The sequence below is a fragment of the Rhodococcus sp. IEGM 1306 genome (assembly GCF_036541985.1).
Taxonomy (GTDB): domain Bacteria; phylum Actinomycetota; class Actinomycetes; order Mycobacteriales; family Mycobacteriaceae; genus Rhodococcus_F; species Rhodococcus_F qingshengii.
Window position 1 is genome coordinate 461,374 of the sequence record NZ_JAZHFF010000003.1, and the last position, 56,724, is coordinate 518,097.

Consider the following 56,724-nt stretch of genomic DNA (forward strand, 5'->3'; position numbering starts at 1 on the left):
CCGATCTCCACGAAACACAAACTCCTCGAATCGCTCACCGTCTTCAACGATGTCCGAGTACCGAAGAATCGAGTCTTCCTCAACCGTCAACCCGAACTTGCCGGGCCACTCGCGCTGGCGTTTGTCGATTACCACCGCTTCACCGCCATCAACTACAAGTTGCCCCTACTCGACATCATGGTCGGAGCAGCTTCACTGATCGCCGAGGCCAACGGCATCAGCAAGGCAGGCCATGTAAAGGGCAAGATCACCGAGCTGATCACCTGGAGCGAGACCGTCCGTGGACTGGCTCAACTCGCCGCCGTTCGATCGAAGCCAGGAGCACACGGTGTCCGGCAACCAGATCCGCTTGCCGTCAACATGGCCAAATACCACTTCGCACATGGATTCCACAACGCGGTCGCCATCCTCACCGATCTCTCAGGTGGCCTCCTCGCCACCGGCCCCGGCGGTGAAGACTGGGACAATCCCGAAATTCGTGCAGTTCTCGAAAAATACTACGCTGCAGCAGTTCCTGCCGAAAAGCGTCTCCGTCTGTTGAACTTCATTGCGGATCTGACCGCCCGCGACTACGGCGGATACCAGTCAGTCCTGGCTACGCACGCAGAAGGATCGCTCGAGGCCGAGAAACTGCAGATCTCACGCTCCTTCGATCCGACGAGGGCACGCGAATACGTCAGCGACCTCGCCGGAATCGCCCACCTCTGACCATTCGTCCCGAGAGAACAACAAGGATTTTCATGATCTCGACAGCATTCACGGAAACATTCGGCGTTCGCCACCCCATCGTCCAAGGTGGAATGCAGTGGGTCGGCAGAGCAGAACTCGTCGCAGCCGTTGCCAATGCCGGCGCCTTGGGATTCATCACCGCACTCACGCAGCCGACGCCGGCCGACCTGGCGAACGAAATCGCCCGATGCCGCGACCTGACCGACCAACCGTTCGGCGTCAACCTCACAATTCTGCCGTCGATCACGCCACCGCCGTACGACGAGTACCGCCAGGTGATCGTCGACTCAGGCGTGAAGATCGTCGAGACCGCAGGTTCCAATCCCGCACCTCACCTGCCGATCTTCCATGACGCCGGCATCAAAGTGCTCCACAAGTGCACAACAGTCAGGCATGCGGTGAAGGCACAGGATCTCGGTGTCGACGGAATCAGTATCGACGGATTCGAGTGCGCCGGCCATCCAGGGGAAGACGATGTCGCAGGCTTGGTCTTGATTCCAGCTGCCGCAGAGAAGATTTCGATACCCATGATCGCTTCCGGCGGCTTCGCCGATGCACGCGGTCTGGTCGCCGCGCTGGCACTCGGAGCAGACGGCATCAACATGGGTACACGATTCATGTGCACCACCGAGTCTCCGATCCACCAGAACATCAAAGAAGCGATAGTCGCCGCAGACGAAACACAGACCGAACTGATCTTCCGACCACTCCGCAACACTGCACGCGTGGCAAGCAACACCGTCAGCCGAGAGGTTGTCGAGATACTCTCCCGCGGCGGGCAATTCGAGGATGTGCGCGACCTGGTAGCAGGAGCGCGAGGGCGAACCGTCTACGAAACCGGTGATCCCGACGCCGGCATCTGGACGGTCGGCACATCACAGGGACTGATCCACGACATCCCCACCGTAGACGAGTTGGTCCAGCGCATGGTGTCCGAAGCAGAGGACATCATCGGGGCACGCTTGCGTTCGATGACCGAACGCGTTTCCGTCTAGGACAGGAGAGCAACCCATGCGTCGAACACTGTTCACAGCCGACCACGATGCCTACCGAGAGACCGTGCGCGAGTTCATTGCCCGCGAGATCATGCCTCACTACGACAGCTGGGAAGAAGCCAGGCTCGTCGACCGATCGGCGTGGCTCGCCGCCGGCAAGATGGGTATCGTCGGTCTGGCCGTCCCCGAACAATACGGAGGCTCGGGTGAACTCGACTACCGGTACCGGTATGTGGTCGCCGAAGAGATCGCCCGTACCGGTACCACCTCGTTCGGCGCCGGACTCGGACTTCAGGACGACATCGTCATTCCGTACATCGCCGACCTCGGCACAGACGAGCAGAAGGCACGTTGGCTACCGGGTATGGCTGCCGGCGAACTCATCTGCGCCATCGCGATGACCGAGCCGGGTACCGGCAGCGATCTGCAAGGCATCAAGACCTCGGCTGTTCGAGATGGCGACGACTGGATCTTGAACGGACAGAAGACCTTCATCACCAGCGGTATTCACGCCGACATCGTCATCGTTGCAGCGCGCACCGATCCCGAAGCCGGGTCGCGGGGATTCAGCCTCCTCGTGGTCGAACGTGGGATGGACGGATTCACCCGCGGTCGCAAACTCCACAAGGTGGGGCTCGCGGGTCAGGACACAGCCGAGTTGTCGTTCGACAATGTGAGAGTCCCGGCAGGCAACCTCTTGGGCGAGGAGGGTGGAGGCCTCATTCATCTCATGGAGCGCCTTCCCCGTGAGCGCCTGTCGATCGCAGTGAGCGCAATCAGTTGCGCGCGTGCGGCCTACGAATGGACCAAAGGCTACGCGTTCGACCGCACCGCCTTCGGAAAGCCGATCGGCGACTTCCAGAACACTCGATTCGCCCTCGCCGAGATGCTGACCGAGATCGACGTGACACAGGCATACGTCGACAACGCAGTCCTGGCCATCAACGACGACCAGCTGTCAGCAGTCGAAGCGGCACAGGCGAAGTGGTGGGCCAGCGAACTTCAGAAGCGCGTCGTGGATCGTTGCGTACAACTACACGGCGGATACGGCTACATGATGGAGTATCCGATCGCCCGGGCCTACGTAGACAGCCGAATCCAGACCATCTACGGCGGAACCACCGAAATCATGAAGGAGATAATCGGCCGCGACATCGCGAAGAGTTGATCAGCACCGAGAACGACCGTGGTCCCGAACATCCTGTGTTCGGGACCACGGTCATTGTAAGCACCGTTCTCGCTTCGTCTATCCGAAGACTGCTGCGCGCTTTTCCTGAAACGCCGCAACACCTTCGGCGAAATCACCACTGCCCAACAGGTCGATCTGGCCTGAGCGCTCGCGTGTGAACGCATCACCGAGTTCGGTGAGCGTAGCGTCGTTGATCGCCTTCTTGGTAAACCGAAATGCAGGGGACGACCCGGCGACCAATCGGTGCGTCAGGTCTGCCAACTCCACCGCGAAAGCGTTGTCCTCGCACACGTGTGAGACCAGGCCGCAGTCGAAAGCATCTCGAGCGGATAATCTTTCGGCCAGCAGTGCCATGCGCATGGCGCGCGCGCGACCGATCGACGCTGCCACCAGTGCGGTGGCTCCACCGTCCGGCATCAATCCCACCTTTGTGAACGCGAGCAGAAAGTAACTCGACTCCGCTGCGAGCACGAGGTCGCACGCCAAAGCCAGCGAAACACCCACACCTGCCGCAGGGCCTCGTACCGCAGCGACCACCGGAAACGGAAACTCTCGAATGGTCTGCACCAAGGCATTGGCGGCATCGATCGTGTCCGCCGACGGCGGACCGGACAACGTCACGTCCGCGAGGTCCGCGCCCGTGCAAAAGGCCTTGCCCTCTCCTTCGACAACCGCCACCCGCACATCCGAGGATTGTGCGTGCTCGACGAAGATCGTGGCAAGACTCTCCAGGGTTTCGGTAGTCAACGCGTTCATTCGCGCTGGCCTGTTGACGACTATGCGGAGCACTCCGCCGTGTCGGCTCGCGTAGACATCCGGTCGCGTTTCGGTCATTGAAATTCCTTGTCAGTCAGACTCGATCGAGTTGTGCTACAAAAGGTGATCTGCCACTCAGTCGCCCAGCCACTCCTTCGTCACGGCGGTGGTATCGACCCCGGGTGGCCGGGCACCTGACGGCTGCACAGTCCTGGAACGGGAGAACCGCGGCGCGGGTGCCGCCTGCACTATTCCGTCGGCTTCGACAAGAGTTCCCCGCTGGGCAAGATGCGGGTGCAACGCGGCTTCGGCGGGGCTCAGGACAGGAGCAACACAAGCGTCCGTCGATTCGAACAGCGCTGCCCAGGCGTCTCGCGTGCGCGACGAGAACGCCTCTGTGAACCGTTCTCGGATTGTGGGCCAGCCACTTCGATCCATCTGATCGGGCAACGATTCCGGCGCGATATCCAGGCCTTGGAGGAGCGCCGCGTAGAACTGCGGTTCGAGGGCACCGACTGCTACGAACTTGCCGTCCGAACATTCGTATGTGTCGTAGAACGGCGTAGAACCGTCCAGGAGGTTGGTTGCACGTGAGTCACTCCACTGTCCGCTCCCTCGCAACGACCACATCATCTGCGCCAACACCGAAGTTCCGTCGACAATTGCGGCATCGACCACTTGTCCTGTGCCCGAACGCTCTCGCTCGTACAACGCAGAGACGATTCCGAGGATCAAGAACATGGAGCCACCGCCGAAGTCTCCGACGAGGTTCAGCGGAACCGTGGGTTTCTCGGCCGGACCGATAGCGTGCAGGACTCCGGTCAGCGCCAGGTAAGTGATGTCGTGTCCCGCCCGCTGCGCGAGTGGGCCGTCTTGACCCCATCCCGTCATACGTGCGTAGATCAGCCGGCTGTTGAGTTCGGTGCACACGTCGGGGCCGAAACCCAGCCGCTCGGTCACGCCGGGCCGAAAACCTTCCAGGAACACATCGGCTTTCGAGACGAGGGCCCTCACCAACTCTCGGCCTGACTCGGTCTTGAGGTCGGCTTCCACCGACCGTCTCCCACGCAAAAGTTGGTCCTGCTCTCGTGGCGAGATCTCGAGTCCACCGGACGGACGCTCGACTCGAACAACGTCCGCTCCGAGATCTGCAAGCATCATCGCAGCGTGCGGCCCCGGACCCAACCCCGCGAGTTCCAGCACTCGAACACCGTGCAACGGGCCGCTCATCCGATGGAAACCTTGCCTGAATAGCGATCGCGCAGTTTTCCTTTGACCAATTTCCCGGTCGGAGTTCGAGGTAGATCCGTACTGAACACGAGTCGCCTCGGCAGCTTGTACTTGGCGATCTGCGCGCGCAAATGAGAAAGCAGTTCGTCGCGAAGCGCATCGCCGGCTTCGGCTTCGGGGACTGGCTGGACGACAGCCATATCTCCCCCATCTCGTCGTCGGGCAACCCGATCACCGCCGCGTCCAATACCGAGGAATGCTCGATCAGCACGTTCTCGATCTCCTGCGGATAAATGTTCACACCGCCCGAGATGATCATGAAGGACTTACGGTCGGTCAGAAATAGGTAACCCTCCTCGTCCACGAAGCCGACATCACCCGTAGTCGTCCAGGCCGGGTGGGCGGGATGCTGTGCCTCCTGGGTCTTTTCGGGCGCATTGTGATAGTTGAATGGCAACTCGTCACGTTCGAAGTACAGCGTACCCACCTCGCCGGGGGGTAGATCTTCGCCGTTCTCCCCGCATATGTGGAGCACTCCCAGGGAGGCCCGCCCCACCGTGCCCGGCTTCCGCAGCCACTCGTCCGAGTGAACGATGGTCATGCCGTTGAGTTCCGTCGAGGAGTAGTACTCGTCCAGAATCGGCCCCCACCAATCGATCATCTTTCGCTTCACATCGACGGGACACGGTGCGGCCGCGTGGACGGCGAGTCGCAGAGACGACATGTCGTAACGGTCGCGCGTTTCTTGTGGCAGTTTGAGCAGGCGCACGAACATTGTCGGCACCCACTGGCTGTACGTGATGCGATAACGCTCGATGTATTCCAGAGCCTTCTCCGGATCGAACCGATTCATCACCACAACGGTTCCGCCCAGCGCCTGGACCGAGGCGCACGTCCGGAGCGGAGCGGCATGATAGAGGGGCGCCGGGGACAGATAGATGTCGTCTTCGGTTACACCCCAAACACTTTGGTTCATCGCCGTCATCTGATCGCCGGGATCCTGTATCTGACGATTCGGTAGAGCCGGCTTGATGCCCTTGGGACGGCCGGTGGTTCCCGACGAGTACAACATGTCGGCGCCGCGCGGCTGATCCGGGAGCGGGACGTCCGACTCCATGTCAGCCGCCCGGTCGAGGGAGTCGTATCCGTCGAGTTGGCCGCCGAAGGAAAGCCTGGTCACCTGCCGGGGAACGAGTTCGGACAATGTCGCGGCCAGTTCGCTCAGAGCAGCATCGACGATGACTACCTTTGCCTCACAGTCCTCGACGATATATGCACCTTCCGGAGCGGTCAGGTGCCAGTTCACCATCGTCAGGTAGACACCGGAGCGCATAGCCGCCCAGTAGATGTCGAAGACCTGAACGTTATTGGTGGCGAGTACGGCCAGGTTGTCGCCCCGCCGCAACCCGAGTCCGTGGAGAACTCGCGCAATCCGAATCGAATTCGATTCCAGTTGCGCGAACGTCACCGCTTCACCGGTCTCGGCAACGATCACCGCGGCCTTGTCCGGGTTTGTCGCAACATACGCTCCGGGATACATGGTTCACTCCAAGGTTCGTTCGCTGAGGTCTTGTTCACAAAGTTGTTCGTGTGGAGATCATTCGAGAGAAAGCGCGACTTTTCCTACCGCCGTGCGCTCGCTCAACGACGTCAGTGCATCGGCAGCACGCGCCAAGGGGTAGAGGGTGGGCTCGGGCACCCTCAGAGCTCCCGACCCGAGCAGGGGATAGAGCTCCTGCCATTGACGCTGTAGATACCGGGGATCGGTTTTCAGATATTCACCCCATCCTGCACCCGTCACCGAAATATTCTTCAGGAGAAGTCGATTCACCTTGACCGTGGGAATATCACCGCCGGTGAATCCCAAAACGACCAGGCGACCGTTCGGCGCAAGGCTGCGCAGGCTGTCCGTGAAGCGGTCACCACCGACCGGATCGAGAATGATGTCGACACCGCGCCCATTCGTAATCCGTTGGACGCGTTCCTTCCACCCGTCGACCGACACGACGTGCGTTGCCCCGGACTCCGCGGCGATTCTCTCCTTCTCGCCCGTACTCACGACAGCGACCGTCTCCAGACCGAGCGCAGACGCGACATGCAACGCGGCAGTACCCAACCCACCGGCCGCGCCGTGAATCAGGACGGTCTCGCCGGCAAGGTATCGCGCACGTTCGTCGAGGGCGAAGTGCGCGGTCAGATAATTCAGGAGAAATCCCGAACCGGCCGAGAGCGAGACCACATCAGGCAGAGCGAAGACATTGGACGGCTCGACCGCAACGGTCTGCTGCCACGAGCCTTCCCCGGTCGTCAGCACGGCCACGCGCCGCCCGGGCACGAAGCCTGACCCTGGCGGCGCGCTCCGAACGGTACCGGCACCTTCAATCCCTGGTACGCACGGTAGTTCGCGCACCATTTGGTAGCCGCCCGTGGTCTGGAGAAGATCAGGGAAACTCACGCCGGCGGTGTGCAAATCAACTACCACCCGTGCGGGATCGACAGGTTCGTCGACATCGACCAACGACAAACCTTCGGGCCCCGTCGCCTCCACCAAGTGGACTGCTTTCATTCAAACTCCTCGGACTGATTCCGGCGACTTCCTCGGCAAACGGAGTCCTCCACGGCAACAGCTTAACGATCGTTAAGTAAGACTCTACGACGGCAGGCAATGCCATGGCAATGGCGCTCGACCACGGAACGTCCCGGACTGCAGTCTTCTGCGAGGTTTGCGCAGCCACACCGGCAGAGCGCGGCTTTCGATCAGGTAGTCAGTACAGGTAATCCTCGCCGCTGGCGCGGACGGTTATGTCACTGATGCTGATACCCCACGGTTGATCGATGATGTGAACGACAGCGTCGGCCAGGTCGTCGGGCTTGATCAGCCAGTATTCGATGGAGTCGACATCCTTCTGCCCGGGGCTGAGGGTGCCGTCGGCCAGGTGCCCGACGTTCGCCATGTAGGTACCCGCACGTTGACCGGTGAGACCGAGGATCGCGTTCTCGTTGACGATCCAGCTCGCCAAGTTCGTTCCTGTCACACCCGTGGGCTTGACAGTCGTCACCTTGATCTTGCCCTTGGCTTCGATTCGCAGTGAATCCGAGATCGTGGTGACTGCAGCCTTGGTTGCGCTGTAGACGCCGGAACCGTCGACGCCGGCGTTTCCGAAGATCGACGAGATGTTGACGACTTGACCGCGACCCTGCTCGATCATCTGGTCGTATACCGCAGAGATTCCGTTGACGACGCCCTTGATATTGATGTCGATTGCCTTGTGCCACTTCTGCCACGCTCGTTCGTGATCGGCGAAATATGCGAGAGGCATGACGCCCGCATTGTTGACGAGTACGTCGAGCGCTCCGTACTCCGAAATGCCGTGCTGCGCCGCGGCGATGACCTGATCCATGTCGGTGACGTCGGCAACCTTGTAGGTGCCGGTGAATCCCGCGGCCGCGATACCGCCGAACACAGTCTTCAGGCCCGCCTCGTTGATGTCCACGCCGACGACTTTCGCGCCCTGCGCAGCCACCTTCTCGGCGATGAGTTGACCGAACCCACCCCCTGCACCGGTGATGAGAATGACCTTGTCCTGCAAGTACTGAGACATAACTGTTTCCTCTTGTTCTGGATTTCGGGTTCGGTGTGGGTCAGACGATGTCGATGGCATCGAGGACTGCGGCGACGGTCTTGCGGTCGCCGGAAACCTCGACGGCAGACCGCCATGCAGATCGGGTGGTCCCCCACCGCAGAAATTCGGCGGCTTGGGTGGTCGCGACGTTCTCCGGCACGTCGTCAGATTCGGTGACGGTCACTCCCCCATCGCAATGAGAGATGACGAAAGTGCGCTCGGTGGCGCCGTTGAGGCGCAGTGCCACAGGCGATGTCAACGCGGTGGCGACAGCTTCGCCGCACATCTGCGGGAGCCCAGCAACCATCCAGTCGATCGCCGGATCGACTGCGGCCGCCACGTCGATCTCACCGTGAGGAATCGGTCCGAACGGCGCCAGAAGATCCGACGTCAAATGGACGAGATGGTCGAACGACACCGCGTCACTGAGCTGATGCAGGCGATAAGTCCCGAGGTCGAGCATCTCGAGTGTGTTGTTGCGAAGCTCCTCTGTCTGCAGCGCGGCCAACGTCGCGAGCCCCGCTTCGGATTGCTCCCGGTAGTAGTCCAGGATCTGCTCGTGCGGTAGATCGGCACGCTCGCGGACGGCAGCGTCGTTGAGCCGCTCGGACTTTCCACTGGGGTTCGGCGGGAACACCAGATCCGGGTCGGCGATGAAGTTGAAGAAGAACGCCATGTGACCGATGAGGTCGTGGACGCGCCAACCGTGGCACGCACTGTCCGCTTCCCACTCGGTAGTCCCGAATTGCTCGGCTATCTTCACGGTGTTTTCTGCCAGCGCACGAGCGCCGGCGAGTCCTGCGTCGGACATGGTGGCTCGATTCTTACGAGGATGCGAGGAAAATGGATTTGAGTTGCTGATACGCCGCAAGCCCTTCGGGACCGAGTTCACGACCCAAGCCGCTGGCTTTGACGCCACCGAACGGTGAACCCCAGTCGAGGTTGAAGGTGTTGACACCGAACGAGCCTGTCTCGACGCGTCGAGCAATTGCGATACCGCGTTCCTCGTCGGAGGTCCATACAGTCCCACCGAGGCCGTACTCGGAGTTGTTGGCAAGCGCGACAGCCTCATCGACGTCGTCGTATGAAATGACTGACAGCACCGGCCCGAATACTTCCTGCCGCGCGATGGTGCTGCCGTTGTCGACATCGGCGAACACCGTGGGCTGCACGAAGAATCCGGTGTCGAGGTCGGTGGGGCGTCCGCCACCCGTGGTGACAGTTCCGCCTTCCGAGCGTCCCTGGTCGATCAAGGACAGCACACGGTCCTGTTGCCTCGCGCTCACCAACGGGCCGACGAACGTCGACGGTTCCATCGGATCGCCGACCTGCAGACCCTCCGCCATCGCGGTGATGGCGTCGACGTACGTCCGACTACGGCTGCGGGGAACCAAGATTCGAGTCGACATATAGCACGTCTGCCCACTGTTGAGCAGGGATGCAGTTGCCAGACCGGTTACCGTCTCCTCGACATCCGCGTCGTCGAGGACCAGGGCCGCCGACTTGCCACCCAATTCCAAGGTAACGGGGCGAAGCATTCCGCCGCACACCGTGCCGATGTGTCGACCGGCCGCAGTGGATCCCGTGAACGCGACCTTGTCGATCCCGGGATGCGACACGAGATACTGACCGATCTCCGGTCCGCCAGTCACGATGTTGATGACACCCTCGGGGAGTTCTGCCGCAATGGCGGCCTCGGCCAATATGTAGGAGTCCAAGGTGGTTTCGGGAGAGGGTTTCAGAACGACGGTGCATCCCGCAGCAAGAGCCGGGGCGATCTTGAACATCGAAAGCACAGCCGGGAAGTTCCAGGGCGCAATGGCGGCAACGACACCGATCGGCTCGCGTCGCACGATTGTCGTGCCTGGCATCGGTTGGCTGGCCCGTCGTTCTTCGGTAGGCATCGACTCGGCGAGGCCTGCGTAATAGCGCAAAAGCTGGACGGGCGCTGCCCCCTCGGCGAAACGGGCGAGCTCGATGGGCATGCCGTTCTGGTGAGTGACCGTCGCCGCGCGGTCCTCGGATCGTTTCTCGAGTTCGTCGGCGAACCTGCGGATGACACGCGCACGTTCGACAGGGGAAAGATCGGACCAGTCGTTCCGTCGCAATGCTTTTCGAGCCGCTGATACAGCTGCGTCGACGTCCGTCGATACGGATGCGGGGAACGAGCCTATCTGTTGCTCCGTGAAAGGTGATACGACTCGGATGATTTCGGAAGTGTCCGGCGCTCTCCACAGTCCGTCGATGAACAGTGCAGTGCGGTCGGTGAGTGTTGTCATTGTGGCTCCTCCAGGGATGGCGCTCGACGTTGAACCAGCCAACCTGTGTTGATCATCACTGCCCAACCGACGAGAAAATTGACATGATGCGCCAATTTATTTACATTTCGACACATGGCCGATCTGATCAGTGCCTCGTCGCTGACACGACTGCCCGAGTTGATCTCCGAACTCGGCGGAGATCCGTACGAATTCCTCGACCGTGTGGGCGTCGATCCGGCCGTCATCGGCGCGTACGACCACTTCTTGCCGTTCAGTGCCTTGTCCACACTGCTCGGACTCTGTGCGGATGAGTTGGAGGCGCCGGACTTCGCACTCAGACTCGCGGGCAAACAGGACCCGGACATTCTCGGTCCGGTCGCCATCGCGGCCCGCAGTGCCGAGACAATCGGAGATGCATTGCACGACGTCGCCCGATACGCGCACGTGTACAGCCCGGCGTTGGCGGTAGATCTGACAGTCGGCGACACCGAGGTGTCCTACGGGATCGATACCGTGCTGCATCGACTTCCGTATCGGTCCCACGTCGTGGAACTGGCGATGGGCGTGACACTTCAGACGTTCCGGATGATGGCGGGCGCGGACTTCCATCCGACGCACATCTCGTTTCAACATCCACGCATCTCCGAACTGCGCAGGTACGTAGAGTTTTTCGGTTGTTCTGTCGAGTTCAGCTCGGATCGGAACCTGTTGACCTTTCCGCGCGGAGTCATGCATCGCCACCTGCCCCGGGTGGATCCGATGGCCTACGACTTAGCCGTGCGTTTCATGGCAGGTCGAGATCCGGATGTGGCGTTCCACGACGCGGTGTCGGCTGTGATCGTGCGTTCCCTGCCTGCGGGTGCAGCCACACTGAAGCAAGTCGCGACTTTGATGATGCTGCACCCACGAACACTGCAGAGACGATTGGCGTTGGAAGGCAAGGCGTTCGAATCGCTCGTCGACGATTCACGACGCGAACTCGCTCGCAGCCTTCTCTCGAACAGAGACGTGTCCCTCTCCGAAGTGTCACGCCAACTCGGCTATTCCGAACCGAGCACCCTCACTCGAAGCTGTAGGCGTTGGTTCTCCACAACGCCCCTGAAGAAGCGGAGGGAACTTACCCGCCGCGGCGGTTGACCGCATGAGCCACGACGCCAACGGTTCGAAGGTCGTAGCGGCTCACCACCGGGGGCGTGGGAGATGGGACGAGAACAGATCCGGCATTGCGTCACTGCAACGGTCGGGGAATACCGCCTCTCGCTTTTCCAGAAACGCCGCGATACCTTCACGAACGTCAGCCTGAGCACCGCGAGCATTGATTCCGATGCTCTCGACGCGATGCGCGACCATGGGGTGTTCGACTCCCAGCATGCGCCAGACCATCTGACGCGACAGGGCAACCGATACCGGCGCGGTGTCATGGGTCAGGCTGTGAGCGAGCGCCGTCGCCTCCCCGAGAAGATCTTCGCGCGAATGCAGTCGGTAGACCAACCCGGCCGAAAATGCTTCCGCGGCAGTGAAGATCCGTCCGGAGTAGATCCAGTCGAGGGCTCGCTGGAGCGGAACCAGTTTCGGCAGCAACCATGACGAACACGACTCGGGCACGAGTCCTCGCCGATTGAAGACGAAACCCATCCTGGCGTCGTCGGCGGCCAAGCGAAAGTCGGCCGCAAGAGTCATGGTGATGCCCACGCCGACGGCCGGTCCGTTGATGGCCGCAATGATCGGCTTCAGTGAATCGAACATCCGCAGGACGACGCGTCCGCCGCCGTCCCGACGTAGATCGACACCGTTCGCGTCATTTCCGTTCGACTCGGCGCTCCATTCGGAGAACGTCTCTGCTCCCGAGGACAGATCTGCCCCCGCGCAGAACGCACGGCCCGCTCCCGTCAGGATCACCGCACGCACAGCGTCGTTCGCGTCGGTGGCGTCGAACGCTTCGATGAGCTCGTTTTCCATCGTCGTGGTGAATGCGTTCAGCTTGTCCGGTCGATCAAGGGTGATCACGGCGATACCGTCTTCGATACTCATCGATATGTGTTCCACAGGTCCCTCTTTTCTCTTGGTGGCGATTAGCGAACGATAATCGCCAGTTCTGCCCATATACGCAGTTCAAGGCGGTGTCTTTCCATCAGGTGTGTCCCGCGACTGTTCGGCTCTAAGCTGGGCAGGACGCAGGCACCGAGGAAATGAGAAGGAACCGAACAATGAGTGGGGCGAAGACTGTCGTTGTCCGGCAACTCATACTCGATTCCGCTGTCCGAAACATGAACGAGCGCGGCTATCACGGGACGTCCATGCGAGACATCTCCGCCGGCGCCGATCTCACTGTCGCGTCCATCTACCACCATTTCAAATCGAAGCAGGAAATACTTCAGGAAATCATGATTCGGGCGCTGCACGACGCCAACAGCATGACCCGTAGTGCACTGCTGCGCTCCGGCGGCGATCCGAAAGACCAACTACAAGCACTCGTCCGCGCTTGGGTCATGTTCCATACGACCAGGCGCGAAGACGCCCTCGTAGGAGCGACCGAATTGCGCAGCTTGGACGAATCGGGGCACCGTCTGGTCGTAACCCTGCGTGACGAGCAGGAAAGCATGTTTCGCGACGTCATCGAGCGCGGAATTGAAGAAGGTACTTTCCACACTCCATTTCCCCGGGATGCCGTGCGCGCCATTATCAACATGGGGCAGCAGGTCTGTGTGTGGTGGCGCGCCGACGGACCGATGAATGCGGAAGATATCGCGTCTCGCTACTGCGCATTGGCGACCGCGATGGTCGAATCAAGCTGAGCTGGGCGACACCTCCGCCGAGAAGGGCTGAAAGCACGTAGGGCTGCAACGCCGCAGGGCCGAAGCCACGAAATGCCGTCGATGTGCGAGACCAGCGCGCCTCGACGTGCGTCCGCACACCCACTGCTCGAATTGATATCCCCATTCCTGAGATCTACATCACTGACGAATCATCATCTCAGGCGAACGATCGTTTGGCAACAGATTCCGGAACGCACGGCACACGCGGAGAAATCCGCTGCAAAAGTGCACTTTTCTCGACTATTGACATTTAACGATCGTTAGGTCAATGATGGCTCGCAGCCGAACGATCGTTTGGCAAATTGGAACGAAGGAGTGCGGGCAACATGAGCACCTCCGCATTGCCACGCGAGACACTGCGCACCTCGCCGACTGCCTCGAGGTGGACGCCTTCGCCACCCGAATGTCCGAGCGCCTCCCGTAGGGCAACGATGGCGAGATATGACTTCTCGTATCGAAGTTCGCACTTGCACTTGGATATTGCGTCGCCTGCACACCGAACTTGCCGCAACTCACGTCCTGACCGAACTCACCTGAACGACCCCACAGAGAGCGAATCGCGATGACCAACAACACCGAATCTGCGGTGGAGCGCCCGGGCAGATCTCGGCGCGCGTCCTTTGCAGCCGCGATCTCCACTTCCCTGGAGTGGTACGACTTCTTCATCTACGCGACTGCCGCTGCGCTCGTGTTCAACTCGACGTTCTTCGCCACCGACAGCGAGGTGGTCGCTGCAATGAGTTCGTTTGCCACCGTCGCAGTCGGATTCATCGCCCGTCCCATCGGTGGAGTGCTCGCCGGTCATTTCGGTGACCGGTACGGACGAAAGCCCGTGCTCGTTGCCGCCGTGGTTCTGATGGCTGTGGCAACCTCCTTGGTCGGTTTCGTACCCAATACCAATGTCGTGTGGCTTGCCCCGGCCATCCTCGTGACGCTGCGAATCTGTCAGGGCTTGGCCGTGGGAGCACAGTGGGGCGGAGCCGTATTGCTTGCCACCGAGAACGCACCGGCAAACCGCCGCGGGCTCTTCGGTAGCTTCGCCCAACTCGGTGTTCCGATCGGTGTGGTGCTGGGCAATATCGTGTTCCTGGTTCTGACAGCAACTCTCGCGGCTGATTCGTTCCTTTCGTGGGGATGGAGGATCCCGTTCTGGATCAGCTTGATCATGCTTCCTGTGGCATTCCTCATCCACCGCTATCTCGAAGAGACGCCCGAGTTCAAAGCGCTCGCTGAAAAACTGGCCGAATCGCCGGTAGTTCGGAAATCCCCCATCCTCGAAGTTCTCAAGAAAAACCCGGGCACCGTCCTCGCTGCAGCGGGCGCCAATGCCATCGGCGTGATTTTCTTCTACACGATGATCACCGGGTCGGTTCAGTTCGCGACCACCTACCTGGAGATACCGCGGTCGACGGTCCTCACCTACATCCTGATCGCATGCGCAATACAGATTCCCCTGGTTCCGCTGGCGGGATACCTGTCCGACCTCTACGGTCGCAAACTCGTCTTCGGCCTCGGCACCGCAGCCATGATGCTCTGGGGTATCCCGATGTGGCTGATGATCGGTGGGTCCAGCCCGGACACGATCTGGCCGTTTGCCGTCGCGGTTATCGTCGGCGTGGTGGCAATGTCCCTCCAAACCGGTACGCAGGGAACGCTCTTCGCTGAACTGTTCCCACCGGAGATTCGATTCTCGGGCGCTTCACTCGGCTATCAGATCTCCGCAATCATCGGAGGTTTCGCTCCGATGATCATGGTGATGCTGATCAACGGCAATCCGGACAACGCATGGAAAGTCGGTTCCTTCCTCGCCGCTGCCGGTGCCATCGGATTGATCTGCCTCTACGTGATCGTTCGCCGATACTCCGGACGCTCGCCAGTCGTAGGCACACGAGTGGAGACTGCGAACGCTCAGTACGCATCGTGATTCAACCGGGGGTGAGTGGTCTCGATGCCACTCCCTCCCGGTTTTCGGGCACGAGAAATGACTGTCGGTCACTGCCGATAAAGTGACCTCCAGACGTCGACGTGTCCTTCGTCGACCGGGAGCGCAGGTTCGAGGGGTGTGTCGGTAGCGGTGGCAGTGGAATCTTCGGTGCTGCTCGAGTGGTACTCCGATACGGCCCGTGATCTGCCGTGGCGACGCGAGGGCGTCAGTGCCTGGCAGATCCTGATGAGCGAGATCATGCTCCAGCAGACGCCGGTGGTGCGTGTCGCGCCCATCTGGGAAGAGTGGGTGCAGCGCTGGCCGGTTCCGTCGGCGATGGCGGCGTCGAGTCAGGCAGAAGTGCTTCGCGCTTGGGGCAAACTCGGTTACCCACGACGCGCGCTGCGGCTTCACGAATGCGCGGGCGTCCTGGCTGCCGAGCACGGTGACGTGGTGCCCGAAGATGTCGACATCCTGCTCTCGCTGCCGGGGATCGGTTCCTACACCGCCCGCGCCGTGGCGTGCTTCGCCTACGGACAGCGAGTGCCGGTGGTGGACACCAACGTACGACGCGTTGTCGCACGAGCCGTCCATGGCAACGCCGAACCAGGCAATCCGTCCAACACACGCGACCTGGCCGATGTCGCGGCGCTGCTGCCGCGGACGCGAGCGCGCGCAGCCACCTACAGCGCAGCTCTCATGGAACTCGGCGCACTGATCTGCACTGCGCGGACGCCGAACTGCGAAAACTGCCCGTTGCCGAACTGCGCCTGGGTCGCTTCGGGCAAACCGGCACACACCGGACCGCCGAAGAAGGTGCAGAAGTTCGCGGGAACCGATCGCCAGGTACGTGGAAAATTGATGGCCGTTCTTCGTGAGAGTCACCGTCCGGTCGAACGCGCGCAACTCGACATCGTCTGGCCGAACGATCCGGGTCAGCGTGACCGCGCACTGCATTCCCTGCTCGTCGACGGACTGGTCGAGCAGACGGATGACGGCCTGTTTGCGCTGGCCGGAGAGGGTACGGCTTAACCGACTCGCATCGGGTTGCATTCTTCGGCTGCGGGTTCGTCGGCCTGAGGCGGTGCGACGTCCGGATCAGAACGCCGCAGTGCAGCAGGAACGGCAGGTACCGCCGGGTCGCAAGGGGTCCGAGCCGGAATCGGTAGGGCGGCGCCGGGCGGAGGTCCACTGGTCGAGGTCGCCGGCTCCGCGCCGACGTTCGGACGATCGGTGGACACCGCGCGCGACCCGTCTGGAGACAGCGCGATCAGCAACCCCGTCAGCATGAGCAGAAGTGGCAGGACTATTGCCGCCGCCCACCGGATCCTGTTGACGGGCCGGACAGCCATGCCGCCACCGGACCGAACGTCAGCTCCCCGATCGGCCGCCACCAGCGCAGCGCCAATCGCGAGTTGGGTCCGCTCGCCGAGAAACAGGAAGCCGAGACCTGCCAGTTCAGCGGCTTCGGCGGACGGCTGCCGAGACTCTTCCTTCACGAGCATCGCGACGAGCATCTTGGGCACCGGGTCTCGTTCGGCGACGAGGAGGTCCAATGTCGCAGCAAATGTCGAGCTGTCTGTAAGCAACTCGGCGGTGTCGTAACGGTGCGCCGAGTCCACGACACCGGCACTCGGGTCGACGGCCGCGATCACGGTCTCACCGCCGTCCGGCCAGAACACGAGAATCGGCGAAACACCATTCAGAGCGTCGACCGCCCGCAGGTAGGCGAGCCGAGCGTCGAGACCGTTGACCAACTCCACGTTCTCGAAAGAACTGGAGGACAACGAATCCGGAACGAGGTCACGCACGTCCGCACGCTCGCACACAACCCCGACGACTGTGGGACACAGATTCGAGCGCAGGGCCCGGCCGGTGGCGACCTCGGCAGCGGACGCGAGCGCGCGTGCCGACGCTTGCGGAGAGGGAACGGTCCCGTCTGCACCCCAGGGGTGACGGAACTCGTCGATCGAGCCCAGAAGGGGTGTGTCCGCATCTACGAGAGCTGTTGAAATTGACTCGTTTTCGAATACAACGCCCAGGCTTTCACGCACTGGATCCTCCATAGACTGTTGCCGTTACGGGTGCTGCCATCACTGCGAAGCTCTATCAGAACGTCAGGCCATCGGCCGCCATTGCACCTGGTTCCAGCACCACGTCCACCGGCGCTCGGCCGTCGACCGTGACGCGATACGTCCCCGGTAACAGTCCGAGAAACGAGAAGTGACCCTCGAACGGTGTCACTGTCCGCGCTGTCGCGTGCCCGCATTGATCGATACCGATGATCGCCACTGTCTGCGTGGTGCCGGACGTCACCAGACCCGAGATCTGCCCGTTCGCAGCTACCGGATCCTCCTGAACCGTCTGTCCGTCGACGGAATTTCCTTGTGGATCACACACTCCCGGTCCAGTCGACACGCGCACAGTGACGTCGTTCGACCGCACGCGAACCGCACCACTATCGGCAGTGACCACTACTGCTGTCGGTAGACCGTCGGTATCTTCCCGCTTGCCCGCAATCATCGTCGCAGTTCGTGTGAAGAATCGATCCGCTTCCAGATCCCCTACCAAGCACAGTAACCCGGCCTCGTCGATGTCCGAGCCGACTCCGCAGTAGTCCGGCAGGGACGGCAGAGTGAAACCTCGGGGCACCTGAAGTTGTACGACCACGTCCGAGAGCGATGCGCCCCGGACACCGATGTCGACGACGTACGTCACCGGATCACCCTCTCGGACAATCCCGTTGGACGGTCCGGAATCGAGGCCGGGGCCGTCGGCTGGATCGAAAGGCGGTGCACCGTCGATGGCCGTCAACCCGACGGTGAAGGCAGGCGTGAACTCTCCCTCGGCTGCCAATCGAACATCCGACTGCGTCGGAAGCACACCGAGCGCAGCAGCGCCGACCACCAGAGCTCCGGTCACGACAACGACGCCGATACCTCGCACTCCTCTCCGCCACGCCCTCGGTCGGAGTCCGACGACAACGGCCTTCGACCACACCTCTGACAGACGAGTTCTCACGACGCTCCTTTGAAGTCTGACTCTCGGGGCTCCCGACAGGCACTCGCGGCCACATTTGGCGAATCCCGAGCTACGTTCAATAGAAGTCGCTCGATGGCCGCGAAAGCCAATGGTGACGGCGTGATTGTGCGGGTGAACTTCTCTCACCCAGGGTGAAGTCCCGGGTGAATTGCCCGGGATCGCACGCTCTGGATTCGCACCAGCTACGCTCCTCCCTGTAGATAGATGGATCGAGACAATCCGCCCAAACTCTTCAATTACTGCGGGGCGCGAAAGCAGAAAGGGTCCGCGCTGATGTTCGGGATGGACGGCCATGACTGGGCAGCTATTCCCGAAAGGCGCACTCTCGCGACGTCGATTCCCCGGCAGGCACTGTTCTCGAAACTTGACCGGCGCGCCGCGCTGACCATCGTCCGTGCACCGAACGGTCACGGGAAATCGTCGTTGATCGCATCGTGGCTGCGCGCTCATCTGGCATCCGAACGAATACTCGTCTGGGTCTCGGCCCCACAGCCCTCGTCGACTCTCGAAGATTTCTGGGCCATTGTCCTCGATCGAATCCATGCCGCCGGAATCGCACTGCCCGACATCGACGATCTCGCCGATCCTTTCACCGCTGTCGCCAAATCCCTGAACGCCCTCAGTCGCCCCGTGCTGCTCGTGCTGATCAGGCCGGATCTGACAGCGGAACCAGAGTTGGACGATCAGCTGATCGAACTCCTCACCCTCTGCCACAATCTGGACCTCGTGGTCACGCTCTCGGGCTTCGGCATGTTCTCCGAGCCGTACCTGCTCGACACCGACCACGAGGTGATAAGTGCGAGTGAGCTGTTGTTCACGACAGCCGATACCGCCCATTTGCTGGAACAGGCCGGCGTACAACCGACTGACGGTGATTCCGAACAAATCACATCCTTGACGGGAGGACTGCCCGCGCTTGTTCGCGTCGCCGTTCCCGCCGTCCGCGTCTCCGGCACCGGCACCGGCAACCGCGGGCAGATGATCGAAAAGAACATCGCGCGGGCGATAGACGATTACGTGAACAATTCCGTTCTCACCACGGCCGAGCACGTGAAGCAACTCGAGTTCCTGCTCGCGACGGCCTTTGCGCGATCGATCACCGTCGACATCGCCGCAATACTGTTCGAGTCCCAACGCCCGGACGCTGCCGAGACCGTTCATCAGATTCGCGCGCGCCTGGCGATACTCGAGACATCCGGATTGGTGTCGCGGGTCGAGACCGAAGCAGAAGAAACCTGGGAGTTGCCGCCCGCAATTCGTCGATCGATACTTGCGCGCCACACCCACGCTGGAATCGATCCAGCGCAACGTCTTTCGTTCCTCGCGCACAATCGACTCGACAACGGTCATCACGCGTCAGCACTGGACTACGCTGTCGAGGCAAAGAACTGGACACTGGCAGTAGACATCGTCGAGCAACACTGGGTGACGATGATCGTCCACAACCTGGACTCGGTTCGCTCTGCCCTCCAACGGATTCCGATGGAAGCTGCCGACAAACACTCTGCTGTGGAGGCGGGGCGCGCTCTGTTCACGATGCATCCGAGCGAGCGCTCGGCGGTCGTCGACTTGCTACCCGAATCGCCGACCGAACTGTGGGAGCTCGGCAGCGAGGCCGGCGCGAAGGACGCCTTGAGCATTGCCTGCGTTCAATCGATCATGCTCAGGATGGCCGGCGAGTACGGGCTCGCAGCAGAAACCACCAGGCGCCTGTCTCACCTCAGTCGCAGTGCGCTGGAGAACAACCCGGAAGCCGTCAGCGCGCAACTCCCTCTCATGCGACTTCAATGGGCGATCAATTTTCAATTGAGCGGCAGGCTCACCGAATCCACGATCAAGGCCCGGATGGCCTACCACGGCGCACTGTCTCACGGAGTCGACTTCATCGCTCGCAACTCTGCGGGCAGTGCCGCACTGAATTGGGCGCTGGCGGGTGAACCTCGCCAGGCCGCATACTGGTTCGAGCTCGAGCAAAAGCACCCGGACCCTGGCGGTTGGCTGGAACCTGTGGTCAAGATCGCCGGCCTCACGGCACGGGTGCTCGAGGCCCTCGACACACTCGACTTCGACGACGCACGCGGGACACTGACCGAACTCGGTCTACCTTCCGACACCGAGGAACTGTGGGCATTCGTCATCTATGCGCACTGCCAATTCGCCTTGACCTCCGGCGACCGAACATCGGCACTACTGTTGCTCCACAATGCGATCGAAGCGCATTCCATGCAGTACACGGCTTCCTCTTTCGCGCTCCCGCTGCTGCAATCCGCCGAGATCGATCTCCTGCTCGCTCGCGGAGAGGGAAACAAGGCCGCAGCACTGGCCAAGGAGATCATCGATCCCGCGACCAACCCGTGGACCCTCACGTCGGTGGCACGCCTACGACAGCGGATCGGCCAGAACGAAGCCGCGGTCGCCCTGTGTCACCAGTTCGACTGGTCCGGCGAGTCGTATCCGCGAGCACAGATGGAATCGCTTCTGGTGCAAGCGGTTGCACACTCCGAGTTGGGTGAACCGCGCCTCGCGGCGCAGGAATGGTCCAGAGCGTGCAGTATCGCGGATCAGACCGGACTTCTGCGTTCGTTCGCGACCATCGCATCGGCTGATGTCGAGAAGCTCGAATCGATGGCGAAAACGAATTCGCCCGCACTCGCCGAGTTCGCGAAAAAGCGTCCTGCTGAATCCTTTCCGGAGATCGTTCGCATCGTCGAGCTCACCGAACGCGAACAGAAGGTCCTCTCACTCCTGGCACTGGGAATGGGGTCGGCCGCGATGGCGGACAAACTGTACGTGTCCGTCAACACCGTCAAGACTCAACTACGTACCCTCTACAAGAAGCTCGACGCGCACAATCGAAACGAAGCGATCACGAAGGCACGTCAGCTGCGCTTGCTGTAGTCCCGGTTCGGATCTGATTCGGACTACATTCTGTAGGCATGAGCACCGATACCTGCGTCTTCTGCAAGATCGTCGCACTGACCGAGCCGGCAATTCTCGTTCACGAGAGCGAGACGACTCTCGCATTCCTCGATGCCCGACCGGTGAGTCGGGGACACACTCTGGTGGTTCCCAAACGCCATGCAGAAAACCTCGATGCTCTCGAAAGCAGCGAGGGCGCTGAGATGTTCCGCGTCGGGACGCTCATCGCCGGAGCCCTTCGCCGCTGCGACATCGCCGCTGACGGAGTCAACTTTCTGGTCAACGACGGTCGCGCCGCGGGCCAAACCGTGTTCCACTCGCACCTGCACGTCGTCCCACGCCATCGCGGCGACAAGGCTAAGTTCGCTGCCGGACTTCTGGCCAGAAGAGCCGTCGAACTGGAGCAGGTGGGCGCGTCGATCCGCAGTCAACTCACTGTCTGAAGGAACTCCGTCACCACGTCACGGTAACGCTGCGGTTGATCGTCGTGGACCAGGTGACCTGCATCGGCAATACGTACGTACCGGGTTTCCGGCCTCTCGGCCATCTCACGCATCTGTCCTTCCGGGGTGATGGTGAACTCCCCCTCGATGAGCAAGGTCGGCACCTCGATCGCCTTCCACTGATCCCAGAAATGCCGCGTACCCCACTCCTCCGAGATGTCACGAAAGGTCGACACCTCGCCGTGCAGGTACCACCCGTCGTCGCGGCGGTCGAAAGAGTCGAGAAAGTACTGGCCGGCGACGGGGCCGAAGAATTCCTTCATCGCGTCCTCGGAAGCGAACGGCTGCGGCCACGCCGAGATCATCTGAGCCCAATCCGCCGCGGTGCGTCCGCGAAAATCGGGAGCCATGTCTTCGAGGACGAGGGCACCGACCTTGTCGGGGTGCGCGGCGGCGAAGCACCAGGCGTGCAGCGCCCCCATCGAATGCCCGATCACGATCATCGGACCCTCGACGGAAGCAACAGCAGACGCCAGGTCCTCGACGAATGCCTCGGTGGTCAGTTCAGCAGGCGCAGGCCTGCCGTGACCGGCGGCGTCGAAGGTGTAGACGTGGCCGAACTCGCGGATCCACGGCACGTGGCGACGCCACGTTCGTGAGCTGCCCATGAGGCCGTGCAACAACAGAATCGGTTGTCCCGTTCCACCTTCGTCATGCAACACGAGTGTCACGGTACGCGGTGAAGGTACGCGGGTAATGTCGCTTGCATGGCAGTCGTGAAGATCAATGCAATCGAGGTCCCCGAGGGCGCCGGCCCCGAACTGGAGAAGCGCTTCGCAGCACGCGCTCATGCAGTCGAGAACTCACCGGGCTTCCTCGGATTCCAACTCCTCCGCCCCACCGCAGGTGAGAGCCGCTACTTCGTGGTGACGCAGTGGGAGTCCGAGCAGGCATTCGCCGATTGGCGTGACGGCCCTGCCCGCGAAGCACACTCAGGTGAGCGCGCGAAGCCTGTCGCTTCGGGTGCGTCGTTGCTGGAATTCGAAGTTGTCCTGGACGTAGCCGCCAAGAGCTGATTTCGTGGATTGCGCTCGCCGCGGCGAGCGCAATCCCTGCTCAACTCGGCTTCACGCGTTGACACGGTGCGGGCAGTAGTGCAAAAGTTCGCATGTAAACGCGATGGTCCGACAGGAATCCGGTGAAAGCCCGGAGCGGTCGCGCCACTGTAATTCGAGGTGAAGTGTCTTTTCGGCACGACCATTTCGACAGCCAGACACTTCGGCCATCGCATGGACCTAGGGGACGCGAAAATCCCAGGAGGCTTCGATGGCTCTCGCCTATTCTCCCGATACGTCGATCGACTCGACTCGTCTGGCTTTCCTTGCCGCTGCAGTAGTGCTGTTCGCGATGCTCGCTCTCTACCTGGTCGGATTCGACCAGGGCGCTATCTCTCGCACCGGTATGTACATGCATGAACTGATGCACGACGGTCGCCACTTGATGGGCCTGCCGTGCCACTAGTCGACAATTTCACGAAGCTTCTCATTCGTGGTTTGTTGGCTGGTTTGATCGCGGGCATCCTTGCCGGCGGAGTTGCGTTCGTGCTGGGTGAACCGCACGTCAATGCTGCCATTGCGATCGAAGAAGCCAACAGCGCCACCGGTGAGGCTGCCGGCGAAGCCGCTGGGCATTCACACGGGGACGAAGAAGAACCACTGGTGAGCCGCGACGGGCAGCGCGCCGGGTTGTTCCTGGCCACAGCGCTGGCCGGACTGGCACTCGGCGCGATCTTCTCGGTCGTCGCGAATTACGCGCGACGACTCACCGGGATGTCCGGACCGTTGTTGGCGATCACCATCGCCGTCGGCGGTTGGCTGGCCATCGAGGCCGTGCCGTTCTTCAAGTACCCGGCCAATCCGCCTGCCGTCGGAGATCCGGACACCATCAATCAGCGCACACTGCTGTGGCTGGCCGCCGTGATTCTCGGACTGCTGTCCGTCACCGCAGCGGCAGCGGCAGCAAAGGCAGTTTCCGGACACGAGTTCCTCAGTGTGCGCATCGCTGCTCCGGTGGCTGCGTTCCTGGTGATCGTCGCGATCGGTTACGTCTCGCTTCCCGGCATCAACGAGGTGGGTGAAGATTTCCCGGCAACTCTGCTGTGGGAGTTCCGGCTTTCCTCGCTCGCTACACAGGCGACGCTGTGGCTCGTACTCGGATTGGCATTTGCCTTCCTCACCGAGCGCGCGACCAAGAACGCCGACGTGGCGAAGAAGTACGCCCTTCGCTGAACCTGCTGTGCGCCTTTATTAACCGCCCGCGGTTAATAAAGGCGCACAGCAGTTCTCGTCTCAGCTCAGGTGATGCACTTCCTGAAGCCCGTACACCGGCGTCGGAATACCCTCGTAGCGCGCCTTCAACTGCAACGCGAGGTACAGCGAGTAGTGCCGGGACTGATGCAGATTGCCGCCGTGGAACCAGAGCGCCTCCTGCTGCGTGGGCTTCCACATGTTGCGCTGCTCGCCCTCCCACGGTCCCGGATCCTTGGTCGTGTTCGAGCCCAGGCCCCACACCTTGCCGACCTTGTCCGCGGTGTCCTGTCCGATCAGATCGGCCACCCAACCGTTCATCGAGCCGTAGCCGGTCGCGTAGACCACCACGTCGGCCGGCAATTCCGTACCGTCTTCGAGGATCACGCTGTTCTCGGTCAGTTCACGAATGTTGCCGTGCGCGAGCTTGATGTCTCCGTTGGCGACCAGTTCGGCGGCACCGACGTCGATGTAGTAACCCGATCCGCGGCGTAGGTACTTCATGAACAGACCCGAACCGTCGTCGCCCCAGTCGTGCTCGAAACCGGCCTTCTCGAGGCGATCGTAGAAGTCCTTGTCGCGCTCACGGATTGCGTCGTACACCGGGATCTGGAACTCGTGCATGATCCGGTACGGCAGCGAACCGAACGTGAGGTCCGCCTTGTGCGTCGTCATGCCGGCGGCAAGCGCACGCTCCGAATACAGATCGCCCAGGCCCAGATCCATCAGCGAATCCGATTTCACGATGTGCGTCGAGCTGCGCTGCACCATCGTGACGTCGATGCCGTTTTCCCACAGAGCGCCGCAGATGTCGTGCGAGGAATTGTTGGCCCCGATGACCACAACCTTCTTGCCGACGTACTGATCCGGGCCGGGGTGCTTACTCGAGTGGTGCTGATCGCCGAGGAACTTGTCCTGCCCGGGGAACGTCGGGACGTTGGCCTTGCCGGACATACCCGTCGCCATCACCAACTGCTTGGGACGCAAGGTCAGCTTCTCGCCGTTGCGGTCGACCTCGACGGTCCATTCCTGGGTCTTCTCGTCGAACGACGCTGACGTGCAGGTCGTGGAACTCCAGTACGGCACCTCCATGACCTTGGTGTACATCTCGAGCCAGTCGCCGATCTTGTCCTTGGGCGCGAACACCGGCCAGTTGTCGGGGAACGGCATGTAAGGCAGGTGGTCGTACCACACCGGATCGTGCAGGCACAGGGACTTGTAGCGTCCGCGCCACTGGTCGCCGGGTCGCTCATGGCTGTCGATCACGATGGCCGGCACTCCGAGCTGACGCATCCGGGCACCGAGCGCGATTCCGCCCTGCCCACCGCCAACTATCACGACGTAAGGCTGTGTGGTGTAACCGAGTTCGCGGTCCTCGATCTCCTTCTGCTCGGCCCACGTGACGCGATTCGGATCTGCACCGTGCTTGGCGCCGCGCGGGCGGCGAGTGCCCTTGCCCTCCTCGTGGCCCTTGAGTTCCTGCAACGACGTCAGCAGGGTCCAACCTTCATCGCCCTTCAGACGAAGGTGCCCGTGCGCACGCCCGGTTGCAGTCTCGAATTCGATCCAGGCCGACGTGACGCCGTCGGCCTCGTCGGGCGTCTCGGTGGTCCGGAACCCCGAAGGATCGGTGTCGTCGAGTCGTGCGGAGAGCATGTCGGCGATCTGCTCGCGACCTTCGACGGTCTTGATGTTCCAAGTGAACGACACCAAGTCTCGCCAGAAACTGTCGAGTGCGAATTTGCCTGCAACACGCTCGATGTCACGAGCGGCAAGTGCCGACTCGAAATCCGCCAGCCAGGCATCGACGCGCTCCTGCGGTGTCACCGCCGTCAGCTTCACCTCGGGGGCGACTGCGGAATCGATGGTTTGCGTCATCACTTCTCCTTGTTTGTGAATGTGACACACAGCACATCGCATCAGTGGCCCGGGTCACAAGCGTTGCAGCCTGTTGCAATCCGCCCCACTGTGACCAATCCCTCGATCACAAAACTAGTTGAATAATGCAACGATATGTACGATTCAAACCGCCTTCGACGATGCGCAGCCCTTCGCATCCGGAACCACCCGCGATATGCAAAGGAGACGCGCATGGCACGAGCAGGCGCTATTGCCGAGCGGACGGCCCCCGCCGTACGACCTGGCGGACTTGTCGGCGTACTGGCGTTCATCGGCATCCTCGCCGCACTCATGCAAACGCTTGTCGTCCCACTGATCGCGGAACTACCCACACTGCTGAACACGACCGCCTCGAACGCGTCGTGGGTCGTCACTGCGACGCTCCTGGCGGGTGCCGTCGCTACACCGATAGCCGGGCGTCTCGGGGATCTGTACGGCAAGCGGCGGCTGATTCTGATCTGCACGATCCCGCTCATAGTCGGATCGGTCATCTGCGCAACTGCCAGTTCTCTGATTCCGATGGTGATCGGACGCGGATTGCAGGGCATCTGCGTCAGCCTGATCCCACTCGGCGTCAGCGCACTACGCGATCTGCTTCCGCCGGAGAGACTCAATTCTGCAATCGCTCTGATGAGTTCATCCATGGGAATCGGCAGCGCACTCGGCCTGCCGATCGCCGCGGCAGTAGCTCAGAACGCCAGCTGGCGGGCACTCTTCTGGGGATCAGCGGCGCTCAGTGTGCTGATACTGATCCTGACCTGGTTCTTCGTCCCGGCGACACCGGTACACAAGGTCGGCGGACGGTTCGACCTGATCGGCGCGATCGGGCTCGGAGCCGGCCTGATCTCACTCCTGCTGGCCGTATCGAAAGGCGGCAGCTGGGGATGGACAAGCGGCACCACCGTGAGCTTGTTCGCGACCACGATCATCGTTCTTCTCGGCTGGGTCTGGTTCGAACGACGCACCGACGACCCGCTCGTGGACCTACGTGTGACGGCGAAGCCGCAGGTGTTGCTGACCAATATCGCTTCCATCGCAACTGGATTCGCGATGTACACCCAGTTCTTGATCATCCCGCAACTGCTGCAACTACCGGAGTCCACCGGTTACGGCATGGGACAGTCGATGTTGGCGATGGGCCTGTGGATGGCGCCACCCGGATTCGTGATGATGGCGGTCTCTCCACTCGGCGCACGCCTCACCGCACTGCGCGGGCCGAAGTTCACACTCATCACAGGCGCGCTCGTCCTCGCTCTCGGTTACGGATCTTCGATGCTGCTGATGGGCTCGACGTGGGGGCTGCTGATCGTCGCCTGCATCGCCAATGCCGGCATCAGTCTCGCGTACGGTTCCATGCCCGCCCTCATCATGGGCGCGGTGCCGCCGTCCGCTACTGCTGCTGCCAACAGCTTCAACTCCTTGATGCGCTCGATCGGCACGTCTGTGTGCGCCGCCGTCATCGGCGTCGTTCTCGCACAGATGACCATCCAGGCCGATGGCCATATCCTGCCGTCGGAAGCCGGCTTCCGCACCAGTCTGTTGATCGGATGCGGGTTCGCCCTGCTCGCCGCAGCGATCGCGCTGTCGATTCCCGTCCGAAAGATGTCTTCCCGCAGCAAAACACCCGTCGAGTCGATCTCCGCTGCAAACGTCTGACCGATACCGGTTGCCCGCACCGTCGTGCGGGCAACCGTGTCACACCTCGGCAGGTTTCAACTTGCCGAGTCCCAGCGACTGAAATCCCACGACGTAGAACAGGGTCCACAGCACAGCCCAGTCCACGAAACCCAGTGCGTTCCCGTGTAATCCGTCGACGACTGCCGGCTCGTGAAGAATGTTCTCTGCCGCAAAGCGGTAATAGAACAGGAAGGTCACCACCGCGAGCACAAACGTGAGCAGCGCGCGGATCGCGAGGTTGACCCCGTCCGCAAAACCCGTCGGCTTGTTGCCGAAGGCGTTGGCCCAGAAGATCATCCAGAACGCCCAGCACACACCGAGCTGCGCCGGGAACTGATGGACCACGCCACCCAACTCGGCAACAGCATCGCTTCCCACCAGTGCCTTCACGACCGGAAGTGCCACGAAGTACAAGCCGGTTCCCGCGGCGAAGTTACCGATCGTGGCTGCGAGCGCCGTCTTTCCACCACCGCCGAACAGTCGCCACGGCCAGTTGTCGAGCGTCTGACCGGTCAGGATCACGACCACCACGACGCAGTAGAACCAACCGAGCACGGTGTCGACGGTCATCAACGGATCCGTGGCGGAAAGCGACACGGACGGCAGGCCGAACACGAAGTACAGCGCCAGCGTCGGGACGGCGACAAACGCGATCTCACACAACCCCACCAGCGGTTGCTTCATCCCGAGGGAAGTCCACGGCCAGTGCTGCCAGTTCAGGACCACCATCACCCAGGTCCCGAATCCGAAGAGCACGAACAGCGCACCCGCGAAATAACCGAGACCGCCCTCACGATCGGCCGCGAAATCCGGGTACAAGCTCCCCAAACCGTGTGCCAGGAGCCACGTCACCACGACGGCGAAGACCGCGGTCGCAGCCATGATCGCCAGCCCCTTCGCCGGCTGCGGGAGTCGATCGAAGCCGGCGAACTCGCAGTTGAAGCCGATGAACACCACAAACAGGATCGCCCAGAAAAGCGCCGCGTTGAACGGCAAAGGATAGAAATTCCACGGGCTGGTGGTCGGATCTGCCAGAAGGTACCAACTCGCCACGGCCAGCACGAGAACGATCACAAGATTGGTGATCCCGAACCCGATCCAGCGGCGTGACGGTGGCCGGTTCGGCGTCGCCGGTTCTGTGGGTGTGTCGACTGTAGCGGTCATGTTCCCTCTCCCAGATTGTCTCGCAAGATGATTCGCGAAGTGGTCGCGCAACTATGAAGCTGTCGCGCGGGGCACCGGGAGGGTTGCCGAGGGTTGCAATCGCAGTCCGATTCTTCGGAATTGCAACACCGTGCAACCCTTCCGCATTGTGGTCGTCGTCACATACAAATCACTCACCGGTTCACGGCTAACCGTTTCACTACCAACGAGGAGAAACTGCATGAGCATCACGGGCAAGGTAGTTCTGGTCACCGGCGCCGGCCAAGGAATCGGACGCGGAATCGCTCTCCGCCTCGCCCACGACGGCGCCGACATCGCACTGGTCGACCTCGATCAGACCAAGCTGGATGCGGTTGCCGACGAGATTCGACAGATCGGGCGTCAGGCGACCACGTTTGTCGCCGACGTCAGCGATCGAGCACAGGTGAACGCCGCTGTCGAACACGCGCACAAGGAATTGGGCGGATTCGACGTCATCGTCAACAACGCTGGAATCGCTCTCGTCGGCCCGATCTCCGACGCGACGCCGGAAGAGGTCTCGAAGATCTGGAGCGTCAACGTCGACGGTGTGCTGTGGGGAATTCAAGCTGCAGCAGCAAAGTTCCAAGCGCTGGGACAACGCGGAAAGATCATCAACGCGTCGTCCATCGCCGGCCACGACGGATTCGCCATGCTCGGCGTCTACAGCGCCACGAAATTCGCGGTCAGGGCCCTCACTCAGGCCGCAGCCAAGGAATACGCGTCCGACGGAATCACCGTCAACGCGTACTGCCCCGGCGTCGTGGGAACCGACATGTGGGTGACGATCGACAAGAGGTTCGCCGAACTGACCGGTGCGCCGGAGGGCGCCACCTACGAGAAGTTCGTCGGCGGAATTGCGCTGGGTCGAGCTGAAACCCCCGACGATGTAGCCGGTTTCGTCTCCTACCTCGCCGGGCCCGATTCCGACTACATGACCGGGCAGGCCGGTCTCATCGACGGCGGTCTCGTCTACCGCTGACCGAAGTGTCGTCACCGAGAACGGTGCCCTCGCAGAAAAGGCGGTTGCCCGAACCCGCGATGCCACCCGGCGAGGATCCTCGCGACTACGCGAGGACCCTCGCCGCGGTGTACGACGCGACGATGGCCGGAGACCGCGCACCGGCCCGACCCAGGGACGTGGTGCGCCAATCGTGGCAGCGCCTGCGCGAACTCGGTATCGACCCCGAGCACAACCGGGTCGAACCGTCGATGGACGTTGCCGAACTCGATCTCCGTCGTCGTGAGTCCGGACTGTACGACGTGCTCGACGACGTGACACGCGGACTCGAATCGGTCACCGCGAGCGGTGAGAACATCATGGTCGTAGCGGACCTTCGCGGAACTGTGCTGTGGCGCAGCGGTTCCCATCGCGTACTCGATCAGGCTGCGCGTCTGGGTTTTGTCGAAGGGGCGAACTGGGCCGAGGACAGCGTCGGTACCAACGCCATCGGAACGGCATTGGTGTCACGACAGGCGGTGCAGATCTTCTCGGCGGAACACTATGCGCGTAGCCACCATCCGTGGACATGTGCGGGGGCACCCATCCGCGATCCGCGGGACGACCGTGTCATCGGCGTGGTGGACATCAGTGGTCCGGCGAAGACCGTCCATCCCACGACGCTCGCTCTGGTCGACGCCGTCGCACGCCTCGCCCAATCACACCTGCGCGACAAGCATCGGGACAATCTCGATCAATTACGTTCTGTTGCAGGGCCGATGCTCGCCCGCAGCGGATCACCCGCATTGGTGATCGATACTCATGGATGGGTCGCAGCGGTCGACGCACTCCCCCATCGCTCGCGCGTGCTGCTTCCCGCAGCTTTGGCTCCCGGCAGAACGTGGTTTCCGGCTCTGGGCCTGTGCGAACTGGATCCGCTCCCCGGCGGGTGGCTGGTTCGTCCGATCACCACCGGCGAGAAAATCACCGCTCCCACGGTGCATATCGATCTGCGCGATTCCGAGAACATGTCGGTGACCGTCACATCCGGGTTCGGCGAATGGGCGTACTCCCCGACCCAGCGCCACGCCGAGATTCTGTTCCTCCTCGGATCGGAAAGACGAGGACTGACTGCATCTCGGTTGGCGCAAGACCTGTTCGGTGACCCGGCCCGCACGGTGACTGCGCGGGCCGAGATGTCACGTCTGCGAAAGAACCTTGCCGGAGTTGTTGCAGCGCAGCCGTACCGGTTCGTCGATGCAGCGCACGTGACGTTGTCCTGCCCCGTGGACGGCGCGCATCTGTTGCCGTTCTCGAACGCGCCGGCAGTACGTGCCGCTCGCCTTACTCAGGCCGGTTCGGAGGCCTGAGTAAGCAACTGCAGAAACACCTCTTCGGGCTGAGCGCCCGACACTGCGACCGCACGGTTGGCAACGAAGAACGGAACACCACTGACCTGGAGTTGGCGCGCCATGGACAGATCCTCGCGCACGGCCTCGGCGGCGGCATCGGAGCCCAGTTGCTCGCGCACCACATCGGCATCGAGACCGACGCTCACGGCCAGCTCGACCAACACCTCACGGTCGTCGATCACCTTGCCGTCGCTGAAGTGAGCCTTGAACAGCGCTTCGAGGAGTTCGTTCTGCCGCTCACCCGCGAGATGCAGCAACCTGTGCGCATCAAAGGTATTGGCGGCGATCACGGTGTCGAAGTCCAAGGTCAACCCGACCTCGGCTGCCGTCGCACTGACATGGGCGAACATCTGACGTACCTGATCAGGCGCCATCCCCTTCATCTCGACCAACGCGTCGAGTTCGGTACGGCCCGCGCCCACCGGGGTCTCCGGAGCGAGCTGGTACGAGCGCCAGATGACGTTGACGCGGTCCTTGTTCTCGAAACGATCCAGAGCCGAGAGGAACCTGGTCTTTCCGATGTAGCACCACGGGCAAGCGACGTCCGACCACACTTCGATGGTCACGTCTTGGTCAATCACGATTTGATCAGTCACCGAAGGTGCAACAACGAACAGGGGCGGGATTAGTCCCGAGTCACGTGACCAGGCCACACCGGAACGCGATCAACGACGCACCCACCCGGTTGGGCACGCCGAGCTTGGCGAACAGTGAAGAGATGTGCGTCTTGACGGTGGTCTCACCGAGGTACAGCCGCTCGGCGATGACGCTGTTGGCCGCGCCCGTCGCCAGGATTGCCAGCACTTCACGCTCGCGTTCGGTGAGCGAAGCGAGGGGAGTCTGATCGGGGGCTTGCCGACGCGGCGTCGAGGCCACGATGGCGCGCAGAGAATCGCAGCTGAACAACGAGTGGTCGGACGCCACCACTCGTACTGCCTGCTGGAACGCCTGTGGAGCCGCGTCCTTGCTCAGGAAACTGTGCGCACCCGCCTCGACGGCCTGCACGACCATGTCGTCGACGTCGAAGGCTGTCATCGCAATGACCTTCGGCGGATTGCTCATGGTCATCAATTCTCGGGTGGCCTCCAGGCCGCCGACCCGCGCCATCTTCAGATCCATCAACACAACGTGCGGACGAAAACGCGTGACCTTGGCTGCGACCTGATCGCCGTCTTCTGCCTCGGCAACCACCACGATGTCCGGCGCTGCTTCCAGGATGTCCTTCATTCCGCGCCGAACCCAGGCGTCGTTGTCGACGATCAAAACTGTGATGCGCGAGTCAGCGTCCATAGTGCGCTCAGATTACCCAGAGCCCCCGACAGTGAGAGGGTGGGCGGGCTACGACGACCAGGGCACCCAGCAACTGACGAGGAAATCGTCCCCCAACGCACCGGCCTCGACCTTGCCGCCGATCTCTCGCGCCTGTTCGGCCAGTCCGCGTAGACCTGATCGCGAACCGATCGACGTCATGGGTGCAAGCTCGCTGAGCTTGTTGCGTGCGAGGATACGGATTCCGTCGTGCGGCGACCCGGTCACCGAAATGACGAGCATCTGGTCGCTCGCGTATTTCTGGACATTGGTCAGTGACTCCTGCACGACGCGATAGCAGACGTGACCCGCCAACATTCCGACGTCACCCGGGAGCAACTCGGATTCGAGGCGGCAGTGAATGCCGGCGGCGCGGGCACTGTTGACCAGATCGCCGATCGCGTCGATCCCTTGATGCCCACCGTGTTCGCGACGATCACCATTTCCTCTGAGCACTCCGACGATTCCCTTCAATTCGTCCAAAGCCTCGTGCGCGGTCGTTCTGATCATCGCAGCCGTGTTGACGACCTTCTCGGGATTGTCTGCCGCGCTCACCTGCAGCCCGCCGGCGAACAACGAAATCCGGCTCAAGCTGGCGGCGATCGTGTCGTGCATGTCGCGAGCGATCCGCGTTCGTTCCTCGGTGCGAATCATCTCGTCGCGCATCACGTCGGTTTTCTCGGTGGCCAGATCCCGTACGTGCTCGGCCTCGACGAGTTCGGTCCTGGTCCGGATCAGGAGAGAGAGCGCCACGACGATGCCGACCATGACGGCCGCGACGAGCCACGGGATCCAGATGGCGACGTCGTATTGAACGACTGCCGAACCGTCCTTGGGTTTCATGGTGCCCATCGTGAGAACGGAGTACTCACGATTTCGAAAAGCGTCGTAGGTCAACGAAATTCCGCACACGACGAAGACAGCTGCCGCAGCGGCAGCAAGCCGAGGCCCACGTGCGATCCGGGCAACGGCGAACAACGCGATGAGCGCCGCCGTTGCATCAGTGGGAAAGAACAGCGGCCCGACCAGCGTGATCGCCAGAACCACCCAAGGATGCTGATGGCGCCAGACGAGCGATACCCCGCCGGCAACGCCCAGGACGAACCCGATCCCGACCAGCACCGGTGGCATGTTTCCCGACGAACCGGCGATGCCCACCGTCATGAAGGAACAGAAAAGGCTGAACGCGACGGCGGTGGTGGTCCATACGCGCCGTCGCACAACAGTTCCTTGGGTGGTGATCACCGAGCAAGCGTATCGACCACCACCGACGCCTCGAATCAGCCGAACGGGTGGACGAACCGCCAGGTCCCGACCGAAAGGATGAGGCGGACCGATCTTTCGGCTGAAGCGGTGAGCAGTCCTCACATCGTTGACTTGTGCCATACCAACTCTCGAAAGGCGCACATCATGCGATCACTCCGCACTCCCCTCGCCCTCCTCGCCGTCGGCGCAGCCTTGTTCGCAACCATCGCCTCGGGCGAAACAGACGAAGCGAAGAAGGTCGACGACAACGGTTCGTCCACCGCTCCTGCGGCTGCATTCGGCATCGGTGACGTCGTCGAGCTGGGCAACTGGCGCGTACAGGTACACGGCGTCGTCGATCCATACGTCTCGACCAATCAGTTCATCACCGCTGATCCCGGAAACCGTTACGTGGTGGTCGACACCGAGGTCACCAACAACAGTGACAAGCCGTCGACTGTCTCGTCGATGATGTGCTTCGAATTGCAGGACTCGGCGAACAAGTCGTACAACATCACGTTCACCGACAGCAGCACGTCGAGTGTCGACGGAGAACTTGCACCGGGCGCTGCCAAGCGAGGCGAACTGGCCTACGAGGTCCCCGAGGCCGCAACCGGTCTGCGCCTTCAGTTCAAGTGCGATCTGTTCTCGTCCGGCTCGGCAACGATCAACCTGTCGTGAACCGTCCGGGCGATCTGCTGCTGAGTCCGTGGGCGCTGGTTTCGGTGGCGATCATTCTGATCAACGACCACGCACTCAAAGGCGCCTTCGGGAACATGGTGACGGGCAAGCTGTCCGACGTCGCCGGCGTGTTCCTGTTTCCCCTGCTTCTGCTCTCGGTTTTCGAGGTGCTCAGGCGAAACCTGGTGGGGCGAGCAGCGATCGCCTGGTCCATCGCGGTCACGGGTATCGGCTTCGCCGCGGTGAAGGTGGTCCCGCCGATCGGTGACGCGTACGAGTGGGTGATCGGGTTTCTCCGCCTGACCGCACGAGGATTCCGCGGAGATCTCTTGCCGATCCTGGTCTATCGCGATCCATCGGACCTGTGGGTGCTCCCGATACTGTTCGCGAGCTACCTGGTCATCACACACAACCGCACTCGGGCGCCGGAGGGGGCGCCCGAGCACGAGTTGATCAGTCCAGGGCCGCATCCAACGTGATGTCGACGCCGGTCAGTGCCTTGCTGACCGGGCAGGTTTCCTTGGCCGCCTGGGCGACCTCGGCGAAGCCGTCGGCGTCGAGGCCGTCGACCTCGGCGCGAACGGTGAGCTTGATTCCGGTGAGCTTGAAGCCGACCGTGTCGGGTCCGAGCGACACGTCCGCGGTGATGTCCAGGCTCTGCGGGGTTCCGCCGGCCTCGGCGATCAGGGCCGACAACTGCATCGCGTAGCAGGAGGAATGTGCTGCGGCGATGAGCTCCTCGGGGCTGGTGGTTCCGCCGGCCTCCTCAGCTGCGCGCTTGGGGAACGACACGTCGAAGGTCGCGACGCCCGAGCTGGTGAGTTCCACCTGCCCCGATCCGGCCTCGAGGGTGCCGTTCCAGGCGGTGCGTGCGGTACGAGTTGGCATTGCTGTCCCTACTTCCGTCTTCACATGATTCGGTGAACGCCTTGCGATCACGAACCTACCCGCGATACGTGACGTCACACCTACTGTTTCGGACGGGACTACCCGAGGAGCGTCGCGGACAGCAGTTTCTCGACGCGCGCCTGTGCGGAGTTCTCCGAGGAAAAGTGCACGATTCTGCCGATGTCGAAGACAAGCCCGAGCGCCGCGTGGACGAGGAAACGCGCTTGGACGATCGTCAACTCCGGCCGTGCCTCGACGCACAGGTGCGCCCATTCCTCGACGTTCAAACGCTGAATGTTGCGCAACTCGGTCCGTGATCGATCCGGCAAGCTGCCGATCTCGGCAAAGTACACGGCCAACAGTTCACTGGTTCCGAACGAAACCTCGACGTACATCTTCGCCAACGTCTCGACGGCTGCGAGAGGAGTCTCGGATTCCGCCAACGCCGAACCCAACGTCATCGTCAGACGATCGGACGCTCGGTGGAAGGCCGCAGCCAGTAGGTCGGCCTTGCTCGCGAAGTGCCGATACACACTCGACGCGTTGATACCCGCCGCGGCGCCGATCTCCTCGATGCTCACGTCGTGATACCCGCGCTGATAGAACAGCAGGACTGCTTCCTGAAGCAGCACTTCACGTTTCGACGTCCGCACGAGGCCGGTTTTGCGTTCGGACGCCGCCGCCCCCGCGCCGCCTTCCACAACGACCGGCAGTTCGACGCCGACGACGGACCAGCATGCTGCAAGGATCAGCGCTTCGATCTGCTTGGCGGACAACGCTGATCGATGCCCGGTGATACTGGCGATCACGCTGAGCACAGCGGGTGCGATGAGCTCCACGTCCGCCGGGTCGAGTTCCGGGCGAACTGCGGCCAGCGGCTCGGCAATCCGAAGATTGAGCGTGCGCATTCCCACCCGCAACTGCTCACGATCCTCGTCGACCAGGTAGCGCCCCTCCCATCGGTAGAGACCTCCCCTACGCCGATTCTCGATCGTCGCGCGAATGACACCCACCATCGTGGAGTTCAACTGCTCGCGTGGATCGTCGTTTCCGTGTACCGCGGGATCGCTGGCATCCAACAACGCCTGAGTCAGGTTGTTCACGGTGTAGACGAACAGCGCGTATTTCGTAGGGAAATGACGATAGAGGGCAGGCCCGGAGATTCCGACCTTCGCTGCGATCTCGTCGATACCCACCGCGTGGTAGCCACGTTCGCTGAATGCTTCCGCAGCAGCGGCCGCAATTTGCGCCTTCCGATTCTTCGGACGCGTCCGTGGTGCGGGGTCGCTGCCACGCACGGAGACGCGTGTCTGTCCGGGCACCTGACCCTCCACTTCCGTTGCTTTCTCTTGCACTGCCTTCGTCCGCTGCACCGCACTTCTACAGGCGTGAGTCCGAACGGATCATGTTAACCGTCACGAAGGTCGCGATTCGCGCCCGGTACAGCTTCACCCGAAACCCTACAACGCAGCTGTCGCGCCGGACGGATTCCGGAAAAAGAGTCTTGACACCCGCTCTCGCACCGGTGTTATGTTAGTGACGATTCGCACAGTCTTGCACGTAGTCCGCTGGCGGGCTCGTTCCTTGTGGCACGGAGTTTTTCCTTGCCCACAACAGGGTTCGATGCCGATTGACCGACCGTAAGAAAGTAGTTGTGAGCACATGATTCGCACTCGCTTCACCGAAATGTTCGGCGTAGACCACCCCATCGTGCAGGGCGGCATGATGTGGGTAGGGCGCGCAGAACTTGTTGCGGCCACGGCAAATTCCGGTGCCCTCGGGTTCCTGACGGGTCTCACCCAGCCCACACCGGAAGACCTCGTCAAGGAAATTGCTCGCACTCGCGATCTCACGGACAAGCCCTTCGGTGTCAATCTCACTATTCTGCCGTCGATCACGCCACCGCCGTACGCCGAATATCGCCGAGCGATCATCGAATCCGGAATCAAGATCGTCGAGACGGCCGGTTCGAATCCGATCGATCACCTTCCGCATTTCAAGGACGCGGGTGTGAAGGTAATCCACAAGTGCACTGCAGTTCGTCACGCGGTCAAGGCCGAGAGACTGGGCGTCGACGCCGTCAGCATCGACGGATTCGAATGCGCCGGGCACCCCGGCGAGGACGACATACCGGGGCTGATTCTGATTCCGGCTGCCACGCAGCAACTCACGATTCCCGTGATCGCCTCGGGCGGAATCGCAGATTCTCGTGGACTCGTCGCGGCCCTCGCGCTGGGCGCGGACGGCGTCAACATGGGAACTCGATTCATGTGCACCGTGGAATCCCCTGTAGCGCAATCGGTTAAAGAACAGATTGTCGCCAACACCGAACGCGACACCAAGCTGATCCTCCGGACCCTCCACAACACCGCACGCGTGGCCGCGAATGCGATCAGTGCCGAAGTCGTCGACATCGAGGCACGCGGCGGCGCACAGTTCAGTGACATCCAGCATCTGGTCGCCGGAGCGCGCGGACGCAAGGTCTTCGAAGACGGCGATCTCGACGCGGGCATCTGGTCGGCCGGCCAGAGTCAAGGCCTGATCAACGACATCCCGACGGTTTCCGACATGATCGACCGCATGGTCTCGGAGGCCGAACACATCATCACCTCACGGCTTTCCGGATTCGTCACCGCGGTGAGTGCGGCATGACCACCACCGCCGAGACGGGCTTCCGCTCCGAGATCACCGACGGTGTACTGCGATTGACTTTCGACCGCCCCAAGCGGATGAACGCGATCGACCTGCCCACGATGAGCGCTTTCGCCGCCGCAGTCCGAGACGGCGGCGCAGACCCGGCAGTTCGTACCATCGTCATCACCGGCTCCGGTCGAGCGTTCTGCACCGGCGCCGACCTCGCCGCAGCTGCGGTCAACCCCGCAGACCCGAAGGTCGTCATGGATGCGGCGACTTCGCTGATTCGCGCCGTCACCAGCGCCCCGGTCCCGGTGATCGCCGCGGTCAACGGCCCCGCCGCCGGCGTCGGAGTGTCCATCGCGCTGGCTGCGGATCTGACGTACGCAGCATCGAGCGCGTACTTCCTCCTCTCGTTCGTCAACATCGGCCTGATGCCCGACGGCGGCGCCAGTGCGCTGGTACCGGCAGCGATCGGACGAGCCCGCGCGGCGGAGATGGCGTTGCTGGGTGAGCGGGTCTCCGCCGACGACGCAGAGCGTTTCGGGCTCGTGTCCCGCACCGTCTCCGACGAAGATTTCGCCACACACATCCAGTCGATCGCCGATCGAACGTCCAAGGCTCCCCGCCGTGCCCTCGAACTCACCAAAAGAGCGCTCAATGCGGCTACGTTGGATCGCCTCGACGCCGCGTTGGAGCTCGAAAATATCGGGCAGGCAGAACTTCTCACCGGTGACGACTTCAAAGAAGGCGCGACGGCGATGCTTCAGAAGCGCGCACCGCAGTACAAGTAACCCTGCGAATTTTCGTTAACAAAACCCCTGTGCACATCGACGGCTCACTGTAGCCTGAGTCACACAATCACCCACGCATGAGAGGAACCCATCGATGGCCTCCACCGATGCAGTCTCCGAGGCGCAGCGTTCGCGCCGCACCAACTGGAACAATCAGATCGCCAGGCATGCGCAGATGATTCCCGATCGCACCGCGCTGCGATTTTTGGGCAATTCCATCACCTGGAGCACTCTCGACACGCGCGTCGAGAAGCTGGCAGACGCCCTTGCTCGACGCGGTGTCAGCTTCGGCGACCGCGTGCTCATCCTGATGCTCAACCGCCCGGAATACCTCGAGGTCGTGCTCGCGACCAACGCGCTGGGCGCAATCGCGGTTCCGGTGAACTTCCGTCTGACGCCACCCGAGGTCGCTTATCTCGTCAACGACTCCGGCTCCAAAGTCATTGTCGCCGAAGGCCCCTTGGCTCCGCTGGCCAGCGCGGCTCGCGCCGCATCCGAGGGGATCGACATTTCCATCACCGTGGGCGCCGCCGCCGAGGGTGACAGCCTGAATTACGAGGACCTGATCAGCGAAGAGGGTGAGCAGCACGCGTTCGTCGACATCCCGGACGACACTGCGGCCCTCATCATGTACACCTCGGGAACCACCGGTCGCCCCAAGGGTTCGGTACTCTCCCACTCGAATCTGTCGTCGCAAGCATTGACCTGTATCCGAGCCTTCCACCTGTTCAACGCCGATTCCATCGGTTTCTGCGCGTCGCCCATGTTCCACATCGCAGCCCTCGGCTCCATCGCACCGAGCCTGCAACTCGGCACGACCACGGTGATCCACCCGGTCGGCGCATTCGACCCGGGCCAACTACTCGACATTCTCGAAGCCGAGAAGGTCACCAGTCTGTTCCTCGTGCCTGTGCAATGGCAGGCCGTGTGCGCAGTTCAGAAGGCACAACCTCGAGCACTGTCGCTGAAGAACATCTCGTGGGGTGCCGCGCCGTCGTCCGATACGATCCTGCGGGCAATGGCCGAAACCTTCCCCGACGCATTCAATGTCGCGGTCTTCGGTCAGACCGAAATGTCGCCCATCACTTGCGTTCTCGACGGCGAAGACGCAATTCGTAAGCTCGGATCGGTCGGTCGGGTCATTCCGACCATCTCCGCCAGGGTGGTCGACGAGAACATGGACGACGTGGCACCCGGCGAAATCGGCGAAATCGTTTACCGCGGACCCACGATGATGAGCGAGTACTGGAACAACCCCACCGCCACCGCAGACGCCTTCCACGGTGGGTGGTTCCACTCCGGCGATCTCGTTCGAGTCGACGACGAAGGCTTCGTCTACGTCGTCGACCGCAAGAAGGACATGATCATCTCCGGCGGCGAGAACATCTACTGCGCCGAGGTGGAAAACGTTCTCTACGAACACGAATTGATCGTCGAAGCGGCCGTCGTCGGTCGCCCCGACGCCAAGTGGGGTGAGGTGCCGGTCGCGATCGTCGCAATGGCGCCGGGTTCAGCCGTTGACCTGACCATCGAGGAGCTGAGCATCTTCCTCAACGATCGTCTCGCGCGCTACAAGCACCCGAAGGACATCGTCGTCGTGGAAGCGCTCCCACGCAACGCAAGCGGCAAAGTCGTCAAGGGTGAACTGCGAGAGAAGGTTCGAGCAGTCGACGCAGTTTCCTGACTCGACATGAAACGGGCGGCACCTCCAGCGAGGTGCCGCCCGTTCGTGTGCGTCCTTCACGTGCTCTGCGAATGCAACTTCCGATGCAGTTCTCGTACCTGTGGAACCAACTCCGGAACCGGACCTTCGACCGGGATGTTCGGCGCAACCTCGTTGACGGACAGGGACTTCACCGGCGCCGGAGCCACACCCCACTCCGCGAGCCAGTCGCCGAGTTGGGCCGAAGAGCAGATGTAGACGATCCGTCCCAGTCCCACCCACGCGTGCGCTGCCGAACACATCGCGCAGTGCTCACCCGAGGTGAATACCGTTGCCGTCGAACGCTCTTCCGGCGTCAGGTACTGAGCTGCCCACCGCGCCAGCTCGAATTCGGGGTGACGAGTGTTGTCGCCGCCCGCGATTCTGTTTCGATCCTCCGCCAGAAAGGTTCCGTCGGCCGCTGCCAGGACGGAACCGAAAGGTTCGTCGCCGGCATCCAATGCTTCCGTTGCCAATTCGACGCAACGACGCAGGTGACCCAGTTCGATGTCGTTCATGTGTACGCCCTCTCCCGTGATACACGAAACGGGCGGCACCTCACCGGTGCCGCCCGTTTCGTTACTTGCTCTGCTGTACTACTCGGCTGCGCTTTCGCTTTCGCCGGCCTTGGTCAGCTCGATCGGCGGTGCGTCCGGCACGTCGATCGGCTTCTTGGTAGGCGTGAACGTGAACTTCGCGTCCTCGCCCGAGCCTTCGCCGTCCCAGTTCTCGACGTCGACGAGCACGATGTGACCCGGTCCGATCTCTCCGAAGAGGATCTTCTCGGACATCTGGTCCTCGATCTCGCGCTGGATGGTGCGACGCAGCGGTCGTGCACCCAGTACCGGATCGAATCCGCGCTTGGCCAGAAGCGACTTGGCCTTGTCGGTGACCTCCATGGCCATGTCCTTGTTCTTGAGTGCCGCCTCGACGCGAGCGAGCATCAGGTCGACCATCTGAACGATCTGCTCGTTCGTGAGCTGATGGAAGACGACGATGTCGTCGATACGGTTCAAGAACTCGGGACGGAAGTGCTTCTTCAGCTCGTCGTGAACCTTGAGCTTCATGCGCTCGTAGTTCGACTCCGTGCCCGTTCCCGAGCTGAAGCCCAGGCCGACTGCCTTGGAGATGTCCGACGTACCGAGGTTGGACGTGAAGATCAGCACCGTGTTCTTGAAGTCGACGGTACGTCCCTGACCGTCGGTGAGACGGCCGTCCTCGAGCACCTGCAGGAGGGTGTTGTAGATCTCCTGGTGTGCCTTCTCGATCTCGTCGAACAGCACAACGCTGAACGGCTTGCGGCGCACCTTCTCGGTGAGCTGGCCGCCCTCTTCGTATCCGACGTACCCGGGAGGGGCACCGAACAGACGCGAAGCGGTGAAGCGGTCGTGGAACTCGCCCATGTCGATCTGGATCAGAGCGTCGTCGTCACCGAACAGGAAGTTGGCGAGCGACTTCGCGAGCTCGGTCTTACCGACACCGGACGGGCCGGCGAAGATGAACGAGCCCGAGGGACGCTTGGGATCCTTCAGACCTGCACGCGTACGACGGATCGCCTTCGAGACGGACTTGACTGCCTCTTCCTGGCCGATGATCCGCTTGTGCAGTTCCTCTTCCATGCGGAGCAGACGAGTGGTCTCCTCCTCGGTGAGCTTGAAGACGGGGATGCCGGTCCAGTTGCCCAGAACCTCGGCGATCTGCTCGTCGTCGACCTCGGCGATGACGTCCAGGTCGCCCGCACGCCACTGCTTCTCACGCTCAGCGCGCTGAGCAACGAGGGTCTTCTCCTTGTCACGCAGGTTCGCGGCCTTCTCGAAGTCCTGCGCATCGATCGCGGACTCCTTCTCGCGACGCGCGTCGGCGATGCGATCGTCGAATTCGCGCAGGTCCGGCGGTGCAGTCATCCGACGGATGCGCATTCGCGCGCCCGCCTCGTCGATGAGGTCGATCGCCTTGTCCGGCAAGAAGCGGTCGTTGATGTAGCGGTCGGCCAGCGTCGCCGCTGCCACCAGAGCACCGTCCGTGATGGACACACGGTGGTGAGCCTCGTAGCGGTCACGAAGACCCTTGAGGATCTCGATGGTGTGCTCGACGGTCGGCTCGCCCACCTGGACGGGCTGGAAACGACGCTCGAGAGCGGCATCCTTCTCGATGTACTTGCGGTACTCGTCGAGAGTGGTGGCACCGATGGTCTGCAGCTCACCACGGGCGAGCTTGGGCTTGAGGATGGAGGCCGCGTCGATAGCGCCCTCGGCCGCGCCCGCACCCACGAGGGTGTGCAGCTCGTCGATGAACAGGATGATGTCGCCGCGGGTGTTGATCTCCTTGAGAACCTTCTTCAGGCGCTCTTCGAAGTCACCGCGGTAACGGCTGCCGGCCACGAGCGACCCGAGGTCGAGCGTGTACAGCTGCTTGTCCTTGAGGGTCTCCGGGACCTCGCCGTTGACGATTGCCTGAGCCAGGCCCTCGACCACAGCGGTCTTACCGACACCGGGTTCACCGATGAGAACCGGGTTGTTCTTGGTACGACGCGAGAGAACCTGCATGACGCGCTCGATTTCCTTCGAGCGGCCGATGACCGGGTCCAGCTTGCCTTCGAGGGCAGCTTGCGTCAGGTTGCGACCGAACTGGTCGAGCACGAGCGAGGTGGACGGCGTGCCGGCCTCTCCGCGGGTGCCACCGGTTTCGGTGGGCTCCTTGCCCTGGTAGCCCGACAGCAGCTGGATGACCTGCTGGCGGACGCGGTTGAGATCGGCACCGAGCTTGACCAGAACCTGGGCTGCCACGCCCTCACCCTCACGGATGAGACCGAGCAGGATGTGCTCCGTACCGATGTAGTTGTGTCCGAGCTGCAGCGCTTCGCGCAGACTCAGCTCGAGGACTTTCTTGGCGCGCGGTGTGAAGGGGATGTGACCGGACGGAGCCTGCTGGCCCTGGCCGATGATCTCCTCGACCTGGCTGCGGACTCCCTCGAGGGAGATACCCAACGACTCCAACGACTTGGCTGCAACACCTTCGCCCTCGTGAATGAGGCCGAGAAGGATGTGCTCCGTGCCGATGTAGTTGTGGTTGAGCATCCTGGCTTCTTCTTGAGCCAGGACAACAACGCGCCGCGCGCGATCGGTGAACCTCTCGAACATCGCTCTCCCTCACACTCTCCGGCGGGCAGGTTCGAGACCGGATGTCTCGTCCCTGGTCGCCGCGTTTCGCTCCGGCACTACAGACTGATCGCCTCGCCGGTCAGCGGACTGACGTCCACGAATCGACAAAGGTTGCACGACCCCACTTATTACTCTAGAGGGCGCGAAGTCCACCTGCTGCTCCTCCACCCGATTGGCGGCGGAAGCCGGACTGCTTACCGTTCACAACGTCGCAGCTGAGGGAATCGTTTCCCGGTTCCTGTACGCCTGAAGCGAACAGCGATTTTCGACGCCTGATCAGCCGAATATCGGGAGTACCCGAGTGCACGGCACCTCACGCGGATTCGACGGATCCAGCGCGTTGAGCGTCAGAGTCGCCGTTCGCGCCGACGCCACCAACGCGATGTGATCCGACAGGTCCTGTTCGCAGCCGTCCTGAACAACTATGTTCGACGCATTCGACGCGGCCAGTATTCCGCTGCTGTACGGAACGACTACTTGATCGAATCGAGTCACGATGTTGGTGCACTCGACGTCATCGGAGTAGACGCCCGCGTCGCGCAGTTCGGTCACGAAGGTGGCGTTGTCGAAATCCGGTCCGCCGACGCCTTCCGGTGGGCCGACCTCCGAGCCGTCCCACAACGGAGCGATGGAGACGATCTTGGAAACCTTCGCGTCGCCGCCGAGGAACTTGGCGTAGTACGCACTGACCGTCGTCCCTTGGGAGTGTCCGATCAGGTCCACCTTCGAGCTACCGGTCGCGGTAAGGACTTGGTCGACGAACTCCGCCAACTGCCCTGCGCTGTCTCCGAGTGGTGCGAGGCCGCCGGCTGCGGAAATCGGCCACGGCTGGTCCGTTCGATTCCCGAAGGTGAGCGCGAAAACGCAGTACCCCTCGTTGGCCAGCACGGGTGCGAGTACGCCCCAATTTGTCTGACGGTTGGCCGCCGTCCCGTGCACCAGAACGACGGGATCAGGATGAGCAGCGGAAGGCCTGCACGAGAAGTCGTTGGTGCCGGGGGCCGATCCGCCCGGGTTGGTCGCTTCGAGGGCGATTCCACTGAAGAAACCGAACGGAACGGGAAGAGGTTCGTTCGCCGACGCAAGCGGTGTGGCGGTCGCAGCTACGGCTCCGGCCAGAGCGAGAGCGCCCACGCATGTTCGAATCCCCACCGAAGGCCTCCACATGTTGCTCAACCCACGACGGGCAATACCGAGTTGCACGGTACCGGCCGCTGGTGCGCGGGGTCGAGTGCATTGAGAGCAAAAGTCGCAGCGCGCAGCGATGCCGCGATGGCGAGGTGATCGGAGATGTCTTGCTCACAACCGTCCTGGACGACGATGTTGGTGGCGTTGGGCCCGGGCTCCAGTCCGTTTGTGTACGGCAGCACCAGTTCGTCGTAGCGCGTCGTGATGTTCGTGTAGTGAACGCCCGGCGCGTAAACGCCTCCCGCACGGAGATTTTCGATGAACTCCGAACCGGCCCCCATGTTCAGACACGCCTTGCAGATCGGGAATCCGGCCTGCACTGCCTCGGATACTCCGAGTTCGCGAAGGCTGCGGCCGATACTTGCCTGCTCGTTTCCGAGCGTTCCCTTCCACAGCGACGCCACCGAGACGATGTTGTCCACTTTGTCGGCACCGCCGAGGAACTTCGCGTAGTACCCGTTGATGATGGTGCCCTGCGAATGTCCGATCAGATCTACCGACGTTGCGCCCGTGGCGCCCAGTACTTGATCGACGAATTTCGACAATTGTGCTGCGCTGGAGGGAATTTCCTGCATTCCACCGATGGCCGACAACGGCCATGGCTGCTCGGGGAAGTTGCCGTACGTCAGCGCGAAGACGCAGTAGCCCTCGTTGGCGAGCAACGGCGCATAGGTGGCCCAGTTGGTCTGCCTGTTTCCACCCGTTCCGTGAACGAGCACAACCGGATTGGGATGTTCGGCAGTCGGTTTACACGAAAAGTCATTGGATCCGGGAGCTGAACCGCCAGGATTTCCCAACTCCTGAGGAACTCCCGCGAGGAATGCATTGGGCACGGGCAACGGAGCCTGAGCCGACGCCACGGAACTGAACCCGATGAGCATCACCGCGGCAAGAACCGCTCCCCCGAACAACCTGATTCTGCGCACGACCGACTCCTCTACGAGAGATGCGAACCGTGCAGACGCTAACAAACTAGAACGCGTTATTAATCCGTTTCGGCAAAATGCGCCCGAATCCATTCGCGATCCATTTCAGACGGCCTTTTCGTAGGCTCGGCGCACCTCGGTCGAAATACGACCGCGGGCCGAAATCTCGAAGCCGGCACCCTTGGCCCATTCGCGGATGGCGGCACTCTGATCGCGGTCGGCAACTGGGCGAGACTTGGCCACCGATCCGTTGGCCGATTTTGCGGAATTCGACTTTCTCGCATGGGGAATCCACTTTTTCAGTGCATCGCGCAGTTCCGCGGCGTTGGCGGCGGTGAGATCGATTTCGTACGCAACTCCGTCGACGGAAAACTCGACAGTTTCGTCAGCGGGCGATTTCTTGTCCAGATCGTCAACCATCGTGACGACAACCTTTTTCACCACGACCATTCCTCCCCAGATCCTTCGATAAGCAGCGACAATAGCACCTGGACAAACGTCCTGTCTTGGCTCGTCCGGATGATTGGGACTGATCGCCGCCGGGTATGCCAGTCGACTTGTCTTGCGACAAGGACAGTGCCGATACGCTCCTTGCGACGCATTGGGGAATGCATGCAGCGGGGGGATCATGACAGAAGACGGCACGAGAAAACACCTCTTCCGAGTCCCACTTCGAATCGGGAACTACGATGCGCTGAACGCGCAGAGCCCGAAGCTACGGCAGAACTCCGTCACCGCTCAGAGCGGCGGCGGGCGAATATCGTCGGGAACAAATCGAATCCCTCGGGAGCGCCCCAACTGAAAAAGGTTCGGCCGCAACGTGTGCGGCCGAACCCTGATCGAAGTGAATCTAGCGAGCGGACGGACGGACGATCGGGAAGAGGATCGTCTCGCGAATACCGAGACCCGTCAAAGCCATCAGCAGTCGATCGATTCCCATGCCGGTGCCGGTGGTCGGCGGCATGCCCTGTTCCATCGCGGCGAGGAACTCCTCGTCCAGCACCATCGCTTCGTCGTCGCCGGCCGACGCGAGGCGCGCCTGGTCGACAAAACGCTCACGCTGGATGACCGGGTCGACAAGTTCGGAGTAGCCGGTCGCCAACTCGAATCCGCGGATGTACAGGTCCCACTTCTCGGTGACACCCTTCTTGCTGCGGTGATCTCGGGTCAGGGGCGACGTCTCGACCGGGAAGTCGCGGACGAACGTCGGCACGTACAGCTGATCGCCGCACTGGTGCTCCCACAGTTCCTCGACGAGCTTGCCGTGGCCATAACCCTTGTCCTTGGGAATCTCGAGGCCGACCTTCTCCGCCAAAGCAAGTAGCTCGTCGACCGTCGTATCCGGGGTGACCTCGGTGCCGATGGCCGCCGACAACGACGGGTACATCTCGAGAACCTGCCACTCGCCGCTGACGTCGTACTCGGTACCGTCGGCGAGGGTGAGGACCTGCGTGCCGAACGCTTCCTGCGCAACTTCCTGGACGAGCTCACGAATCATCTTCGCGGAATCGTCGTACGTGCCGTAGGCCTCGTACGTCTCGAGCATCGCGAACTCGGGAGAGTGGGTGGAGTCGACGCCCTCGTTGCGGAAGTTGCGGTTGATCTCGAAGACCTTCTCGATGCCGCCGACGACACAACGCTTGAGAAACAGTTCCGGCGCGATACGCAGGTACAGGTCGATGTCGAGGGCGTTCGAGTGCGTGACGAACGGGCGAGCTGCCGCGCCGCCGTGCAGCGTCTGCAGCATCGGCGTCTCGACCTCGAGGAAGCCGCGGCTCTCGAGCGCATTGCGCAGCGCGCGGACGACAGCGACGCGCTTGCGGGCGTTGTCACGAGCCTCGGGGCGAACGATCAGATCCGCGTAGCGCTGACGCACCCGGGACTCTTCGCTCATTTCCTTGTGCGCAACCGGCAGGGGGCGCAGCGACTTGGATGCGATCTGCCAGGCGTCGGCCATCACGCTGAGCTCGCCGCGACGGGAGCTGATGACCTCGCCGTGGATGAAGACGAAGTCACCGAGGTCGACGTCGGACTTCCAGGCAGCCAGTGCCTCTTCGCCGACACCGGCGAGGCTGATCATGGCCTGCAGCTGGGTGCCGTCGCCCTCTTGCAGAGTCGCGAAGCACAGCTTGCCGGTGTTGCGCATGAAGATGACGCGGCCGACGACGCCGACCAGCACACCAGTCGCCGTGTCCGGCTCGAGTCCCGGGTACTCCGCGCGGATCTGCGCAAGCGTGTGGGTGCGATCGACCGAAACCGGGTACGCCTCCTGCCCCTGCGCGAGGATCCGTTCACGCTTTTCGCGCCGGATACGGAGCTGCTCGGGGGTGTCGTCGACTGGCTGGGCTTCTACATCACTCACGGGGTACAAGACTACTGGGCCGTGTCCACCGCGTTTGTTGCTGGTAGCACCGCGGCCACCGCGAGCACGATTCCCGACAGGAGGTACAGCGCAACCCTGACGTGATTCCACATCGTCCACCCCGCCTCGTACGACGCCCATGCGGCTGCGTCGGTAGCGCTCACCGAGGCAAAAGCGTCGTTACGCGGGACGTGGTAAATCGCGGTCACCGCGAAGGAAACAAGGACGCCGACGCAACCGACGACCACGAGCACCCAACCGTTCGGCCTGGAGATCGATGCCCAGATTCCAGCGGACAGTGCAGTCAGCGCGGATCCGATGAGCGGCAGCATCAAGGCACTGCGCGGTGCTTCGACGTTGATCGCCTGCATCGACGTGATCGCGGTATGAGTGTCCACCGATCGCAGGGCGGGCATCACAAAGGAAGAGAAAGCAAACAACGCACCACCGGCGACGAGCGCGCCGAGCGCAGTCACGCCGACCAGCAGCTCCAGAATGACCTCGGACTTCTTCATGACCAAACCCCCGTTCGGGCTACCTCGGCGGCAAATGTGGTGAAATCTCGAGCGGGCCTGTCCAGGACCTCTTCCACCACTCCGGTCACGCTTTGATTCCGTCCGTCGAGAACCTCGGCGAACAGGTACGTGAGCAACTCCACGACGTCGCTCGGGATGCCGACTTCCGTCATGCTGTCGGAAAATTGTTGCAGTCCAATTCTTTCGAACTCCACCGCGCGACCCGACGCCGTCGAAATCGCCTCAACGGCCTCCGCGAAAGTGAGTAACTCCGGACCTGTCACCTCGAGGACTCGGCCGAGGAGTTCGGTTCGAGTCAACGCGGCCACCGCCACGTCAGCGAGATCGTCGACGTCGATGAACGGCTCCCCCACCCCACCTGTCGGAAGTGCCAGGTGGCCTTCTCGAATCGGGTCGAGCAGATACCCTTCACTGAAATTCTGGGCAAACCAACTGGCCCGCACCACAGCCCATTCCAGGCCACTGTCGGCCAGCACCCGCTCGGCCTTCTGCGCTGCCGGTTCACCCCGACCGGACAGGAGCACCATTCGCCTGACGCCTTCGCGATACGCGAGATTCGCCAACTCCTCGATGTGCGTGCTCGATTCCGGCACCGCAAGATCCGGCGCATACGCCACGTATGCCGCGTCGACACCGGACACAGCGGGCTGCCACGTCGTCTGATCGTTCCACTCGAAAAGCGTCCCGGAGGTTCTCGACGCGATTCGGGTCCGCACGCCCGCCGCGGTGAGCCTGTGAGCCACGCGCGCACCGGTCTTGCCGGTACCACCGATCACTACTGCCGATTGAATGTCACCTGTTGTAGTCATGTCTTCATTCGACCGCGCGACGGCGATACGCTCCATAGTCGAAGGTCGTAAAAACATACGCCAGCGTCTACCGTCGAATCATGGATGCATTGTCGATGATGCTGGCCGGATCGCGGGCGGAGGGCGCTTTTCTGCTGCGCTCGTTGCTCGATCCACCGTGGTCGTTGCGTATCGAGGACCACGCACCCGTCACCGTGCTGGTTCTGGTTCGCGGCACCGCAGTCGTCGTCTCCGACACCGGCCAGACCGAGAATCTCGAGGCCGGCGACGTGGCACTTCTGCGCGGCCCCGATCCGTATACAGTCGCCGATCAGCCCGGCACCCCGGTTCACGTACTCATCGACGAAGCGCAGAACTGCGCCGCGGTCGACGGCTCACCACTCGAGGACATGTCAGTGCTCGGGGTTCGCACGTGGGGCAACTCGACGAGCGGCGAAACCGTCATGCTCACGGGCACATATCGTTTGGACTCCTACGTCAGCCGCCAGATCCTCGACAGCCTGACACCCGTCGCGGTGGTCCGAGGCAGCATCGAAACTGCGCCGATGACAACGCTTCTGAAACAACAGATCGCCTCCGATGGGCCAGGGCAGGAAGTCTTGTTGGACCGACTCCTGGACCTGGTCCTGATCTCGGCGGTCCGTACGTGGTTCGCCGAGAATCCGGATCGATCACCGCGATGGATCAAGGCATACGAAGATCGCGTCATCGGGCATGCCTTGCGGCTCATACACAATCGGCCCGAACATCCCTGGACAGTCGCGAGTTTGGCTCGGGAAGCCGGCAGTTCGCGAGCAGCTTTCGCTCGCCGGTTCACCAACCTCATGGGCATCGGGCCGGTTGGTTATCTGACTGAATGGCGTATGTCCGTGGCCGCGGATCTGCTCGCAGACCCGGCACGAACGGTGTCGTCGATCGCCCGAGAAGTCGGTTACTCGAGCCCCTTCGCCCTCACGACGGCCTTCACCCGCCATCACGGAGTGAGTCCGAAGATCTATCGCCAGACCTGCTGTGCGCCTTTATTAACCGCCCGCGGTTAATAAAGGCGCACAGCAAACGGGTCAGTGAGCGGAAACGGCCGCCAACTCGCGGGAGCAATGACGCACTCCGCTGAGCGCACCGAGCAAACCTGCAGCCTTGATCGCCTGGTATCCGCCCACCAGATCGGTGGCCTTGTGCAGGCCGAGCTGCTGCAACGACGCTGCGGCCAGGCTCGAGGTGTAGCCCTCGGAGCAGACGATGACCCACTCGACGTCGTGGTCGGTGGCCAGCGCGAGGTGCGCGCTGCTGGTGGGGTCGAGGCGCCACTCGAGCACGTTCCGCTCGATCGCGAGTGCGCCGGGGAGAGTTCCCTCGATGGCGCGCTGCGCCTGCGGACGAATGTCGACGAAGATTGCTCCGCGGTGAAAGGCTTCGGTGAGCTGAAAAACGTACATGCGATCGATCTGTGCGCGAGCGTCGTCGAGCATTTGGTCGATGGTCATTTGGTGCCCCCCTCGGGCAGGTCGGTCAGCTCGGTACGGGTGCGGCGAAGCGTCCGGTGATCCGTCACTTCGTAGTAGGACATTGCGGTCAGCGGCGGCGAGTAGGCATGAACACTCAGAGTCGGTGCATCAGAGCTGATTTCGACCGGAGCGCCGGGAGCATCGGTCGAACGCACGACATCGTGAACCCATCCGAGCGGGAACGAAGCCTGATCGCCGGCGTCGAGCTGGCGCTCCACCAGGGCGTCACCGGCCCAACGGAATTCGGTGAGAGAACCGCTGAGGACGGTCAATGCGCCGAACGAGCCTGCGTGGTCGTGCAATTCGGTATTGCGTTCGGGTACCCAGCTGATGAGCCACACATCGACGTCGTCGTCCGCGTGCAAGCGGGTGGACCAACGGTCGAGCGTCGGGAAGGCATCGGGGATGAGGTGATCGAAACGGCCGTCGAGCACGCCGTTCGCTCCCTCGTCGGTCAGTCGCAGCAAATCGGCCGGGCGAAGGCGGGTGGGCAACGACGCACCACTCGGACGACGTCCAGACGCCCCACGATTAGAGCTACGACCTGCGGAAACAGCGAGGTCAGCAGTAAGAGTCGGGGCCAAAACAGAGAGATCTACAGAATATGTGGATAGCACGAGCTAGCTCCAAGGAATGTGAATGGTCAAGGCAGCTGTCAGCCTCGACAACACTCCTGAGCACCCATGCAGCGATTCACGAGCACCATTGTGGCACAACTTTCGCAATCGCGAAACTGCTGGAGCAAAACCGTCGATCAGGCGACGGGTCGTCGACCGGATCCACGACGCGCCTGATTGCGCTCGAAGACCAACCTCAGCCCCTCGAGAGTGAGGTCCCGTTCGAGGTGATCGATAGTGTCGGATTCGGGGATGATCAGCGGTGCGCTGTCCCCCGTTGCGATCACGGAGACGTCGTCACCACCGAACTCCGGTAGTTCGTCGCGTACGCGGTTGACCAATCCGTCAACGAGGCCGGCAAAGCCGAATACCGCACCGGACTGCATGCATTCGACGGTGTTCTTGCCGACCACCGAACGCGGGCGCACCAATTCGACCTTGCGCAGCGCAGCGGACTGCGACGCCAAGGCATCGGTGGAGATCTCGAGTCCGGGCGCGATGCAGCCGCCCAGGAACTCACCCTTGGCGGAAACGACGTCGACACAGGTCGACGTACCGAAGTCCACGACAATGCACGGGCCCTCGTAAAGATGGTGAGCGGCAAGACTGTTGACGATCCGGTCGGCTCCCACCTCTTTGGGGTTGTCCACCAGCAGTGGCACACCGGTGCGAATACCCGGTTCGACCACCACATGGGGAACGTGACCCCAGTACCGCTCCAGCATCACGCGGATTTCACGCAAGACGGACGGCACTGTCGACAGCGCCGCAACGCCGGTGATCTGATCGACATGGGTACCCAACAGCCCACGGAAGGTCAACGCCAACTCGTCGGCAGTCATCCGAGGGTCGGTTCGCATTCGCCAGTCCTGCAACAGCTTCGAATACTCGCCAGTCCCGGAAAACAATCCCAGAACGATATTGGTGTTCCGCACGTCGAACGTGAGCAGCATGGGTTACACCAGGCTGGATTCGCGCGAGGCCTCGAGTGTCGACAGCATGCGCGGGGTGATCAGACCCGAACCCTCCGGCGCGTGAGCCGGGTCGGAGCCGAGTTCGATCTGCTTGTTGTCGGCATCGACGAACACGACGCGCGGAGAGTACTCCTTGACTTCCTGCTCGTTCATCACGCCGTAGGCGATGAGGATGACCAGGTCACCCGGCTTGACCAGATGCGCTGCCGCACCGTTGATTCCGATGACACCAGTTCCGCGCTCGCCGGCGATGACGTACGTCTCGAGACGCGCACCGTTGTCGATGTCGACGATGCACACCTGTTCGCCTTCGAGGAGGTCTGCGGCGTCCATCAGATCCTGATCGACCGTGACGGAACCGACGTAATGCAGGTCGGCGTGAGTCACGGTGGCGCGGTGGATCTTCGACTTCATCATCGTGCGAAACATATCCAGGTCCTTACTCGTGAAAAGTGCTCAGTGAGACAGCAGGTCGTCGATGGCGTCGGCGGATGGGTCGGTGTCACGCTCGAGGAATCCGGTTCCCACCGCGACACCGACGTTGTCGATCAAACGGGTGGTTCCGAGCTTGGCGGCCACCAACAGCCGGCCGTCGCCTCGCTCGGGCGCGGGGCCCAGATCTACGCCCCGCACCTCGAGGTAGTCGACCTCGATTTCCGGAACAGCTGCCAGAACAGCGCGTGCGGTTTCCAGAATTGCTTCCGCGCCCCCGGCCGCCGCGTGCGCACCGGCGATCAGAGCTGCGGACAGCGCGACCGCCGCGGTGCGCTGGCTCTCGTCGAGGTAGCGGTTGCGAGAGGACAACGCGAGGCCGTCGAACTCGCGGACCGTCGGAACTCCGATGATCTGTACGTCGAAGTTGAGATCCCACACCATCTGACGAATGAGCGTCAGCTGCTGGTAGTCCTTCTCACCGAAGTACGCGTGATTGGGTGCCGCGATCTGCAGCAGCTTCGCCACAACCGTCAACATTCCTGCGAAGTGCGTCGGGCGTGCGCCGCCTTCGAGTTCGCTGCCCAACGGCCCGGGCACGATGGTGGTGCGCTGACCACGCGGGTACATCGTCTTGACACTCGGCGCGAACACCAATTCGACGCCCTCGGCGCGAAGCAGGTCGAGATCAGCATCGAGAGTGCGTGGGTACGCGTCCAAGTCTTCGCCGGCACCGAACTGCAGCGGGTTCACGAAGATGGAAACGATCACGACCGCGCCGGTGACCTTGGCCTGACGAACCAGTTCGATGTGGCCGGCGTGCAGCGCACCCATCGTCGGAACGAGCGCCACCTGACGCCCGACACCGCGCAGTGCCCGCGAGACGCGCCGAAGCTTGTCCGGATCGTGGTGCACCGTCAGTTCGCCGCGCTTGTATCCGCCCTGCAGATCACTCACGACGGTCACCTCCCGTTTCAGTCAAGATGTCGAACAATTCGGTGGGGGCGCCCACCCGCTGGGCCGATCGCAAGGACATCGCTCGATAGCCGGCAGCGAGCTCCGGATCCAGGTCTGTCAGTACGCGCAAATGTGTGTCGACGGCAGCAGCGTCACCGCGTGCCACCGGGCCGGTCAACGCCGAGGGACCGCGTCGTAGCGCGTTGTCCAAGGCCGCCGACAGCAGCGGCTGCAGGACACGCTCGGCCACCCCACCCGGATCTCCGTCGACCAACTGCTGACCGAGCAGCTCGTCACCCTGCAACGACGCTCGCAGCGCCTCGACGGCGTCGACCACGAGCGTGACCAGGTGATTACTGCCGTGCGCCAGTGCCGCGTGGTACAGCGCGCGGTTCTCCTCGCGTACTCGGACGGGCTCGCCGCCGATCTCGAGAACCAGTGACTGCGCGATCGCGTATCCGATGTCGTCGGCAGCAGTGATTCCGAAGCATGCCGACGACAGACGCGCAGTGTCCTCGTCGTGACCGGTGAACGTCATCGCCGGATGGATGGCCAAGGGCAGCGCGCCCAGTTCGGTCAGCGGGGCCAGGATCGCGATGCCGTTGGCACCGGACGTATGGGCGACGAGCGTGCCCGGCTTGACGGCCTGGGTGGCCGCGAGACCTCGAACAAGATCCGCAAGCTGGTCGTCAGGAACGGCGAGAATCAGCAGCTCGGAGCGAGCTGCGACGTCGGCAGCCGGAAGAATTTCGGTATCGGGAAGCCGCTTCACAGCGCGGGCGACCGAGGCGCTGGAGACGGCGGAGCAAGCGCTGACAACATGACCGGCTCGCTCCAATGCGGCACCGACAGCTGTTCCGACCCGGCCTGCGGAGACAATTCCTACCGTCAATCGCGCAGGTGCAGGTCCATTAGTGATCCCGAAGGAAGTCACCGGATTCCTCTCGTTCGTTCCAGTCCCGCTCGGCGGGTACCAGACGTTCTGCGTCCGAGGATATCCTTCGCCCGAACCGTCATGCCATGGCCGGGCGAGTGATCTGCGACTCAGTCCTCTCGGCGACGACGTCGACCGGAGCCTTCGGACGGATTGTTCGAACTCAGGTTTGCCATGATTTCGGCGACGGTCAATCCGTTGGAATGAGCACCGCTGGCGGCATCCTCCGGGGCAGCACGGCGACGACGGCGCGGCTCGGCATCAGGCTCCGCAGCGGGTTCGGGTTCACCTTCCGCGACAACTTCGTGCACCTCTTCGACGACAGCGTCTTCGATGACGGCGTCTTCGATCTTCGGGGCCTGGGCGGGAGCCTTGACTTCAGGCTCGACCGGCGCGACCGGCTCCGGATCCTTCTTCACCGGAACGTCTTTCACCGTTCGTGACGGCGAGGAACTCACCGGAGAACTCGGTGCTTGGTTCCCGCTCTGGGGTTTCTGCGTTTCTTGCGACTTCTGGGTCGGGATGACGCGCGGCGCCACGAAGCTGCTGTCACGCCACGACGTCTCCGCGAACACGACGGTTGTCTCAGCAGTCACCGGATCGTCGTTGGGCGAAGCCAAGCCGCCGACGTTCGGTGCCGGTTGGCTGGGCCCGCTCTGGCCGGCGCCGGGAACGTACAACCCCGACGGTGCCGGCTGGTACGCGCCGTACGAACTACCGCCGAGTTCCGGCACTCGCGTCGAATCGGTCTTGAGCGCGGTCTGTTCGGGCAGCAGCCCACCTTCGAACAGTGCTTCGAGGTTTCGGCGCAGCGCTACCAATTCGGCGCGCAACCCGGCCAGCTCCTCCGCGTCCGCGGTCACCTCACGTCGCACGCGACCTTCGACGCTCAGTTCGTACTCGCGTCGAGCAGAAATTTCACGTTCGAGCTGCAGTTCGTACACGGTCTGCAGATCGGCAACCTTGGCTTTGTCCAGTGCCGACTCACGCCGATACTTGGTCATGGCGATAGCGCCGAGGGTGGCTGCCCACAGAGCGACGACCAGACCCACCCGAAGAAGCTGAACGCTGTTGCTGAAGATCAGAAACAGCGAAGCAATGACAGCAAGTGCCAGAAGAGCAGCAATGATCATCTGGCTCGCGCTGCGCTTGCTTCGGCGCGCAGACTTCGATCGACCAGAATTTGTCATGGTTGCCAGGGTACTTGCCGAGACCGGGGTCGCCACGTACCTCGGTGGGTGATTTGCCGACCAGGCTGTCAGTGCGCAGGCTCGTCAGGTGTATCTTCCGGCGTCTTGCAACAATGTTCGAGCCACAGAGCTGCCGCTACCAGCGCAATTGCGGCGCCCAACCCCACCCACGCGCCCGGCGTGTCGGAGGCCGCGGCCTGCAGAACCGAGCGCTGTGGGATGAGATACACCAACACTCCGACCCAGACACCGACGGTAGCTGAACCGACCAAAGCGGATGCTTTTGCCAATGCCAGTGCGCGGGCGGCGGTGATCGGATGAAGCTGACTGAGCCCGTCACCGACCTGACGATTCTTGACGCGCGAACGAATGACAAAAGCGAAGACGGCCTCGGCAACAGCCACGAAGTACAGCGACGCTCCCGCATAAACAGGGATGGGCGGCATCGAACCGTAGAACACGCGAATCAGAATCCAGGTGGCCACGGCCGCCACTGCGGCGAGTACCGCGAGTTCACTGATCCGGGTCGGCTTCAAAC

General features: G+C 62.2%; 54 protein-coding genes, 1 pseudogene and 1 riboswitch (1 of these 56 only partly in view). Of the genes and pseudogenes, 21 read left to right on the forward strand and 34 right to left on the reverse strand.

Features of this window, described 5'->3' with window-relative positions; all coding sequences use genetic code 11:
- The 3 genes in view from V3587_RS11685 to V3587_RS11695 are tightly spaced (at most 32 nt apart) and all read left to right on the forward strand, a layout consistent with a single transcriptional unit that may run on beyond the window.
- Window positions 1–708, forward strand: the 3' portion of a protein-coding gene (locus V3587_RS11685; RefSeq protein ID WP_124568933.1) for a 4-hydroxyphenylacetate 3-hydroxylase N-terminal domain-containing protein. It extends 699 nt beyond the left edge of the window; the window shows 708 of its 1,407 coding nt (coding positions 700–1,407); its start codon lies beyond the left edge, outside the window; the stop codon is at window positions 706–708.
- 32 nt (window positions 709–740) lie between these two features.
- On the forward strand, window positions 741–1,724 hold the full coding sequence (locus V3587_RS11690) for an NAD(P)H-dependent flavin oxidoreductase (protein WP_166810833.1): 984 nt from the start codon (window positions 741–743) through the stop codon (window positions 1,722–1,724).
- A 16-nt stretch (window positions 1,725–1,740) separates the two neighbouring features.
- Window positions 1,741–2,892, forward strand: a complete 1,152-nt coding sequence (locus V3587_RS11695) for an acyl-CoA dehydrogenase family protein (RefSeq protein ID WP_124568935.1) — start codon at window positions 1,741–1,743, stop codon at window positions 2,890–2,892.
- 78 nt (window positions 2,893–2,970) lie between these two features.
- Here the strand turns inward: V3587_RS11695 and V3587_RS11700 are convergent, their stop codons facing one another.
- The 7 genes and pseudogenes from V3587_RS11700 to V3587_RS11730 all read right to left on the reverse strand — a co-directional run bounded on the left by V3587_RS11700 (window position 2,971) and on the right by V3587_RS11730 (window position 10,801).
- The gene (locus tag V3587_RS11700) at window positions 2,971–3,747 is read right to left on the reverse strand and encodes an enoyl-CoA hydratase (RefSeq protein WP_283376506.1); all 777 of its coding nucleotides are present in this window, start codon (window positions 3,745–3,747) and stop codon (window positions 2,971–2,973) included.
- A gap of 57 nt (window positions 3,748–3,804) precedes the next feature.
- A complete protein-coding gene (locus V3587_RS11705) occupies window positions 3,805–4,899 on the reverse strand; it encodes a CaiB/BaiF CoA transferase family protein (protein ID WP_283376505.1) in 1,095 nt (364 codons plus the stop codon).
- Window positions 4,896–6,439 (reverse strand): annotated as a pseudogene (locus V3587_RS11710) (acyl-CoA synthetase). The gene V3587_RS11705 and the pseudogene V3587_RS11710 overlap by 4 nt, the downstream one beginning before the upstream one ends.
- Window positions 6,440–6,496: 57 nt before the next feature.
- Window positions 6,497–7,465, reverse strand: coding sequence for an NADPH:quinone oxidoreductase family protein (locus V3587_RS11715; protein ID WP_283376504.1), 969 nt, complete (start codon window positions 7,463–7,465; stop codon window positions 6,497–6,499).
- Between the two features lie 199 nt (window positions 7,466–7,664).
- On the reverse strand, window positions 7,665–8,501 hold the full coding sequence (locus V3587_RS11720; RefSeq protein ID WP_283376503.1) for an SDR family oxidoreductase: 837 nt from the start codon (window positions 8,499–8,501) through the stop codon (window positions 7,665–7,667).
- A 40-nt stretch (window positions 8,502–8,541) separates the two neighbouring features.
- Window positions 8,542–9,333: a maleylpyruvate isomerase N-terminal domain-containing protein gene (locus tag V3587_RS11725; RefSeq protein ID WP_283376502.1), complete on the reverse strand. Its 792-nt coding sequence runs from the start codon at window positions 9,331–9,333 to the stop codon at window positions 8,542–8,544.
- Window positions 9,334–9,346: 13 nt separating this feature from the next.
- Window positions 9,347–10,801 carry an aldehyde dehydrogenase gene (locus V3587_RS11730; RefSeq protein ID WP_283376501.1) on the reverse strand — a complete coding sequence of 485 codons (1,455 nt, stop codon included), beginning with the start codon at window positions 10,799–10,801 and terminating at the stop codon, window positions 9,347–9,349.
- 114 nt (window positions 10,802–10,915) lie between these two features.
- Here V3587_RS11730 and V3587_RS11735 point away from each other — a divergent pair, with 114 nt between their 5' ends.
- Entirely contained in the window at window positions 10,916–11,920 is a 1,005-nt protein-coding gene (locus V3587_RS11735) for an AraC family transcriptional regulator (protein ID WP_283376500.1), read from the forward strand.
- Window positions 11,921–11,962: 42 nt separating this feature from the next.
- On the opposite strand, the gene V3587_RS11740 is transcribed toward V3587_RS11735, so the two are convergent.
- Window positions 11,963–12,814, reverse strand: coding sequence for a crotonase/enoyl-CoA hydratase family protein (locus V3587_RS11740; protein ID WP_411742236.1), 852 nt, complete (start codon window positions 12,812–12,814; stop codon window positions 11,963–11,965).
- Between the two features lie 176 nt (window positions 12,815–12,990).
- Here V3587_RS11740 and V3587_RS11745 point away from each other — a divergent pair, with 176 nt between their 5' ends.
- The 3 genes from V3587_RS11745 (at window position 12,991) to V3587_RS11755 (ending at window position 16,555) form a co-directional block, all read left to right on the forward strand.
- Window positions 12,991–13,578 carry a TetR/AcrR family transcriptional regulator gene (locus V3587_RS11745; protein WP_283376498.1) on the forward strand — a complete coding sequence of 196 codons (588 nt, stop codon included), beginning with the start codon at window positions 12,991–12,993 and terminating at the stop codon, window positions 13,576–13,578.
- A 583-nt stretch (window positions 13,579–14,161) separates the two neighbouring features.
- Window positions 14,162–15,523, forward strand: a complete 1,362-nt coding sequence (locus tag V3587_RS11750) for an MFS transporter (protein WP_095970860.1) — start codon at window positions 14,162–14,164, stop codon at window positions 15,521–15,523.
- Between the two features lie 150 nt (window positions 15,524–15,673).
- On the forward strand, window positions 15,674–16,555 hold the full coding sequence (locus V3587_RS11755) for an A/G-specific adenine glycosylase (protein WP_124568945.1): 882 nt from the start codon (window positions 15,674–15,676) through the stop codon (window positions 16,553–16,555).
- On the opposite strand, the gene V3587_RS11760 is transcribed toward V3587_RS11755, so the two are convergent.
- Window positions 16,552–17,577 carry a hypothetical protein gene (locus tag V3587_RS11760; protein WP_283376497.1) on the reverse strand — a complete coding sequence of 342 codons (1,026 nt, stop codon included), beginning with the start codon at window positions 17,575–17,577 and terminating at the stop codon, window positions 16,552–16,554. The two genes, V3587_RS11755 and V3587_RS11760, sit on opposite strands and share 4 nt — an antisense overlap.
- Before the next feature lie 55 nt (window positions 17,578–17,632).
- Window positions 17,633–18,544: a carboxypeptidase-like regulatory domain-containing protein gene (locus tag V3587_RS11765; protein WP_283376496.1), complete on the reverse strand. Its 912-nt coding sequence runs from the start codon at window positions 18,542–18,544 to the stop codon at window positions 17,633–17,635.
- 225 nt (window positions 18,545–18,769) lie between these two features.
- Here V3587_RS11765 and V3587_RS11770 point away from each other — a divergent pair, with 225 nt between their 5' ends.
- Entirely contained in the window at window positions 18,770–21,463 is a 2,694-nt protein-coding gene (locus V3587_RS11770) for a helix-turn-helix transcriptional regulator (RefSeq protein WP_283376495.1), read from the forward strand.
- Window positions 21,464–21,501: 38 nt separating this feature from the next.
- Window positions 21,502–21,927 carry an HIT family protein gene (locus V3587_RS11775; RefSeq protein ID WP_283376494.1) on the forward strand — a complete coding sequence of 142 codons (426 nt, stop codon included), beginning with the start codon at window positions 21,502–21,504 and terminating at the stop codon, window positions 21,925–21,927.
- Here V3587_RS11775 and V3587_RS11780 read toward each other — a convergent pair.
- Window positions 21,912–22,649, reverse strand: a complete 738-nt coding sequence (locus tag V3587_RS11780; RefSeq protein WP_095971015.1) for an alpha/beta fold hydrolase — start codon at window positions 22,647–22,649, stop codon at window positions 21,912–21,914. The genes V3587_RS11775 and V3587_RS11780 overlap by 16 nt on opposite strands.
- A 45-nt stretch (window positions 22,650–22,694) precedes the next feature.
- Between V3587_RS11780 and mhuD the strand changes: the two genes are divergently transcribed.
- From mhuD to V3587_RS11795, 3 genes are all read left to right on the forward strand, one after another.
- Window positions 22,695–23,003 carry a mycobilin-forming heme oxygenase MhuD gene (gene mhuD, locus V3587_RS11785; protein WP_007726927.1) on the forward strand — a complete coding sequence of 103 codons (309 nt, stop codon included), beginning with the start codon at window positions 22,695–22,697 and terminating at the stop codon, window positions 23,001–23,003.
- An 87-nt stretch (window positions 23,004–23,090) separates the two neighbouring features.
- Window positions 23,091–23,228: riboswitch (cobalamin riboswitch) on the forward strand.
- A gap of 25 nt (window positions 23,229–23,253) precedes the next feature.
- Window positions 23,254–23,448 carry a CbtB domain-containing protein gene (locus tag V3587_RS11790; RefSeq protein ID WP_003945915.1) on the forward strand — a complete coding sequence of 65 codons (195 nt, stop codon included), beginning with the start codon at window positions 23,254–23,256 and terminating at the stop codon, window positions 23,446–23,448.
- On the forward strand, window positions 23,439–24,215 hold the full coding sequence (locus V3587_RS11795; protein WP_095970854.1) for a CbtA family protein: 777 nt from the start codon (window positions 23,439–23,441) through the stop codon (window positions 24,213–24,215). Before V3587_RS11790 ends, V3587_RS11795 begins: the two co-directional genes overlap by 10 nt.
- A gap of 60 nt (window positions 24,216–24,275) precedes the next feature.
- Here the strand turns inward: V3587_RS11795 and V3587_RS11800 are convergent, their stop codons facing one another.
- Complete coding sequence (locus V3587_RS11800) at window positions 24,276–26,111, reverse strand: flavin-containing monooxygenase (protein ID WP_124568949.1); 1,836 nt, start codon at window positions 26,109–26,111, stop codon at window positions 24,276–24,278.
- A gap of 213 nt (window positions 26,112–26,324) precedes the next feature.
- On the opposite strand from V3587_RS11800, the gene V3587_RS11805 reads away from it, so the two are divergent.
- Entirely contained in the window at window positions 26,325–27,788 is a 1,464-nt protein-coding gene (locus tag V3587_RS11805) for an MFS transporter (protein WP_124568950.1), read from the forward strand.
- Between the two features lie 39 nt (window positions 27,789–27,827).
- On the opposite strand, the gene V3587_RS11810 is transcribed toward V3587_RS11805, so the two are convergent.
- Window positions 27,828–28,973, reverse strand: a complete 1,146-nt coding sequence (locus V3587_RS11810) for a hypothetical protein (RefSeq protein WP_283376493.1) — start codon at window positions 28,971–28,973, stop codon at window positions 27,828–27,830.
- Window positions 28,974–29,193: 220 nt separating this feature from the next.
- On the opposite strand from V3587_RS11810, the gene V3587_RS11815 reads away from it, so the two are divergent.
- Together V3587_RS11815 and V3587_RS11820 are read left to right on the forward strand one after the other, a co-directional pair.
- A complete protein-coding gene (locus tag V3587_RS11815; protein WP_095970851.1) occupies window positions 29,194–29,973 on the forward strand; it encodes an acetoin reductase in 780 nt (259 codons plus the stop codon).
- Window positions 29,974–30,032: 59 nt separating this feature from the next.
- On the forward strand, window positions 30,033–31,301 hold the full coding sequence (locus V3587_RS11820) for a GAF domain-containing protein (RefSeq protein ID WP_124569058.1): 1,269 nt from the start codon (window positions 30,033–30,035) through the stop codon (window positions 31,299–31,301).
- On the opposite strand, the gene V3587_RS11825 is transcribed toward V3587_RS11820, so the two are convergent.
- The 3 genes from V3587_RS11825 to V3587_RS11835 are packed head-to-tail and all read right to left on the reverse strand — an operon-like array spanning window position 31,280 to window position 34,037.
- Complete coding sequence (locus tag V3587_RS11825) at window positions 31,280–31,924, reverse strand: DsbA family oxidoreductase (RefSeq protein ID WP_234036727.1); 645 nt, start codon at window positions 31,922–31,924, stop codon at window positions 31,280–31,282. The two genes, V3587_RS11820 and V3587_RS11825, sit on opposite strands and share 22 nt — an antisense overlap.
- A gap of 55 nt (window positions 31,925–31,979) precedes the next feature.
- On the reverse strand, window positions 31,980–32,633 hold the full coding sequence (locus V3587_RS11830; protein ID WP_095970848.1) for a response regulator: 654 nt from the start codon (window positions 32,631–32,633) through the stop codon (window positions 31,980–31,982).
- 48 nt (window positions 32,634–32,681) lie between these two features.
- Window positions 32,682–34,037, reverse strand: a complete 1,356-nt coding sequence (locus V3587_RS11835) for a sensor histidine kinase (RefSeq protein ID WP_283376492.1) — start codon at window positions 34,035–34,037, stop codon at window positions 32,682–32,684.
- Between the two features lie 24 nt (window positions 34,038–34,061).
- On the opposite strand from V3587_RS11835, the gene V3587_RS11840 reads away from it, so the two are divergent.
- Together V3587_RS11840 and V3587_RS11845 are read left to right on the forward strand one after the other, a co-directional pair.
- Window positions 34,062–34,577 (forward strand): DUF4352 domain-containing protein, encoded by a 516-nt coding sequence (locus V3587_RS11840; RefSeq protein WP_283376491.1) that lies wholly within the window; start codon window positions 34,062–34,064, stop codon window positions 34,575–34,577.
- A complete protein-coding gene (locus V3587_RS11845; protein WP_200314548.1) occupies window positions 34,574–35,056 on the forward strand; it encodes a hypothetical protein in 483 nt (160 codons plus the stop codon). Before V3587_RS11840 ends, V3587_RS11845 begins: the two co-directional genes overlap by 4 nt.
- On the opposite strand, the gene V3587_RS11850 is transcribed toward V3587_RS11845, so the two are convergent.
- Both V3587_RS11850 and V3587_RS11855 read right to left on the reverse strand, forming a co-directional pair.
- Entirely contained in the window at window positions 35,031–35,465 is a 435-nt protein-coding gene (locus tag V3587_RS11850) for an OsmC family protein (protein ID WP_095970844.1), read from the reverse strand. The genes V3587_RS11845 and V3587_RS11850 overlap by 26 nt on opposite strands.
- 98 nt (window positions 35,466–35,563) lie before the next feature.
- Window positions 35,564–36,787 (reverse strand): TetR/AcrR family transcriptional regulator, encoded by a 1,224-nt coding sequence (locus tag V3587_RS11855; RefSeq protein ID WP_283376490.1) that lies wholly within the window; start codon window positions 36,785–36,787, stop codon window positions 35,564–35,566.
- A gap of 340 nt (window positions 36,788–37,127) precedes the next feature.
- Between V3587_RS11855 and V3587_RS11860 the strand changes: the two genes are divergently transcribed.
- From V3587_RS11860 to fadD5, 3 genes are all read left to right on the forward strand, one after another.
- Window positions 37,128–38,117: an NAD(P)H-dependent flavin oxidoreductase gene (locus V3587_RS11860; protein WP_283376489.1), complete on the forward strand. Its 990-nt coding sequence runs from the start codon at window positions 37,128–37,130 to the stop codon at window positions 38,115–38,117.
- On the forward strand, window positions 38,114–38,893 hold the full coding sequence (locus tag V3587_RS11865; protein WP_283376488.1) for an enoyl-CoA hydratase: 780 nt from the start codon (window positions 38,114–38,116) through the stop codon (window positions 38,891–38,893). Before V3587_RS11860 ends, V3587_RS11865 begins: the two co-directional genes overlap by 4 nt.
- A 94-nt stretch (window positions 38,894–38,987) precedes the next feature.
- Window positions 38,988–40,577, forward strand: a complete 1,590-nt coding sequence (gene fadD5, locus V3587_RS11870; RefSeq protein WP_283376487.1) for a fatty-acid--CoA ligase FadD5 — start codon at window positions 38,988–38,990, stop codon at window positions 40,575–40,577.
- Window positions 40,578–40,633: 56 nt separating this feature from the next.
- Here fadD5 and V3587_RS11875 read toward each other — a convergent pair whose 3' ends face one another.
- The 8 genes from V3587_RS11875 to V3587_RS11910 form a co-directional block, all read right to left on the reverse strand.
- Window positions 40,634–41,113: a nucleoside deaminase gene (locus tag V3587_RS11875; protein WP_124568958.1), complete on the reverse strand. Its 480-nt coding sequence runs from the start codon at window positions 41,111–41,113 to the stop codon at window positions 40,634–40,636.
- A gap of 78 nt (window positions 41,114–41,191) precedes the next feature.
- Entirely contained in the window at window positions 41,192–43,735 is a 2,544-nt protein-coding gene (locus V3587_RS11880; protein WP_003945604.1) for an ATP-dependent Clp protease ATP-binding subunit, read from the reverse strand.
- 297 nt (window positions 43,736–44,032) lie between these two features.
- Window positions 44,033–44,923: an esterase/lipase family protein gene (locus V3587_RS11885; RefSeq protein WP_411742237.1), complete on the reverse strand. Its 891-nt coding sequence runs from the start codon at window positions 44,921–44,923 to the stop codon at window positions 44,033–44,035.
- A gap of 5 nt (window positions 44,924–44,928) precedes the next feature.
- Entirely contained in the window at window positions 44,929–45,825 is an 897-nt protein-coding gene (locus V3587_RS11890) for an esterase/lipase family protein (protein ID WP_283376674.1), read from the reverse strand.
- A gap of 150 nt (window positions 45,826–45,975) precedes the next feature.
- Window positions 45,976–46,314, reverse strand: coding sequence for a histone-like nucleoid-structuring protein Lsr2 (locus V3587_RS11895; RefSeq protein WP_166813291.1), 339 nt, complete (start codon window positions 46,312–46,314; stop codon window positions 45,976–45,978).
- A 406-nt stretch (window positions 46,315–46,720) separates the two neighbouring features.
- Complete coding sequence (gene lysS / locus V3587_RS11900) at window positions 46,721–48,232, reverse strand: lysine--tRNA ligase (protein ID WP_283376486.1); 1,512 nt, start codon at window positions 48,230–48,232, stop codon at window positions 46,721–46,723.
- Window positions 48,233–48,243: 11 nt separating this feature from the next.
- Entirely contained in the window at window positions 48,244–48,747 is a 504-nt protein-coding gene (locus V3587_RS11905; protein ID WP_124568961.1) for an anthrone oxygenase family protein, read from the reverse strand.
- Window positions 48,744–49,577: an NmrA family NAD(P)-binding protein gene (locus V3587_RS11910; protein WP_124568962.1), complete on the reverse strand. Its 834-nt coding sequence runs from the start codon at window positions 49,575–49,577 to the stop codon at window positions 48,744–48,746. The genes V3587_RS11905 and V3587_RS11910 overlap by 4 nt, the downstream gene beginning before the upstream one ends.
- Before the next feature lie 80 nt (window positions 49,578–49,657).
- On the opposite strand from V3587_RS11910, the gene V3587_RS11915 reads away from it, so the two are divergent.
- On the forward strand, window positions 49,658–50,617 hold the full coding sequence (locus V3587_RS11915; RefSeq protein WP_283376485.1) for an AraC family transcriptional regulator: 960 nt from the start codon (window positions 49,658–49,660) through the stop codon (window positions 50,615–50,617).
- 21 nt (window positions 50,618–50,638) lie between these two features.
- On the opposite strand, the gene V3587_RS11920 is transcribed toward V3587_RS11915, so the two are convergent.
- The 8 genes from V3587_RS11920 to V3587_RS11955 form a co-directional block, all read right to left on the reverse strand.
- Entirely contained in the window at window positions 50,639–51,061 is a 423-nt protein-coding gene (locus tag V3587_RS11920) for a rhodanese-like domain-containing protein (RefSeq protein ID WP_003945445.1), read from the reverse strand.
- Window positions 51,058–51,576 carry a cysteine dioxygenase gene (locus tag V3587_RS11925; protein ID WP_095970834.1) on the reverse strand — a complete coding sequence of 173 codons (519 nt, stop codon included), beginning with the start codon at window positions 51,574–51,576 and terminating at the stop codon, window positions 51,058–51,060. Before V3587_RS11925 ends, V3587_RS11920 begins: the two co-directional genes overlap by 4 nt.
- A gap of 260 nt (window positions 51,577–51,836) precedes the next feature.
- Window positions 51,837–52,652 carry a type III pantothenate kinase gene (locus V3587_RS11930; protein WP_283376484.1) on the reverse strand — a complete coding sequence of 272 codons (816 nt, stop codon included), beginning with the start codon at window positions 52,650–52,652 and terminating at the stop codon, window positions 51,837–51,839.
- Window positions 52,653–52,655: 3 nt separating this feature from the next.
- On the reverse strand, window positions 52,656–53,102 hold the full coding sequence (panD, locus tag V3587_RS11935) for an aspartate 1-decarboxylase (RefSeq protein WP_003945761.1): 447 nt from the start codon (window positions 53,100–53,102) through the stop codon (window positions 52,656–52,658).
- A gap of 27 nt (window positions 53,103–53,129) precedes the next feature.
- Window positions 53,130–54,062, reverse strand: coding sequence for a pantoate--beta-alanine ligase (panC, locus tag V3587_RS11940; protein ID WP_185564832.1), 933 nt, complete (start codon window positions 54,060–54,062; stop codon window positions 53,130–53,132).
- A complete protein-coding gene (locus V3587_RS11945) occupies window positions 54,055–54,996 on the reverse strand; it encodes a Rossmann-like and DUF2520 domain-containing protein (RefSeq protein ID WP_124568965.1) in 942 nt (313 codons plus the stop codon). The genes panC and V3587_RS11945 overlap by 8 nt, the downstream gene beginning before the upstream one ends.
- A gap of 110 nt (window positions 54,997–55,106) precedes the next feature.
- Complete coding sequence (locus V3587_RS11950; RefSeq protein ID WP_283376483.1) at window positions 55,107–56,186, reverse strand: DUF6779 domain-containing protein; 1,080 nt, start codon at window positions 56,184–56,186, stop codon at window positions 55,107–55,109.
- Between the two features lie 68 nt (window positions 56,187–56,254).
- Window positions 56,255–56,722, reverse strand: a complete 468-nt coding sequence (locus V3587_RS11955) for a DUF3180 domain-containing protein (protein WP_283376673.1) — start codon at window positions 56,720–56,722, stop codon at window positions 56,255–56,257.
- Between the last annotated feature and the right edge of the window lie 2 nt (window positions 56,723–56,724).

Coding starts and splice junctions, on each gene's coding strand:
- V3587_RS11690 (WP_166810833.1), top strand. CDS start 741: ATGATCTCGACAGCATTCACGGAAACATTCGGCGTTCGCCACCCCATC.
- V3587_RS11695 (WP_124568935.1), top strand. CDS start 1,741: ATGCGTCGAACACTGTTCACAGCCGACCACGATGCCTACCGAGAGACC.
- V3587_RS11700 (WP_283376506.1), bottom strand. CDS start 3,747: ATGACCGAAACGCGACCGGATGTCTACGCGAGCCGACACGGCGGAGTG.
- V3587_RS11705 (WP_283376505.1), bottom strand. CDS start 4,899: ATGAGCGGCCCGTTGCACGGTGTTCGAGTGCTGGAACTCGCGGGGTTG.
- V3587_RS11715 (WP_283376504.1), bottom strand. CDS start 7,465: ATGAAAGCAGTCCACTTGGTGGAGGCGACGGGGCCCGAAGGTTTGTCG.
- V3587_RS11720 (WP_283376503.1), bottom strand. CDS start 8,501: ATGTCTCAGTACTTGCAGGACAAGGTCATTCTCATCACCGGTGCAGGG.
- V3587_RS11725 (WP_283376502.1), bottom strand. CDS start 9,333: ATGTCCGACGCAGGACTCGCCGGCGCTCGTGCGCTGGCAGAAAACACC.
- V3587_RS11730 (WP_283376501.1), bottom strand. CDS start 10,801: ATGACAACACTCACCGACCGCACTGCACTGTTCATCGACGGACTGTGG.
- V3587_RS11735 (WP_283376500.1), top strand. CDS start 10,916: ATGGCCGATCTGATCAGTGCCTCGTCGCTGACACGACTGCCCGAGTTG.
- V3587_RS11740 (WP_411742236.1), bottom strand. CDS start 12,814: ATGAGTATCGAAGACGGTATCGCCGTGATCACCCTTGATCGACCGGAC.
- V3587_RS11745 (WP_283376498.1), top strand. CDS start 12,991: ATGAGTGGGGCGAAGACTGTCGTTGTCCGGCAACTCATACTCGATTCC.
- V3587_RS11750 (WP_095970860.1), top strand. CDS start 14,162: ATGACCAACAACACCGAATCTGCGGTGGAGCGCCCGGGCAGATCTCGG.
- V3587_RS11770 (WP_283376495.1), top strand. CDS start 18,770: ATGGATCGAGACAATCCGCCCAAACTCTTCAATTACTGCGGGGCGCGA.
- V3587_RS11775 (WP_283376494.1), top strand. CDS start 21,502: ATGAGCACCGATACCTGCGTCTTCTGCAAGATCGTCGCACTGACCGAG.
- mhuD (WP_007726927.1), top strand. CDS start 22,695: ATGGCAGTCGTGAAGATCAATGCAATCGAGGTCCCCGAGGGCGCCGGC.
- V3587_RS11790 (WP_003945915.1), top strand. CDS start 23,254: ATGGCTCTCGCCTATTCTCCCGATACGTCGATCGACTCGACTCGTCTG.
- V3587_RS11800 (WP_124568949.1), bottom strand. CDS start 26,111: ATGACGCAAACCATCGATTCCGCAGTCGCCCCCGAGGTGAAGCTGACG.
- V3587_RS11805 (WP_124568950.1), top strand. CDS start 26,325: ATGGCACGAGCAGGCGCTATTGCCGAGCGGACGGCCCCCGCCGTACGA.
- V3587_RS11810 (WP_283376493.1), bottom strand. CDS start 28,973: ATGACCGCTACAGTCGACACACCCACAGAACCGGCGACGCCGAACCGG.
- V3587_RS11815 (WP_095970851.1), top strand. CDS start 29,194: ATGAGCATCACGGGCAAGGTAGTTCTGGTCACCGGCGCCGGCCAAGGA.
- V3587_RS11820 (WP_124569058.1), top strand. CDS start 30,033: ATGCCACCCGGCGAGGATCCTCGCGACTACGCGAGGACCCTCGCCGCG.
- V3587_RS11830 (WP_095970848.1), bottom strand. CDS start 32,633: ATGGACGCTGACTCGCGCATCACAGTTTTGATCGTCGACAACGACGCC.
- V3587_RS11835 (WP_283376492.1), bottom strand. CDS start 34,037: ATGGCACAAGTCAACGATGTGAGGACTGCTCACCGCTTCAGCCGAAAG.
- V3587_RS11840 (WP_283376491.1), top strand. CDS start 34,062: ATGCGATCACTCCGCACTCCCCTCGCCCTCCTCGCCGTCGGCGCAGCC.
- V3587_RS11850 (WP_095970844.1), bottom strand. CDS start 35,465: ATGCCAACTCGTACCGCACGCACCGCCTGGAACGGCACCCTCGAGGCC.
- V3587_RS11860 (WP_283376489.1), top strand. CDS start 37,128: ATGATTCGCACTCGCTTCACCGAAATGTTCGGCGTAGACCACCCCATC.
- V3587_RS11865 (WP_283376488.1), top strand. CDS start 38,114: ATGACCACCACCGCCGAGACGGGCTTCCGCTCCGAGATCACCGACGGT.
- fadD5 (WP_283376487.1), top strand. CDS start 38,988: ATGGCCTCCACCGATGCAGTCTCCGAGGCGCAGCGTTCGCGCCGCACC.
- V3587_RS11875 (WP_124568958.1), bottom strand. CDS start 41,113: ATGAACGACATCGAACTGGGTCACCTGCGTCGTTGCGTCGAATTGGCA.
- V3587_RS11880 (WP_003945604.1), bottom strand. CDS start 43,735: ATGTTCGAGAGGTTCACCGATCGCGCGCGGCGCGTTGTTGTCCTGGCT.
- V3587_RS11885 (WP_411742237.1), bottom strand. CDS start 44,923: ATGTGGAGGCCTTCGGTGGGGATTCGAACATGCGTGGGCGCTCTCGCT.
- V3587_RS11890 (WP_283376674.1), bottom strand. CDS start 45,825: ATGCTCATCGGGTTCAGTTCCGTGGCGTCGGCTCAGGCTCCGTTGCCC.
- V3587_RS11905 (WP_124568961.1), bottom strand. CDS start 48,747: ATGAAGAAGTCCGAGGTCATTCTGGAGCTGCTGGTCGGCGTGACTGCG.
- V3587_RS11910 (WP_124568962.1), bottom strand. CDS start 49,577: ATGACTACAACAGGTGACATTCAATCGGCAGTAGTGATCGGTGGTACC.
- V3587_RS11915 (WP_283376485.1), top strand. CDS start 49,658: ATGGATGCATTGTCGATGATGCTGGCCGGATCGCGGGCGGAGGGCGCT.
- V3587_RS11920 (WP_003945445.1), bottom strand. CDS start 51,061: ATGACCATCGACCAAATGCTCGACGACGCTCGCGCACAGATCGATCGC.
- V3587_RS11930 (WP_283376484.1), bottom strand. CDS start 52,652: ATGCTGCTCACGTTCGACGTGCGGAACACCAATATCGTTCTGGGATTG.
- panD (WP_003945761.1), bottom strand. CDS start 53,102: ATGTTTCGCACGATGATGAAGTCGAAGATCCACCGCGCCACCGTGACT.
- V3587_RS11950 (WP_283376483.1), bottom strand. CDS start 56,186: ATGACAAATTCTGGTCGATCGAAGTCTGCGCGCCGAAGCAAGCGCAGC.